General features: G+C 45.1%; 44 protein-coding genes and 1 pseudogene (1 of these 45 running past the window's edge). 28 read left to right on the top strand and 17 right to left on the bottom strand.

All coding sequences use genetic code 11. The features are described from left to right. The 15 genes from tssF to LGZ99_RS12560 form a co-directional block, all read left to right on the top strand. Positions 1-459, top strand: partial view of a type VI secretion system baseplate subunit TssF gene (tssF, locus tag LGZ99_RS12630; RefSeq protein ID WP_262979163.1) — the 3' end only. Its footprint begins 1,353 nt before the window's first position; the window shows 459 of its 1,812 coding nt (coding positions 1,354-1,812); its start codon lies beyond the left edge, outside the window; its stop codon occupies positions 457-459. Further along, entirely contained in the window at positions 450-1,421 is a 972-nt protein-coding gene (gene tssG, locus LGZ99_RS12625) for a type VI secretion system baseplate subunit TssG (RefSeq protein WP_262979162.1), read from the top strand. The genes tssF and tssG overlap by 10 nt, the downstream gene beginning before the upstream one ends. 21 nt (positions 1,422-1,442) lie before the next feature. Next, complete coding sequence (locus tag LGZ99_RS12620; RefSeq protein WP_262979161.1) at positions 1,443-3,449, top strand: type VI secretion system Vgr family protein; 2,007 nt, start codon at positions 1,443-1,445, stop codon at positions 3,447-3,449. 33 nt (positions 3,450-3,482) lie between these two features. Further along, complete coding sequence (locus LGZ99_RS12615) at positions 3,483-4,067, top strand: DUF6931 family protein (RefSeq protein ID WP_021323683.1); 585 nt, start codon at positions 3,483-3,485, stop codon at positions 4,065-4,067. A gap of 11 nt (positions 4,068-4,078) precedes the next feature. Further along, complete coding sequence (locus LGZ99_RS12610; RefSeq protein ID WP_021323682.1) at positions 4,079-4,378, top strand: PAAR domain-containing protein; 300 nt, start codon at positions 4,079-4,081, stop codon at positions 4,376-4,378. A gap of 13 nt (positions 4,379-4,391) precedes the next feature. After that, on the top strand, positions 4,392-5,492 hold the full coding sequence (gene tssA / locus LGZ99_RS12605; RefSeq protein ID WP_036839864.1) for a type VI secretion system protein TssA: 1,101 nt from the start codon (positions 4,392-4,394) through the stop codon (positions 5,490-5,492). Continuing rightward, positions 5,485-6,144 carry a type VI secretion lipoprotein TssJ gene (locus tag LGZ99_RS12600; protein ID WP_023045039.1) on the top strand — a complete coding sequence of 220 codons (660 nt, stop codon included), beginning with the start codon at positions 5,485-5,487 and terminating at the stop codon, positions 6,142-6,144. The genes tssA and LGZ99_RS12600 overlap by 8 nt, the downstream gene beginning before the upstream one ends. A gap of 4 nt (positions 6,145-6,148) precedes the next feature. Continuing rightward, positions 6,149-7,546 (top strand): type VI secretion system baseplate subunit TssK, encoded by a 1,398-nt coding sequence (gene tssK / locus LGZ99_RS12595; protein WP_036839858.1) that lies wholly within the window; start codon positions 6,149-6,151, stop codon positions 7,544-7,546. Continuing rightward, a complete protein-coding gene (locus LGZ99_RS12590; RefSeq protein WP_036839857.1) occupies positions 7,543-8,166 on the top strand; it encodes a DotU/TssL family secretion system protein in 624 nt (207 codons plus the stop codon). The genes tssK and LGZ99_RS12590 overlap by 4 nt, the downstream gene beginning before the upstream one ends. Positions 8,167-8,181: 15 nt before the next feature. Continuing rightward, positions 8,182-11,685, top strand: coding sequence for a type VI secretion protein IcmF/TssM N-terminal domain-containing protein (locus LGZ99_RS12585; RefSeq protein ID WP_036839856.1), 3,504 nt, complete (start codon positions 8,182-8,184; stop codon positions 11,683-11,685). After that, the gene (gene tssH / locus LGZ99_RS12580; RefSeq protein WP_262979160.1) at positions 11,678-14,221 is read left to right on the top strand and encodes a type VI secretion system ATPase TssH; all 2,544 of its coding nucleotides are present in this window, start codon (positions 11,678-11,680) and stop codon (positions 14,219-14,221) included. Before LGZ99_RS12585 ends, tssH begins: the two co-directional genes overlap by 8 nt. A gap of 189 nt (positions 14,222-14,410) precedes the next feature. Next, complete coding sequence (locus tag LGZ99_RS12575; protein ID WP_262979159.1) at positions 14,411-15,649, top strand: hypothetical protein; 1,239 nt, start codon at positions 14,411-14,413, stop codon at positions 15,647-15,649. 16 nt (positions 15,650-15,665) lie between these two features. Then, positions 15,666-16,292, top strand: coding sequence for a response regulator (locus LGZ99_RS12570; RefSeq protein WP_021323673.1), 627 nt, complete (start codon positions 15,666-15,668; stop codon positions 16,290-16,292). Between the two features lie 3 nt (positions 16,293-16,295). Beyond that, positions 16,296-19,904 carry a transporter substrate-binding domain-containing protein gene (locus LGZ99_RS12565; protein WP_262979158.1) on the top strand — a complete coding sequence of 1,203 codons (3,609 nt, stop codon included), beginning with the start codon at positions 16,296-16,298 and terminating at the stop codon, positions 19,902-19,904. Positions 19,905-20,317: 413 nt separating this feature from the next. Further along, positions 20,318-20,899: a nucleoside deaminase gene (locus LGZ99_RS12560; protein ID WP_262979157.1), complete on the top strand. Its 582-nt coding sequence runs from the start codon at positions 20,318-20,320 to the stop codon at positions 20,897-20,899. Positions 20,900-21,055: 156 nt separating this feature from the next. Here the strand turns inward: LGZ99_RS12560 and LGZ99_RS12555 are convergent, their stop codons facing one another. Together LGZ99_RS12555 and LGZ99_RS12550 are read right to left on the bottom strand one after the other, a co-directional pair. After that, on the bottom strand, positions 21,056-21,409 hold the full coding sequence (locus LGZ99_RS12555; protein WP_051769544.1) for a type II toxin-antitoxin system RelE/ParE family toxin: 354 nt from the start codon (positions 21,407-21,409) through the stop codon (positions 21,056-21,058). Between the two features lie 2 nt (positions 21,410-21,411). Beyond that, on the bottom strand, positions 21,412-21,681 hold the full coding sequence (locus tag LGZ99_RS12550; RefSeq protein ID WP_021323670.1) for a type II toxin-antitoxin system Phd/YefM family antitoxin: 270 nt from the start codon (positions 21,679-21,681) through the stop codon (positions 21,412-21,414). Positions 21,682-22,307: 626 nt separating this feature from the next. Between LGZ99_RS12550 and mcf the strand changes: the two genes are divergently transcribed. Then, a complete protein-coding gene (gene mcf, locus LGZ99_RS12545; RefSeq protein ID WP_262979156.1) occupies positions 22,308-31,070 on the top strand; it encodes an insecticidal toxin MCF in 8,763 nt (2,920 codons plus the stop codon). 76 nt (positions 31,071-31,146) lie between these two features. Here the strand turns inward: mcf and LGZ99_RS12540 are convergent, their stop codons facing one another. The 3 genes from LGZ99_RS12540 to xylA all read right to left on the bottom strand — a co-directional run bounded on the left by LGZ99_RS12540 (position 31,147) and on the right by xylA (position 34,688). Further along, on the bottom strand, positions 31,147-32,313 hold the full coding sequence (locus LGZ99_RS12540) for a cupin domain-containing protein (RefSeq protein WP_036839834.1): 1,167 nt from the start codon (positions 32,311-32,313) through the stop codon (positions 31,147-31,149). Positions 32,314-32,629: 316 nt separating this feature from the next. After that, complete coding sequence (locus LGZ99_RS12535) at positions 32,630-33,103, bottom strand: hypothetical protein (protein WP_021323668.1); 474 nt, start codon at positions 33,101-33,103, stop codon at positions 32,630-32,632. A 265-nt stretch (positions 33,104-33,368) separates the two neighbouring features. Further along, positions 33,369-34,688, bottom strand: coding sequence for a xylose isomerase (xylA, locus tag LGZ99_RS12530; protein ID WP_036839832.1), 1,320 nt, complete (start codon positions 34,686-34,688; stop codon positions 33,369-33,371). A gap of 201 nt (positions 34,689-34,889) precedes the next feature. Here xylA and LGZ99_RS12525 point away from each other — a divergent pair, with 201 nt between their 5' ends. Continuing rightward, complete coding sequence (locus LGZ99_RS12525) at positions 34,890-36,065, top strand: XylR family transcriptional regulator (RefSeq protein WP_036839830.1); 1,176 nt, start codon at positions 34,890-34,892, stop codon at positions 36,063-36,065. 155 nt (positions 36,066-36,220) lie between these two features. On the opposite strand, the gene LGZ99_RS12520 is transcribed toward LGZ99_RS12525, so the two are convergent. Beyond that, on the bottom strand, positions 36,221-37,534 hold the full coding sequence (locus LGZ99_RS12520) for a glycoside hydrolase family 30 protein (RefSeq protein ID WP_036839828.1): 1,314 nt from the start codon (positions 37,532-37,534) through the stop codon (positions 36,221-36,223). Between the two features lie 301 nt (positions 37,535-37,835). Between LGZ99_RS12520 and LGZ99_RS12515 the strand changes: the two genes are divergently transcribed. The 4 genes from LGZ99_RS12515 (at position 37,836) to LGZ99_RS12500 (ending at position 41,867) form a co-directional block, all read left to right on the top strand. Beyond that, positions 37,836-38,714: a PhzF family phenazine biosynthesis protein gene (locus tag LGZ99_RS12515; RefSeq protein WP_036839827.1), complete on the top strand. Its 879-nt coding sequence runs from the start codon at positions 37,836-37,838 to the stop codon at positions 38,712-38,714. Positions 38,715-38,857: 143 nt separating this feature from the next. After that, positions 38,858-39,196, top strand: coding sequence for a VOC family protein (locus LGZ99_RS12510; RefSeq protein WP_235184775.1), 339 nt, complete (start codon positions 38,858-38,860; stop codon positions 39,194-39,196). Between the two features lie 78 nt (positions 39,197-39,274). Further along, positions 39,275-40,606 carry an omega-aminotransferase AptA gene (locus LGZ99_RS12505; RefSeq protein WP_036839823.1) on the top strand — a complete coding sequence of 444 codons (1,332 nt, stop codon included), beginning with the start codon at positions 39,275-39,277 and terminating at the stop codon, positions 40,604-40,606. Positions 40,607-40,697: 91 nt separating this feature from the next. After that, positions 40,698-41,867 carry a DmpA family aminopeptidase gene (locus tag LGZ99_RS12500; protein ID WP_262979155.1) on the top strand — a complete coding sequence of 390 codons (1,170 nt, stop codon included), beginning with the start codon at positions 40,698-40,700 and terminating at the stop codon, positions 41,865-41,867. Between the two features lie 217 nt (positions 41,868-42,084). Here LGZ99_RS12500 and LGZ99_RS12495 read toward each other — a convergent pair whose 3' ends face one another. Together LGZ99_RS12495 and LGZ99_RS12490 are read right to left on the bottom strand one after the other, a co-directional pair. Then, the gene (locus LGZ99_RS12495; protein ID WP_036839818.1) at positions 42,085-42,366 is read right to left on the bottom strand and encodes a hypothetical protein; all 282 of its coding nucleotides are present in this window, start codon (positions 42,364-42,366) and stop codon (positions 42,085-42,087) included. Between the two features lie 350 nt (positions 42,367-42,716). Beyond that, entirely contained in the window at positions 42,717-42,986 is a 270-nt protein-coding gene (locus tag LGZ99_RS12490) for an LCI fold-containing protein (protein ID WP_036839816.1), read from the bottom strand. Between the two features lie 418 nt (positions 42,987-43,404). Between LGZ99_RS12490 and LGZ99_RS12485 the strand changes: the two genes are divergently transcribed. The 3 genes from LGZ99_RS12485 to yafC all read left to right on the top strand — a co-directional run bounded on the left by LGZ99_RS12485 (position 43,405) and on the right by yafC (position 46,951). After that, the gene (locus LGZ99_RS12485; RefSeq protein ID WP_235184774.1) at positions 43,405-44,628 is read left to right on the top strand and encodes an ABC transporter permease; all 1,224 of its coding nucleotides are present in this window, start codon (positions 43,405-43,407) and stop codon (positions 44,626-44,628) included. Between the two features lie 116 nt (positions 44,629-44,744). Continuing rightward, positions 44,745-45,914: an efflux RND transporter periplasmic adaptor subunit gene (locus tag LGZ99_RS12480; protein WP_235184773.1), complete on the top strand. Its 1,170-nt coding sequence runs from the start codon at positions 44,745-44,747 to the stop codon at positions 45,912-45,914. A gap of 140 nt (positions 45,915-46,054) precedes the next feature. Next, on the top strand, positions 46,055-46,951 hold the full coding sequence (yafC, locus tag LGZ99_RS12475) for a DNA-binding transcriptional regulator YafC (protein WP_036839811.1): 897 nt from the start codon (positions 46,055-46,057) through the stop codon (positions 46,949-46,951). An 89-nt stretch (positions 46,952-47,040) separates the two neighbouring features. Here the strand turns inward: yafC and LGZ99_RS12470 are convergent, their stop codons facing one another. Both LGZ99_RS12470 and dkgB read right to left on the bottom strand, forming a co-directional pair. Further along, positions 47,041-48,141: an alkene reductase gene (locus LGZ99_RS12470; RefSeq protein ID WP_262979154.1), complete on the bottom strand. Its 1,101-nt coding sequence runs from the start codon at positions 48,139-48,141 to the stop codon at positions 47,041-47,043. A gap of 70 nt (positions 48,142-48,211) precedes the next feature. Further along, the gene (gene dkgB / locus LGZ99_RS12465) at positions 48,212-49,018 is read right to left on the bottom strand and encodes a 2,5-didehydrogluconate reductase DkgB (protein ID WP_262979153.1); all 807 of its coding nucleotides are present in this window, start codon (positions 49,016-49,018) and stop codon (positions 48,212-48,214) included. A gap of 1,015 nt (positions 49,019-50,033) precedes the next feature. Here dkgB and LGZ99_RS12460 point away from each other — a divergent pair. From LGZ99_RS12460 to LGZ99_RS12445, 4 genes and pseudogenes are all read left to right on the top strand, one after another. Beyond that, positions 50,034-50,240 carry a hypothetical protein gene (locus LGZ99_RS12460; protein ID WP_036839799.1) on the top strand — a complete coding sequence of 69 codons (207 nt, stop codon included), beginning with the start codon at positions 50,034-50,036 and terminating at the stop codon, positions 50,238-50,240. 133 nt (positions 50,241-50,373) lie between these two features. Then, complete coding sequence (locus LGZ99_RS12455) at positions 50,374-50,706, top strand: antitoxin VbhA family protein (RefSeq protein ID WP_200875296.1); 333 nt, start codon at positions 50,374-50,376, stop codon at positions 50,704-50,706. Then, positions 50,696-51,640: a Fic family protein gene (locus LGZ99_RS12450; RefSeq protein ID WP_051769542.1), complete on the top strand. Its 945-nt coding sequence runs from the start codon at positions 50,696-50,698 to the stop codon at positions 51,638-51,640. The genes LGZ99_RS12455 and LGZ99_RS12450 overlap by 11 nt, the downstream gene beginning before the upstream one ends. A gap of 89 nt (positions 51,641-51,729) precedes the next feature. Then, positions 51,730-52,113, top strand: a pseudogene (locus tag LGZ99_RS12445) (Tn3 family transposase); the annotation flags it as partial. 454 nt (positions 52,114-52,567) lie between these two features. Here the strand turns inward: LGZ99_RS12445 and LGZ99_RS12440 are convergent. The 7 genes from LGZ99_RS12440 to LGZ99_RS12410 all read right to left on the bottom strand — a co-directional run bounded on the left by LGZ99_RS12440 (position 52,568) and on the right by LGZ99_RS12410 (position 57,572). Beyond that, positions 52,568-53,692 carry a type II secretion system protein GspD gene (locus tag LGZ99_RS12440; RefSeq protein ID WP_262979152.1) on the bottom strand — a complete coding sequence of 375 codons (1,125 nt, stop codon included), beginning with the start codon at positions 53,690-53,692 and terminating at the stop codon, positions 52,568-52,570. Then, complete coding sequence (locus LGZ99_RS12435; protein WP_036839794.1) at positions 53,689-54,723, bottom strand: zonular occludens toxin domain-containing protein; 1,035 nt, start codon at positions 54,721-54,723, stop codon at positions 53,689-53,691. The genes LGZ99_RS12440 and LGZ99_RS12435 overlap by 4 nt, the downstream gene beginning before the upstream one ends. 10 nt (positions 54,724-54,733) lie before the next feature. Continuing rightward, positions 54,734-55,024: a DUF2523 family protein gene (locus tag LGZ99_RS12430; protein WP_262979151.1), complete on the bottom strand. Its 291-nt coding sequence runs from the start codon at positions 55,022-55,024 to the stop codon at positions 54,734-54,736. Between the two features lie 8 nt (positions 55,025-55,032). Beyond that, on the bottom strand, positions 55,033-56,634 hold the full coding sequence (locus tag LGZ99_RS12425; protein ID WP_262979150.1) for a hypothetical protein: 1,602 nt from the start codon (positions 56,632-56,634) through the stop codon (positions 55,033-55,035). Positions 56,635-56,763: 129 nt separating this feature from the next. Continuing rightward, the gene (locus LGZ99_RS12420; RefSeq protein ID WP_036839789.1) at positions 56,764-57,018 is read right to left on the bottom strand and encodes a hypothetical protein; all 255 of its coding nucleotides are present in this window, start codon (positions 57,016-57,018) and stop codon (positions 56,764-56,766) included. 7 nt (positions 57,019-57,025) lie between these two features. Further along, positions 57,026-57,283 carry a hypothetical protein gene (locus LGZ99_RS12415; RefSeq protein ID WP_036839787.1) on the bottom strand — a complete coding sequence of 86 codons (258 nt, stop codon included), beginning with the start codon at positions 57,281-57,283 and terminating at the stop codon, positions 57,026-57,028. A gap of 22 nt (positions 57,284-57,305) precedes the next feature. Beyond that, a complete protein-coding gene (locus LGZ99_RS12410; RefSeq protein WP_036839785.1) occupies positions 57,306-57,572 on the bottom strand; it encodes a single-stranded DNA-binding protein in 267 nt (88 codons plus the stop codon). Positions 57,573-57,671: the final 99 nt, after the last annotated feature.

Below are 57,671 nucleotides of genomic sequence, written 5' to 3'. Positions count from 1 at the left end.
ATTCTGGGATTGATCCGCCCCCGATTGCCGGTACGTCCACAACCAAGTTGTGCGTTGAACTGGCGGCTGGTGTCGCAACTCAATTTGAACCAAATGTTACTGAGTGGTCCGCAGGGAGTTCAGTGCTTAAAAGAAACGCTGGAACTCTACAACCTGATCAGTGATCCGGCCATATCGAGGTTGATTGCACAGTTACAACAGATTGCTATTGCGCCGGTAAGTGCACGCTTAAACCCCGCCGACCCTTATTCTCTGGCGCGGGGACTGGAGGTAACGCTAATCTTTCAGGCACAGGCGGGCGAATTTGTCGATTTTTATCTGTATTGCAGTCTGTTGGAACGTTTTATCGCTATGTATGCGCCAATTAACAGCTTCACGCAAACTGTCACACAGTTAGAGACGGTCAATAATAGTATGCGTCGCTGGCCACGCCGCAGCGGGAAACTGACATGGCTTTAGCAAGCAATAATGCAGAAAACAAGGTGCGTTTGGCGGGCGGTCGTTTTTATCAGAATGTACGCCGGTTGCTTAAACGTCATCGTCAGAATGAAGAAACAGTGATCACCCCTGATGATGTGGTGCAATTCAGTTCTGTACCAACACTGGAGGCGCCGGAAAGGGAAGTAGAATCCCTGATACCTCCTCAAGAGGGGCATGAACAATATCACATGGCGGTATATCACTTTGGCCTGTTAGGGACTTTTGGCGCATTACCGTTGCGCTATACCGAATGGCTGATCGACAGGCGTTATCGCTATGGTGATGAATCAGCTCAGGCGTTTATTGATATTTTCACCCATCGGCTGCTGAGTTTACGTTTTCAGGCATGGCAGAAATACCGGTTATACGTCAACGCAGAACTGCAAGGCTTTCAGGCAATGCCGGCAGTCATTGCAGCGGCAGCCGGACAATTGACCGAGAGCGAAACCCAACGCACTCATCCTGCTTGTGTTGGGTTACTGGCGACACCGGTTCGCACAATGGTGAATTTACAACATCTGTTGCAGCGGGAATTTAACATGCCGGTCAGCATTAATCCCTTTAAAGGGCGCTGGCAATATGCCGAACAGGCACATTGTTGTTGCCTGGGCCGCAGTTTGTTGGGTGATAACCCGATGTTGGGTCATGCCTATTGGGATATCCAGTCAGGGTTTCATATTCAGTTGGGGCCGTTTGCCGCCTGGCAGCACGCCGCTTTTATGCCGGGAAATGAACAACATCGCAAATTGACGCAGTGGGTGCGGCAATTTGCCGGGCCGCTGCTCTCTTTTTCGCTGGAATTACTGGTGCAGCATAGTGGGCAGGGCAATATGTTAAATGGCAGCCGCCGATTGGGGTGGGATGGTTGTTTAGGGAATACCGGAGATAGCAATATTCAGCGTGTTTATTTGGCTGAATGTGCGAATCCTTACGCGGTTTGAATAAAAAATGCAGGTAAAAATATGCTGTTAGGGCAAAAAAATCGTTTTTTACAGGTTATCGGTAGCCTGTCAAATATTGTGGCGCTGAGTAAAATCGAAGGTGAAGAACACCTGTCTCAGCCTTATTCATTTTCTGTTCAGCTCTATTCCAGCGCAGACTGGGACAAGCTGGAGCCTTATATCGGTAAACCACTGGCATTTCGGATTGGTGAAGCACCAAATTACCGTATTGTGCATGGCATATTGACTGAATTACAGCAGCAAGGTTTCACCGACGGCCAGTTTTGTTATCAGGCACGCATTGAACCGTGGCTTAAAATGCTGACGTTAACCCGTAATCTGCGCGTTTATCAGCGCATCAGTGTGCCGGATATGGTATGTGATATTTTCCGTAAACGTGGATTTAACGACGTTGAACTGGCGTTAAAAAGTCGTTATCCGAAGCTTGAATATTGTATGCAATACAAGGAATCGGATTTTGACTTTGTGACGCGCCAGCTGGAACAGGCGGGTATTTTCTATTTCTTCCGCCATGAAGAGGGGCGTCATGTATTGGTGTTGGCTGATCACCCTTCGACGTTTACTAATGCGCCTTTAGCCGTATTGCCGTATCAATCGAAGATCGGCGATCAGCAAGGATATGGGCTACGCGCCTGGCATATTCATCGCATGATTATCCCAGGTTCAGCGGAAATGAATGGTTATAACGTTAAAAACGCCGCGGCAGTCAGCGCCAGTGCCAAAGCGAACAGCGGCTATTCCGTCAATCCGAAGCTTTCTATCTATGACGACCGACGTCAGGAGGAGCGTAATCAACTGGAGGCACAGGCGGCGCTGTGCATGGAACAGTGGGAATCTCAATCACATTACGCGCGTGCCGTTAACAGTTATCCCGGTTTACAGGTTGGACATCAGTTTACGCTGAAAGGACACACCAGTGCCGATGGTCGGTATGCAGTGGGCCACCAGCAATTAAAAGCGGAAAGTAACCTGGAAGAAGGCGGATTACTGTTTTCGTCGCAAGTCGCTTTATTTCCGGCGAATAAAGTATTCCGCCCACGTCCTTCTGTTATTCGGCCCTATATTTCCGGTGTGTTGTCTGCGCTGGTTGTCGGTCCGTCGTCAGAAGAGATCCATACCGATGCGCAAGGGCGTATCAAAATCCAGTTTCACTGGGATAAAGAACACAAAAAAAATGATGATAGTTCTTGCTGGGTGCGAGTGAGCCAATTCTGGAATGGCGCAAAGTTTGGGGCGCAATTTGTGCCACGTGTGGGTAGTGAAGTACTGGTGAGTTTTATTGACGGCGACCCGGATAGTCCGTTGGTAACCGGAACGGTTTATAACGGAGTGAAGACGCCCCCGTTTGCGCTGCCAGGGCAGAAAACGCAAAGCGGCATTGCCACGCGCAGTAGCGCAAAAGGCACAGTGGAGCAAGGGCATCAGCTTTGTTTCGAAGATAAAAAAGGGGGAGAATTTATTTTACTTCATTCACAAAAAGATATGCGTCTGAAAGTAAAGAATGATTTTTCAGCGCAGATCGATCACAACGCGCAATGGGAGATAGAAGAAAAACGCGATACCCAAATTAAAAAGGGTAATGACACGTTAATCCTGAGTGAAGGCAGCGCGTTAACCGAGGTAAAAAAAGGCGATAAGAAGCAAACGCTGGATCGCGGCAATTTCACTACTACCGTTAGCGCAGGTAATTACGCGCTGGAAGTATCCAGAGGCAACGCTAAAATTAATGTTGGTCAGAAATGCACTATTACCGCAAGTCAGGGGATTGAGCTGAAAGTCGGCGCCAGCAAATTATCGATTACTCCAGCGGGAATTACCATTAAAGCGCCGTCTGTCACGGTAGAAGGTTCAGGAAAACTGGCGTTAAAGAGCAGCGGCGTAGCGGAACTCACCGGGACCACGGTAAAAGTAGCAGGCAGCGCAATGGCACAATTAAAAGGCGGCATTGTTCAGGTGGATGCTACCGGCATTGCTATGGTGAAAGGGATTTTGACCAAGATTGGTTAATGCAGGATCACAGAATAACAAGAGTTTAGAACAATGGTTAAATTACGACACTGCCAGCTTTCGCCACAGGCGGAATGGGTATTACAACAACATGCAGTACACGAACAGAATCTATCGGCGCTCAATAAGGAAATGTTGTGGCAAGACGCGGTGTTCTACACCATTTTCATGTTGCCGTATGCTCAGGCTTTGGAACTGGCATTGACATTTATCTCCCGCGTTTACGAACGAGACCTGATGCAAGAGCAGCGTTTGTTGCTGCAACAAGTACGGCGCTGGCGAGCGAATGGCGGTGATCCGCTGCGTCATGAATTGTTCGAACAGGCGCAGATTGTGGGGTTTGATAACCCGATATCCTGTCTGGTGCTTTCAGTTTTCTGGAGTGAAGGCAGCATGACAACACCCGATCTGGAAGCGGTCTATCCGCAACCATGGCAATCACTTGCGGCACTGGCAGATACGTTGTGTCTGATCCTACATGTCTATGGCGAACAACCGGAACAGCAAGCGCTGTACGTTGAGCAATTCTTTCAATTGGCACACAGTCAACTGAAGCAATTGCCACCGTCACAGGATCAGGGACGCAAAAACTATCTGTACCATGAAGCTACGTTATAAGGAGAACAATGATGCCAATGCCAGCAGCCCGTGTGGGTGATATGCATATTTGTCCAATGATGTCGCCGGCGGTACCACCTATACCCCATGTGGGCGGACCCATTATGCCGCCAGGCGTACCGACGGTGCTGATTGGTGGTTTGCCGGCAGCAACAATGGGATCACTGTTGGTGTGTGTCGGGCCGCCGGATACGGTGGTGATGGGCAGCCCGACAGTGTTGATTGGTGGGAGACCCGCGGCCCGACTTGGTGATCTGTGCGCACATGGCGGCACAATTACCACGGGTTACCCGCTGGTGATTATTGCCTGAAATGGAAGTCACTGTGAATTTAGCACAAACAGATATCGCCCGTTTTTTACATCCAATTTCTGCTGATGAACCGGCAGGATGTGATATCGAATACGAACCTATTTTTGAACAAATAAATGCGGCACGCGAAACCGATGAGGAGTTTCTCCAGGACGATACATGGGGATGTGAAACCCGTCAGGCTGATTGGATGCAGGTTTCAGCGTTATGTCAGGAAGTACTGGAAAAACACAGTAAAGACTTACAGATAGCGTGTTGGCTAACCCAGGCACAAGGGGAGCTGTATGGTTTGGAAGGTATCGCCGGTGGTATCACGTTATTGAGCCGCTTGCTGGAAACTTTCTGGCCGGTGCTTTATCCGCCTTTGGATGATGATGATGAAGAAAACAGTGTAGATGCCCGTCTTGGCCGCCTGAGTTGGCTGGATAAACAACTGGTGAAACAGTTGGACAATCTGACACTGACTGATGATGACAAATTGAGCCTGAATGTCTGGCAACGGGTGCAATATTTTGAACAACGTATCGCAGTTAATAGTGAATTACGTGCTGCTCTGATCAGTGATGGCTATTTTGGTATCGCTGAATGTGACGACAGTATTCGCACCACACCCGCCGGGCGGTTTAACCGGTTACTGGAACAGGCCGAACAGGTCCGCAACGCACTGGAAGCATTGCAGCAAATCATGTTGGGTTTATTGCCAACATCCGGCAACAGTATGAGCGCCAGTACGCAGCATCTGCAAAGTTTGGTGGCATTAATCGAACGTTTTCGTGAAATTGTTGCTCCGGGATCAGCTCAGAAACACAGAAGTGAAGAGACCGAGCCAGGAGGAAAAGAGTCAAACGGCATTAACACGACTTTTTTGGCGGAAGGTCGGACGCATCATGAAATGCGCGCTATTGCCATTGAGCAAATGATCAATATCGCCAATTATTTTCGACAGAATGAACCTACCAGCCCAGTACCATATTTAATGGAGCGGGCAGCACGTTGGGCGAATATGGGAATGGCCGAATGGCTGGAGGAAATGATGGAAGATAATTCCTCCGCACTACAAGAAATTATGCGCGTGATAAAAGGGCCGGATAAAAACAGAGGGCAAGATGAATAATATAAATTTTTATAATGTCATTAAACGCAGCTTTTTAATATTAACAGTAATTTTTCTAATAAGTGGTTGTAGTGATTCCATTTCCAATAATGAAAAACGCTTGCAGGCGATTGAACAGGCTAAACCAGTTTATGCCAGTAATGCCATTCGTTTAAAAATGACTGCCGATGCACACCTGAATGTTTTCAATAATATCCCGAATAGTTGCACGATATTAATTGCTCAGGCGGAAAAACGCGAACAACTGGATAAATTACTGGCTAATCCGGTGTTGTTACGTAATTTATTTGCCGGCACCGGTGCGACAGAACAGATATTACAGCTAGATAATTATGTGATGATGCCGGGGCAATCTGTCTCTTTACATATTGATAGAGCAGAACAGGCACGTTATATCGCATTGATTGCCGGTTATTACCCTACACCAAATAGCACTCATGTCCGTGTGTTATCACTACCGTTGCGTCTTGAGCAGCACGGTTGGTGGAATGAATCCTGGAATGCTGAATTTATTCCCATGAATGTTGAGTTGATGTTGGGGCGTTATGCCATTACCCGCAGTGATTTCTCCGCGGGCAACGCTGGGGATGAGGTGATTTACCCCGGACAAACGGCCGGCTCCGGCAATGACAGAAATCCATTGAGGAAGTAACATCATGTTTGAATATAAACCGATGTATTGGTATTCAGGATTGTATTTACAGCCGCAGCACTTTCAGGCGCATGAGCTGCAACATGAATACTGGCAAGGACGTTATCAGTTACTGACTCAACCTTATGCGTTTGGTGTGGTGAAGTTGGCGTTCAATCTGGCGGCGCTAAGTGATGAAGTGCTCAGTATTCATAACGCAGCGTTCATTTTTCCCGACGGTTGTTATGTGGATTGTGGTGTCAATGGTGTACTCAGTGCCCGATCATTACGTGATTGCTGGCTGGTACGCGAAAAACCGCAACGTATCTATGTCGGCTTGCGTATGTTCAGCCACAATCAGAGTAACGTCATCGGTATCGCAGATAGCGGAAGTGTCGGTAATATTACCAGCCGTTGGGTGACATGGCCGCAAGAACAGCGTATGCGGGATGCCTTTGGTGAGGGGCCGGAAGCAGAAGTACAACAACTTACCTATAACTTACGTTTTTTCCTGCACGATGAGATTGCACAAGCAACGGGTTATACCCTGTTGCCCGTGGGTCAATTGCACAGTACCGGTGACGGTATTGAGTTGGATAACCGCTATCTGCCGCCATGTTTGACGCTATACGCTGCGCCACAACTGGGGCAACGCATTGAGCAACTGTGCCAAGAGCTGACCGGGCGTGTCCATCAATTGGAAGAATTGAAACGTCCACAAACGCTGGAAGGGGAAGTTTATACCCAGGAAAAAAGCACACTATTGCTGACGTTGCGTACTCTGGCGCGTTATGTCGTGCAGTTACATCATTTTCAGGAGGCGCGAGATGTTCACCCCTTACAGATTTTTGGGCTATTGCGCCAATTGATCAGCGAGCTTTCCTGTTTTACCGACCGTTGCTCTTTTTTAGGGCAGTGGAACGGTCAGGAAGAAACGCTGGAAAAATATCAGCATCTGAATCTGGCCCTGACTCTCGATAGTTGTGAACGGACAATTACTGATCTGCTCAATGCATTGGTGTTGGAGCCGAATACGGTTATTCCTCTGCAACAGGAAAGCCGCGGTTATTATCACGCCGTGTTTAATGTTGCGGGAGCCAGTGAACAGCAGCGGGTTTATCTGGTGCTGCATTCTGATAGCTTTACCCATAGCGAACGTGAAATTCCTGACGATCGTTTGATTAAGCTGGCCGCGGCGGAACAGATCGACGGCATAATTAATCGCGCTTTGCCTGGTGTACGTTTGTATTACCAGGAAATAGCACCGCATGGTTTACCTAACCGGACAAATACACGTTATTTCCGAGTAGAAAATCGCGGTGCGTTGTGGCGGCAGGTAGAAGAGAGTGAACGTGTGGCGGTGCACTGGGCTGATGCGCCAGACGATTTGCAGATAGAGATCATTATAGTGAGAGCATCATGATGCGTTTGTTAGATTGTTATATTCCAGTATTCACTTGTGTGCTGCGCATGATTCAACAGCAGGTGAATCATGCTGAAGAGTTGCGGCAAACACTATTAGCCGCGCTGACGCAGGCACAAAATAAAGCGCGTCTGCATGGTTATGGATTGCAGGATATCGAAGAGGCAAACTTCGCTGTGGTGGTTTGGGCAGATGAAGCCATTCTGTGCGCAGGTCAAAAAGAATTGAGTGTTTGGCGACAATCATCATTGCAGGCAGAGCTTTATGATGCCGAGCTTGGTGGAAATACGTTTTTTGATCGTCTTGCCGCGTTGGTGCCGGATAATTACCAGGTTCGTCTAGTCTACGTTTTTTGTCTGCTTTCTGGGTTTTATGGTCGTTATGGCAAACGTGACAATCTGGAATTGCATAATATTATTCATCAGGAATTAGAGAATCTTCCTGATACTCTGCGTCGTTATATTTCTTTAGAAAATCATCGGCTAATGAATACAGGCGATAATCTTCTGGAAAATAGACGATCCAATAATAAATGGCGCGTTAAATTAATATTATTAATGTTATCTCTTACATTAATTTATATTTTCATCAACGTCTATTTATTGAATATTGGCCGATAAATTCGGAAATTAAACATGAAAAAGTTATTTTATGCCATTGGCTGGTTTAGCGTGATGGCTATCCTTCTGCTATTCAGTTTAGCTATTGCAGTGGCGCTTTCATGGCCGACAATAGGTGGCCTGTTATTGTTTCTTTTCCTATTACTGTTGTTATTACTGTTGCGTGGAGTGATGGCATTCTTACCGCAGATAACGAATAAACTGCGCGGGATAAATAAATTCTGGCGGAAGGGAAGTCATCGCCTGGAATATTTGCTGTATCAGCACTGGTGGTGGGGAGGACGTTTACAAAGCTGGCGCCGGTTTCGTTCGTTGTTACACCGTAATGGATCTATGCCGCCGTGGTTTCTGGTGGTGGGAGAGCGTGGTAATGGTAAACAGGGACTATTAGCTCACTGTAATGTGGCGCCGATGACAGGGAAGAATCTGCCATCGCTGACAGAGAATAGCTTTACCTGTCGCTGGTGGTTTTTCCGCCGTGCTATGTACATGGTGGTTTCTGGTCGTTATACCGAAGGGCAATCGTTGTACCGGCAAGCATGGCTGCGTCTGATACGCTGGATCGCGCAAGTACGTAAGCCCGCCGGTGTATTGGTTTGCCTGTCAGTGGAGCAGTTGCTAAAAAGCGACAACAGAGCGCTGTATATTGCAGCACGCAATGTGCGGGCGCAGTTGGAGCCATTACAGATACGTCTGGAACGCCGCCTGCCGGTTTGGTTGATCCTCACACATAGTGAAACATTGCCGGGTTTTAACCACTGGTGCGCACAACTATCGGTAGAACAACGTGCTGAATTGCTGGGCAATTTTATTGAGCATCACACGGATAGTCATGTTACCGATGTGTTGGACAAGAGTATGAGCACTATTGTCAACGCCTTGAAAGCTATGCGCCTTAAACTGCTCAATCAGCAACGGCAACAACCGGAAGCTGAAGTGTTGGCATTGCCGGAAACTGTTGCTCAACTGCAACCAGCACTGGGCTACTACCTGAGCGCATTATTGGATCATGATCATTATCTGGAGCATGGTCTGTTGCGGGGCATGTTTTTTACTGCGGAACATCAGGCAGAACCACAGCAAATTGAAGGCGTTTTCAGCCACCGTTTGTTGGGAGAATATCTGCCCGAACAGGTTCATCGTAGTGATGCCGTTTTACTGACAGGTTGGCGAACCCTGACCAAACGTGCGTTGATTACCATACTCAGTTTGATGCTGGTGTACGGAGCAGGTAACGCATTAGTCACTACCTGGCGTGGTGTCATGCAGCTTGAGAATATCCATGGGGCAAACCCGCTTGAGCGCAGTTACTTGCGTTATCGGCAGGTTGAGTATTGGTTGCAGAAAACCCTGTCACATCTGATTTTTTATCCGGTTACTCATACGATAGAACAACGTATGGCGAGGGACTATCAGCAACAAGCGCCTGTTAAAGCATTCAACCCGGAGTCGGTAGTTACACACTTGCTTATACGCTTCCATAACGCTGAGGCACCGCAAAAACGGCTGTTGGCTTTACATTGGGCACGTTTTATCAATATTGAACAAGCAATGGCGCATGGCGCTACGCTGGAAACTTTGCAACGTATGCCAGCTTATTCCGCGTCACTGTTAAGCGGTGAAAATGATCCTTTATCGGCAGAACAGCGCGTGGCTCTGCGTCTGGCGCAATATCAGCAGGACAACGCACAGCAGGAATTTGATCAATGGCGGAATGTATTGCACTCCTTACTGGAGGATACCAGTAACTGGCAATGGCTTTTAGCCGATGAACAACCCGCCGGAACACGTTCGCTGACGCTGGCTGATTTCTGGCCGCTGACCGGCGATGATGCCACCAGAATTAACGCCCGTATTCGCGGCATTTATACCCAGGCAGGTGAGCGCGATATTCAGGCTACTCTGGATGAACTAGCACAAGCTCTTCACAAACCAGCGGTTTTTGTTCCTTTGCAGCGTTTGTTTCATCAACAGTATCAGAATCAGCGCCAGTCAGAATGGTTAGCATTCGCCCAAGTTATGCCACAAGCGGAAGAGTGGGTACGTGGCAAGAAAAACTGGAGAGCGCTGATATTGGCAACAGGTCAATATGATAGTCCCTATATCGCCTTCTTAAAGCAGTTGGAGAGTGATTTATCTACGGTGGCGCAGGAGGATCAGCAGCCCTGGTTGCAGACGCAACAACGTTTATGGCAACTGCATGGTTATGTGCAAAAAAGCAATGTGATGCAACGCGTTTCGCTGGGGAACATCTCTTTGCGTCAGCGCATCATGTCATGGCTTGGCATTTCACCGCAGATCTCTGTGCATCTGGATGACAACGCACTGACACGCTATCGCGCCTACCGGCAGGCTGTGCAGTTAAATAGCCAGCGTGAATTGCTCAGTGATATAGAAACAGAGTTGTTGGTCAAAAATGCGCTGAATAGCGAGAAAGGGGAGCTGAATGATAACGGTTTACGTACCTTATTTAATCTTTTCACTCTGTGGCGTCATGAGACCGAAAATAAGCAGAATGAGGTTGTCAATGAAACCTTATGGCGACTCTATCAGGGGGATGCACATCTGGTATTACGTTATGCATTCTTAAGTGCCGCCAGCCGTTTGCAGACACAGTGGGAAAGCAAAGTGATCTGGCCGATGGAAAAATTAAGCAGGCAGGAACTGTTTGATGGCCAGGAATTGAACGCGCGGTTGTATGAGTACAGCAATGCATTTGTGCGGGATACCGCAGAGTATGCGCTGGATATTCGTCCTGAAGGTATTAAACGCCAGGCAATAGAAGATGTGGTCTTTCCGTTTAACGATGATTTCATTTTCTATATCAATAACTTGATCCAGCCGAACGACATGCTTTCATCGACATCTGATATTCGTCGTCGCCTACAAGAGAAACTCAACTTACTGGAAAGTGAGCGTGAACTGGCGACTGAACAGCAGGAACCGAAACAGGATCAATCGGCGGAGGTGGTGGTTACCAGTCAACCCGCGACTGCCAATCGGGGAGCCCGGGTATTGCCGGTTGGCAGTTCAGTGACGCTGAGTTGCGATGATGGTGTACAGCAACTCAAAAGCATGAATTTCAATGACAGCAGGACCTTGCACTGGAGTCCGGGATCATGCAGCAAGGTACGGATTGAGGTGTATTTCCCCGACTTTACGCTAAGTAAAAACTACGTGGGTACTGATGGTTTGCTGCAATTTATCCATGCCTTTTCCAGTGGTGAATTGACGCTGGCGGCACAGGCATTCCCACAGCAATACGATGAATTAAGTGCGCTGAGCATCAATAACATCACCGTGCGCTATCAGATCAGCGGAGGGAAGGAAGTTTCAGCATTGTATCGGCAATGGCAGCAACATCAGCAGCAACAAACGGCGTTATTGGAACAACGCAACCGACTGGACAGCCAGTTACTAAATTTAATTGAACCGGTAGTGGCGAAAGGAACCCTTTCTACGTTGCCGTTACAGATCACCACATATTGGAATGAATTAAGGAAACCTAAAAGTGAGTAGTTATCTTAAACAAATCGTCAGTAAATTAACGGTGGAAGCGCGTCAGTGTCTTGATGAGGCCGCTAACCTGGCAGTACGGCGCACCCATCATGAAGTGGAAATTGAGCATCTGTTGCTGGCTTTGTTTGAAAAACAGATGCCGATGATGGAACAGGTGTGTCACCACGGTGGTATTGATGCTATCGCGTTGCTGAATGTCTGTCAGCGGTCACTGACGTTATTACGCAGCGGTAATCATCGTCCTCCGGTACTGGCTACTAACTTGACAGAATGGATGGAGCAGAGCTGGATGTATGCCAGTACCCACTGGGGAGCGTTGCAGATTACCCCTCAGGCGCTGATTGCGGCACTGATAATGAATCCGTCACTGCATCATTCACTCACATCGGAGCTACAGCAGGCGTTACAGTGTAACACTGATGCGATAGAACAGTGGCTGCGTACACAGGTACATACAGAACCGCAGCACATGACAACTCCCGTCGGGAATAATACCCAATCCGCGCTGGCGCAATACACTCATCACCTGACGCAAGCGGCGCGTGATAACAAACTGGATCCGGTTTTGGGCCGTGAACGGGAGATTCGTCAGTTAATTGACGTGCTACTGCGTCGTCGCCAAAACAACCCGTTATTAACCGGCGAAGCAGGTGTCGGTAAAACAGCTCTGATCGAGGGACTTGCTCAACGTATTGTCGATGGCCGTGTACCGGAAGTGCTGGCACAAGCTGAATTATTCACGCTGGATATGGGACTGTTACAAGCGGGCGCCAGCGTAAAAGGTGAGTTTGAAAGTCGCTTGCAGAAATTATTGGATGAAGTGAAAGGGTATCCCACACCCGTGATTTTGTTCATTGATGAAGCTCATACTCTGATTGGCGCTGGTGGTCAGGCCGGACAAAACGATGCAGCCAATCTGTTGAAACCGGCGTTAGCACGTGGTGAATTGCGTGCTATTGCTGCAACTACTTGGGCGGAATATAAGAAGTACTTTGAGAAAGACGCTGCGTTAGCGCGTCGTTTCCAGGTGATCAAAATTGAAGAACCTTCGATCGAACTGGCGACAGCCATGTTGCGCGCCATGACTCCGGCGATGGAAAAACATCATGGCGTCAAAGTGCTTGCAGAGGCGGTGACAGAAGCCGTTGTATTATCCAGTCGTTATATTAATGGACGTCAATTGCCGGATAAATCGGTTAGTCTGTTGGATAGCGCTTGTGCCCGTGTTGCCGTTTCACAGACTGATGAACCTGCACCGATTGAAGATCTGCGTGCTATGCTGGCAAACATTACCACCGAACAGGAAGCATTATTGCGTGAAGGTGGTCATGAAACCCAATTACAAAAGTTGGCACAGCGTCAAACCGAATTGCAGGTATCCCTGGAGAAAATTTTGCCGGAATATCACGCTCAACGTCAGTTAGTCAACGATATCCTTGCCTGTGAGGAACACGACGAACGGTTACCTGTGCTGCGTGCGGAACTGCGTCAGCGCCACCATCAACATGCCTATGTATTTGACTGTGTTGATGCTGCCTGTGTCGCCGATATTGTTGCCGGCTGGACCGGGATACCTCTTGGCCGGATGGTGGAAAATGAACGCGATGTGCTGCGCCAGTTGGAAACGCGCCTTAGTCAGCGGGTAATGGGGCAAGATCATGCGCTTAATCAGATAGCCCGTCAAATTCGGATTGCTAAAGCACAACTGGCTGATCCGGTAAAGCCGACCGGTGTATTTATGCTTGCCGGTCCTTCTGGTGTGGGGAAAACTGAGACTGCCCTGGCGTTGGCGCATGAATTGTATGGCGGTGAACATCATCTGATCACTATCAACATGTCGGAATATCAGGAAGCACATTCTGTTTCCGGTCTGAAAGGCTCTCCCCCAGGATATGTTGGTTATGGACAGGGGGGAGTGCTGACTGAGGCGGTTCGCCATCAGCCCTACAGCGTGGTATTACTTGATGAGGTTGAGAAAGCGCACCCCGATGTACTGGAGCTATTCTTCCAGGTGTTCGATAAAGGCATGATGGAAGATGCTGAAGGGCAGCAGATTAATTTCCGCAATACGTTGATTATCCTGACCACTAATGCCGCATCGGATTTGGTGATGCGTGCAGTGATGCAAGGCGTGAAAATACAGGGGGAAATTCATCCGGCAACACTTGACGATATTCAGGAAATTATTCGGCCGGAACTGCAACGTATCTTTACGCCTGCATTTTTAGGTCGCTTGCAGGTCATTCCTTATTTACCGGTACATGGCGAAATTCTGCGTGCCATTGTGCATCATAAACTGAATAAAGTTGTGATGCGTTATCGTCAAGCAACCCAATGTGAGTTGCACTATAGCAATGCGCTGGTGGATTTTATTGCTGAAGGATGCCAGATCGCGGAAAGTGGCGCCCGTGAAATTGATAACCTGTTAACCTGGTTCGTCTTGCCGCTGTTATCAGATCAATTGCTATTAGGAGATGCACCGGTGAATGAGGATGTACGCCTGGATGTTATCGAAGGCCAAATACAATTATCGTAATAACAAAAAAACTATCACAACTAAAGACTAAAACTATCAAACATTATCAATTTAGGGTAAGAAACTGCCTTCTCTGCTATTATTACCTTATGATGTAACATTTAGTGTTACGTATTATCTTGTGATGTAACATTCAATGCTGCATATTATCTTATGATGTAACATTCAGTGTTACGAAATGAGATCCTGATGAAAATGAAAAAGATAGTGGTCTTTTGGTTTATTTTTACGCTAATCAATTTTGCGCTGGCACTGCTGAGTTTGCAAGTGCGGGATGTCTGGAGCCTATCGTCACTGGTGTGGTTTCCGGCTGGCCTGTTACAAGGCATTTTTTGCGCCAGGGCACCACGGTACTGGCCTGTTTGGCTAATAACGGGTGCTCTGATTTCGCTAACAGCCAGCCAATGGTATGGCAGGCCGGTGAGCGTCTCGCTGATATTTTCTTGTATCAATGTGGTGATGCTGGTAGTGACAGGGTTGGTCTGGCAATTTTTCTACGGTGTAATGTGGGCCCCGAGGCGGGCAAGTGACATCTTCAATCTGACAGTACTTTGTTCGTTAAGCGGAATTACTGAGCGATTTATGGCGAAGTGGGTACTTCATTTATTGGGTTACCCTATCGATATATCTATTTCATTACCGATTGTTGTCTGCTCTGTGTTGAGTTATCTGCCGTTTACGTTTTTTGTTATTTCTTGCATCACCTATAAGAAAAGCCAGGTTGAAGACAGGAAAACCTATGGTTTATGGTTGGTGGCCGTGTTTGCCATGACAGCATTGTTTACCAGCCCGCCACCTGAAACCGGGAAAATACATTGGCAAGGAGTAGCGCTCCTCTTTTCCTTCGGCTTGCCGATGCTACTGACGTTAAGAGGTGATTTGCTGGTATTAAGCGGCTTTTTATCCTTATGTACGGTAGGGATCGTGAGTGCAACCATTTTTGGCTTTGGGCCATTCGCATCCCGATTAATGAGCATCCAACAGAACGTGCAAATTGCGGCATGGTACAGCACCGCATTTACCTTGCCTGCGTTGTTATGCTGTAGTTGTTTATATAATACAATCAATGCATTACATCGCTGTAAAGCGCATTTTTTGTTAATGAGTGCAATGCTGGAGCAAGAACAGATTAATTATTTTCGGTTAAGTGCCGACGGGCACCTGTATTGGCATCATGACGCGGCCTGGATGCGGTGTGGAAAAGCCCCCGCCTGCTGGTCGCAATTAATGGCTTGGGTGCATACAGAAGATCGGCAGAAAATCGAACAGCTTAAACGTTCCGTCTCGCGGATACCACAGACATTAAAAATTCGGATTGCTGATGGTAAAGGTGAATTTAACCCGGGGATTATCGCCTTGATCGTTCATGTCGGCGAAAATGCCGGTTTTATTGAAGGAACTATGCGTGAAATAGCGGATAGAGAATAATATGGAGAAATAACCAATGCCGAGACAAGTCATTATTGCTGACGATCATCCAGTCTTCTTATTAGGGCTGCGCACCGTATTGGCAACATTACCCGAGAATTATCAGGTTGTGGGGGAGGCGCATGATGTGACTACACTTTTTTCTCTGCTGGAGGAAAAAGAGGCGGATATGCTGATTACGGACTTCAATATGCCAGGCGATAACCAGATCGACGGTTTGCGGATGATTAGCCGAATTCGTGAGCTATATCCGAATTTGCCTGTTGTGGTGATCACGATGATCAGCGACCGGAAGATGATAGCTTCATTAATTGATTATAAAGTGAAAGCGATTTTGAACAAAAACAGTCTGTCTCACGAGTTAGTGAAAGGATTGTACAGTACAACAGGGCACGATAAGCCTTATTTGAGCGAGCAATTTATTGAATCTCCGGACGAGGAAGTGGTAAAGGCGCTGACCGGCAAAGAGCTGGAAGTGATTAAATTATTGGGGCAAGGATTGAGTGTAAATGATATCGCTGCACGTTTATACCGTACCAAGCAGACGATCAGTGCACAAAAAATTAGCGCGATGAAAAAACTGGGGTTAGATAATGAAGCAGCGCTTTATAATTATTTGCATCAGGTTGGATTGGGATTGTAATAGATGAAAGGCGGCTGGAAAGGATCACGATGGTTAGCTGTATTGATACTCCTGTTGCCATTATCTGGCCGGAGTCTCAATCTGTTTGAATACCGTAATGCGCAAGAGCTGCCTTCAGACGGGCTACCGGTGAAGTTTTATTCGAATGTTGTCACTCAGGAATTTGCGCCATTACCCACCAAAGAGCAAGGGGTTCTGGTCTCACACTTTCCAACACTAAAAGTCGGCATTCTCTGCTGCATCGGTGCGCCATTGGTGATCCATCGTTGGGATGGCAAGTTGGAAGGGATTTACGCTGACTATCTGCGCCTGATTGAAACCGTATTAAAAAGGCCGGTGGAGGTACGGCTGTTTGGTAACTGGGAATCAGCCTATGCAGCATTACAGCGTGGAGATATTCAGTTGTTATCACATTCTGCTTCACCCCAGCCGGGAAACAGGAAGGATGACACTTACCCGATTCTGGTACAGCCGCTTGCCTTGATTGTACGCAAAGAACACGTCAATAAGCCGTTTGCACAAATGAATATTATGGCAGCACCAGGCAGTAACCCGAATACCATTGAGCAATTGCGTAAGCATTACCGCAGTGTTTTGGTGGCGAAAAACCAACAGGAGGGAGTACAAGCTGTGGTGGATGGTGAAGTCGATGCCTATCTGGACGGACAAAGCCAGATTGCCTATTTGCTGGCTTTTCGTCCGTTTACAAAGCTGACTTACCGTCGGGATATTTCTCAGGGAGAGCGGTATGATTTTCTTGCCTACAACGGCGATGGTATAGTTGAAACAATAAATCTCATCCTGACTGCCATTCCTCACGAAATCAGAAATAAGGTTTATCAACGTTGGGTTTCCGGGCTGGCTCTGAGCGGCAATAACGACACCACCATCTTTTCGCCGCAAGAAAAAGCCTGGATTAAAAAAAATCCTGTCGTCAATGTCGCGATTAGCCGTACTGCGCCGCCTTACTCATTTCTGGATAAAGATGGGCAACTCGCCGGTCTGGATGTGGATATTTTGCGTCTGCTGGGAGAGAAAAGCGGCATTACCTTTAATTTTATCCCGGCAGATGGCGCGGTAGGGATTAAAAAACTATTACAAGATGGCGAAGCTCAAATGACTTCTTTGGTCGATACACCAGAACGTCGTCGCTGGCTCTCTTTTAGTCATCCCTATGGTACTGTGGAATGGGTGATGATCACTCGCAATGAGCGTAATGCGCCCTATGAGTTTGAACAACTTAAACACCATCGGGTAGCGATTCAGCGCGGTCATGCTCTCCTGTCGGTATTGAAGCAATATCCGGAGATCTTCGTCATGGAAGTTGATAATGTGACGCAAGGTGTTGATATGGTGCTGGCCGGGGCAGCAGATGCAACTTTTGATAGCTTGATAAGTGCTGATTATCTGCAAGCAAGTCACTATGGTACCAATATTTCTATTCAATTTTTTGAAGGCTCATTGCAACCGGAACAATACGCCATCATACCCGCTTATCCTCAATTGGTTGATATATTAAATAAAAGCATTGATGCATTACCGCCAAATGAGCTGCGGGTGTTGCGCCTGAAGTGGTTATCTATGGGAAATGTGACAGCCTATGCTGACAATAAAATTTCTCCCTGGGTGAAATTGTGGGGAGGCGCGTTATTTGTCATTGCGTTGAGTTCGGCCTTTTGGGGGAGTTATCTTGCCCATCAAATCAGACGACGTAAAAGAGCGGAAAACAACTTACAGGATTTGCTGACGTATTGGGAAACCCTATTTAATAACATGCCTACGCCAATGTTTGTCTGCGATCCGACCATGTGCGTTACGGCAGCGAACCTCTATTTCCGCCGCGAGATGAACACTCTCGGATCTGATGTGATTGGTCGTAGTCTCTTTTCTCTGTGTTTTTTAAAACCTGCCGATGAGAAAGATATCAGTATGATTTTTCTGCGCTGTCTGGAAGGGGCGCCTGCGCATTTTTCCGATCGTAGCATTGCCATCCAGGGGCAGGACAGAGATGTTTATTTGTGGCTTGAAAGTTACAGCAATACCGAAGGTGTTGTTCAGGGAATAATTGGTGGTTGGTTTGATGTGACCGAGCGTAAATTGTTGGCGCAAGAACTGCGTCAGGAGCGCGATAAAGCTGAACTTGCCAGTTTGGAGAAATCAGATTTTCTGGCACACATGAGCCATGAGATCCGCACTCCCTTGCAAGCAATTATCGGTATTCTCGATCTGGAGGTAAAACAGCAAACTCTGCCATCTGCGCCATTACATATCGCATGGCACGCTGCAATGTCTTTACAGGGAATAATCGGTGATGTGCTGGATTTTTCCAAGATAGAATCTGGACGTATGGTGCTGAATCTGAAACCAGAATCATTGCAGGAAGTTCTGGGAAGTTGTGTAGTGGCTTTTAGTCATCGCGCTAAGGAAAAGGGGCTGTTTCTTGCCCGGCAATTCGATTTACCGTCTGAATATGACCATCTGCTGGATGCAACACGTGTAACTCAGGTAGTCAATAACTTACTGGGCAATGCTATTAAATTTACTGAACAGGGCGGTGTGCAAATCAGCGCCAGCTATCGGCATATTCCAGAGAGTAACCAAGATGAAATCACGCTGGTGGTTGCAGATACTGGTTGCGGTGTCCCGGAAACCATGTATGAAGCTGTTTTGCTACCCTATGTACAAGTGACGCAAAACTGTGGTGGTAAAACCGGCACTGGGTTGGGGTTACCCATCTCGGTACAGTTAGTTGAATTAATGGGTGGTAGCCTGAAAATCACCGGTGCACCCGGTGGCGGCGCGCAGGTTACAGTAACATTACCACTTATGCGCAGTGTTGTTGAGAAAGAAGCAGTAAGCGAAAAAACTGAAAATATTGAAGGGGAAATTCACGAATCGCTGAATATCTTGGTTGTTGATGACTTACCTGCCAATTTACAGGTGTTGTCGTTGCAGTTAGCCCCATCGGGTCATCGTGTCGTATTAGCTGAAAGCGGTGAACAGGCGATGAATCTGATGGAAGAGGGGTATTTTGACCTCGTGCTGACGGATTGCCAGATGCCAGTGATGAATGGTTATGAACTGGCTCAGTTATTGAGAAAACATGAGCGACTACGGCAATTACCACCGTTTACTATTCTGGGGTGTACCGCGAACGCATTTTCTACTGAGCAAGCCCGTTGTCTGGACGCGGGAATGGATGGTGTATTGACCAAACCGCTGGTGCAAAGCAAATTGCTGGCAGAAATCAACCGTTATTACCGACAGGTGAATGATGAAATCACGTTGCAGTTTGATGAGATTCAGGCGCTGGCCCAGCGAGATGTTACTGTAGAGTACCAATTACTCAATGCAGTGTGGCAAGGGATGTCGGAAGATATTGCAGAACTGAGACAACCGGAAAATCAACAAGTGCATGAAAAAGTTGCGCACCACGCACACCGTATGAAAGGCGCTTTTGCTCTGCTGCAATATCAGCAAGGAATACGTATATGTCTGCGTATTGAAAAGGGTGAACGTTATGATGAGAAGACGATTGAGGTTTTGTTGACTCGTGCGGAATATTTCCAACAGCAGATTAAGCAGCAATTAGAAAAATTGCAAAATGTGTGAATCAAGGTGAATAACATAGCTTTTAATAAAGGGTGCTAAATGGGGTGAGGGGTATTCATACTCCTCACCATTTATTCGTCTGAGTTCTTGAATCTAAATATTTTTCCAAAATAGTCGGTGGAAAAGCGCTCTTATTCCCGCCTTACTCGCAGTTATTTTTAAAAAATAACGATCTGTAATAAAACATTTCTCAATTATTTCTGTATTTTCATTAATTCTATCTAAGAAATACAAAATTATTTTATAATTGTCATGATAATAAAAATACAGATTAAGATCTTTGACAATCTCAATGACTGAACATAAGGTTTATGTATCAGTGTGAAAATTAATATATATTTAATTTGTAATCTTTACTTTTCACTCCATCGTAATAGAAGGCCAATACAATTACAGCTAGGAAAGGATTAATCATGAATAAAACCAGAAGAAAATTATTGGCAACGCTTGGTATTATGAGCATCAGTATGTCTTTTATCACACAAGCAGGAGAGAAAAAAACACAGGTCATTAATAACATATTATCAAAACAGGAAATTACCGAACATGAAAAATATATGCGGGAGGCAATAAAAGAGGCCATAAAGAACCCAAAGCATCCTTTTGGCGCGGTGATAGTCAACAGAAACAATGGGGAAATATTAAGTCGTGGTGTGAATACAGGCAGAAATAATCCTATCCTGCATGGGGAAATTCAGGCAATAAATCATTATATTACTCAATATGGCAACCAAGGATGGGAGAATGTTGCACTTTATACCACGGGAGAACCTTGTTCGATGTGCATGAGTGCCTTAGTCTGGATAGGAATTCGTGAAGTAATATGGGCAACATCTATCAGTGTTATTCGTAATTCAGGGATCCGTCAGATTGATATTTCTGCACATGAGATTGCAGAAAGAGCATCATCATTTTACAACCCGATAACTTTAGTCGGTGGGATCTTGGCAAATGAAACAGATAAATTGTTTCTTGAACGTAAGAGAGGTAACTAATTGAAGCTATTTTTTACCTAAGGATGGCATTTCGGCGAGCAGTCGAATGGTTTTCCAGAGTTATGAGTAAAGATAGAATACACAATTGTCCTAACTTACCCTTCATCTTTCAAGTTGCTGCTTTGTTGGCTGCGTTCACTTACCCCAGTCACATCGTTATCTATGCTCCTGGGGAGGCGTTCTCTTGCCGCCGCGCTGCAACTTGAAATCTATTGGGTATAGATGGTTATGTGGATCTTGCGTCTGATGCAACACCGCCAACACTTCAATACCAGTCGGAACTTCCCGGTAGTAAATAATATGGCTCTCTACGGGGAAACTCAGCACACCAAAATAAAGATCTTCACTGCGATCACGACCGGGGGATGGGTGATGATCAAGAATTTCCGTCATAGTTACACGCAACGAAGTTGAATAAGCTTCCGCGACATTCGCTCCCCATCGGCGCATAGAATAGAGTTTTATTGCACGAATATGCTCTCTGGCTTTCTTAGTAAACCGGACACTCATCCCTAAGCCTTACCCTCAAGTTCATCAACCGTCAACGGTGCAAATACATCATCAATACTATGCAATTCGCCACGATCAGCTTGTGCAATAGATTCAGCCAGAACAGCTTTTAAATTCTGTAACTTAAGCTGTGCGAACTGATCATACTCTTCAGGAGAGATAACCACGGCCACACGCTTTCCATGTTTACTAATTTCCACAGGCTCACGCTGAACTTTCATAAGCAAATCACCAAACTGGTTCTTAGCTCGTTGTGCGGGAATAATTTCCATACATCACCTACCGTTTAAAATGGCTCGAATAGCTATTATAGCTAAAAGTGCATAGAGCTACCAGCCATCTCCTATGGAGTTTTATTCAGAATAAGAAGCAATGGCTTTAGATCTTATTTATACTCACTACCCTAAGCCAGGTCATGTTCTTTCTATTTGTATTGGGCTTGCAATGAGTTTGTTTTTCTATAGAAAAAATAAATCTTATTTTGATAATGTTGCTGTTTGAAAATAATAATTATCCACGAATAAATTAATAATGTGAGAATATTCTATGAGACCCTCTGTGATAAAAGACCTTGTTTAGTATTTTGTGTAATCGCCACTTCCAATTAAACGTGACCGTCCAGGCGATCACCAAATGCAATACCTGAAATATCCAACCTAGAAAAATCAGATATAACCATTCGTTAATAAATAACCTTCCTAAAATTCGTCATTATTTATCCAACGTCTTATAAAAAACGCAACAATATGATCGAAAAGTATGTCCATATGTAAATAATCATATTAATAAATAATTCAAATTATTAATAATTGACATATAAATATATGGAAGGTTGATTATAATCCAGAGTGATTATTTATGTGTTCTGCAATATAAACGAAAAATAAAGGAGATAATAATGGCTTTTATATCCAAAGACTTCACGCGCCTGCTCAATACCCTGATCGATCAACAGATCAAAGCGGCGGGTCGTCAGACCGAATGGTTCAACATGAGCGCCGACGAGCATGCCGACTACATCAGGCAGGTAGACGAGCGGCTACAGGAAATACAGCAGAGCACCCTGAGTGTGCTGGCTGCCCAGCATTTTCAGATGCAGGACAACCCCGTTTCTGTCGACAACCAGTTGCAGACATTGCAACAAAGACGGCAACAGATGAACAAGGTACCCAGCACGCTGGCGATCAACGCCTACAAACAGCAACTGGATCGCGACATCCGGTTATACCGCCGCCAGCAGACGGCCATGACGCACTTTGACAGCACATGGGGCCAGGTCTTAGCTATGCTGAATACAACGACCCTGAGGGAAGATTCGGTGGATAAGCAGGTCAAGCTGGATACCAAGATCAAGCATCTGGAACAACAACTGACCAAACAAGTGGCCGATTCCACGTTCAGCCAAGAATACGTGAAGCTGTTTTCCGAGCTACAGGCCTACAAGGAGGTCAATGCCCGCTACAACGCCTTACTCAAAGCATCCACAGCGGAAGAAGAGGCCACGGCTCTCGACGCGCTGATAAAGGTTCCTCGGGCCTCCGATGATCTGCCGGTAAATATTTCACTGCTGATGATGGAAGAACGTCCCGGCTACATCCGCATGAACGTCGCGTTGGTTAATGCCAGCACCGATGGCCGCTTTAAGGATTTCTTCCTGGAGAACGGCAGGCTGGTTGTGCCGACGGACGGGGTACTCAACTTCTCCTTCGGTACCGCAGCTCGCTCTCTGGCCTGGCAACAACAATACCGGCTTAAGAGTGAGCCGCCATCCTTTCGCTCGCCGACCTATACGCCAATTCGCTCGGTGCTGGTCAAAACCAAATTCGTCGAAAATTACTTCGCCAACCACCTGGTTTCTGAAAGCACCTTGCGCGAAGGTTTCAAGGCGCAGTTGCTGAATGACGGTCACAAGATGCTGCTGACCAACGTTGACCGCAAGGTGCCGAACCAGGTTGGGATTCAAGTGTCCGGCCAAGCTCCGAATACTACCATCACCCGTGAGGTGCCATTGGCAAGTGCCTTGAGTGACCTGATCAACCAGAATGCTGATATCACCAGCTTCCAGACTATCGGCCTGGAGGGATTTCGCCAGAGCAGTTACCACCCAGACCGTGACGGGCTTTTCGTCAATATCCATGAGCTGGAACGCTCGGTCGGTTTTGCCGGTCGCCAGTACTTGCTGGAAATGCCTCAGGACAAAGACTACCTGTCCGCGACGCCCTTTGGGGTGATGAGCGCTGACGGCGACAAGGTCAGCAGCAGTCACTTGAGCAAGGCGCAGACCAAAGCACTGTATCAATACAACGCTGCATTTTTCGAGAAGCAGGAACAACTGCGTGACGGCGGTACGAAGGTCAGTCACCTGTTCAAAGACACTCGCGAGCGCACGGCGTTCGAGCAGCAGCTGGTACGTTTGTTCGAACGCAACCACATCACCCCCGCAGGGATATTGGCGCCAGAGTACCCCCGTGACAACATGCGTGATATCAAGGGCAATAACCTGAACAAGGTGCTATGGGAACAGGCGTTTGCCGCTTCGGTCTGGCAGAGCACCGATAATGACCGGCTGCTGTTCAATCTGGCGACGAAACTGGTGGAGAACCAGGACATGGACAAGGTCCTGCAAAGTGGCTATGTGCAAAGTGACATCGCCCAGGCCAAGGGACTGTTAGCACCATTGTACGAACAATGGCGCACTCGGGCCGTCGAAGGGGAAACCCAGCGGGTCGCCAGCGCCAATGCAGCGCAGCATCCAAACAACCCGAAAATACAGGTCTTCAATAAGGCCGCGGTTGAGCGCTCGCTGGACAGCAAGCTGCTCAACCTGTTGTTGACCGGTCACCAGGGCCTTGAGAGCGCCGATGAGCCACTGCGTCCGGTGGTTAAGGAGGCACTGTTGAGCAATGAGGGCAGGAGTCTGCGCAAACAGGTTTTGTTCCATGCCTTACGACCGGTAGCCGATAGCCTTTCCAAGGCCGCGGCCCCGGTCAATCCTCATGCCAAGCTGGGTGCCGACAAGGTCATAATCAATAACCGGCTGAGTCAGCCCGACCCATATCTGATCCTTAATGCTAACCCTGAGGAGCAGGCATATCACGATGGTTCGTACCTCATCAAGGACGATAAGTACCGCAGCTACAACCAGTTCCGCCCGGATCCCAAGAATAAAGCCACAGTCTACATGAATGACCTGGACATTCCGTTCGTAGGGGGGATTTCCGGGACCACCCAGACCGTCAGCAATGCCTTGCCGGAATTGTTCGGTAGAGCGTTGAGCGTCAAGGAATACTGGCAGTTCCAGATGGCCAATGCGGCCTTCATGATCCGTAACGGCTACCACTCGTTCTTTGAAACCTTCTACGTTGCTGCACGTTACGAGCCGAAGGCTAAGGATGAGGGCAGTATCGGAGAGAACATGTTGGATATGTTCGACAAGTACCGCGCTGAAGGTAGCAAGAGGGCGTTGCAGGGTGAACTGTATGACGGAGTGATGGCACGAGTTTTGCCGATCATCAATCAGGGCTTGCCGGAGGCGAATGAGTTCCATCCACCACGTTTTACCCGATTTGGTCCAAGCCCGGCGCTACTGGGGCAGGCGGTCAAGGATCTTGAACTCAAGGCCGGGCTGGCGTCTGTAGGTGATGGATTTGAGTCCCGTCAAGGCAGCGCCGACATCCATCAGTTTGCCGTCGATCCTGCACTGTTTGCCAAAACCCATACCCTCAGTGCCGAAGTACTGGTAAAGTCGGGCCGTCTACCGGCAAAGGGTAATGCCCAGTTGGTGAAGGTTGCGCCCAACCTGTATGAGCTGGAATACACCGAGAAAAACGCCAATCACATATCTGCAACAAGTGTGCCGGCGTATTTCCTCGGCTACAGCGGTCCAAATCAGTCCAATGCGGTGCCCGCTTATGTGGACATACCTAAGAAAACAGCACCGGGCAGCTTCCTTTTCACCGGCACGTTGTCGGGTAGTTCACTGATAGTGACCAATCTCGACGCCAATACCTACCGGGTTTACCACGATGGCCGGATCAACAGCTCGCTGCTGTACGACAACGTAGTGATGGCAGTCGACTACAAAGATTACCAAGTATCCGGTACCGTCGAGGGCCTTGCTGCGGCGTACATGCAGTTCGTCAATGACAAATGGCAACTGGTGTTCCAGCGCCAGGAATATCAACGAGACGGACAGCGGATTTGGCTGAAACTGCGCGATGGTGCAGAGTCGCTCTCGATCCGGGACGCCGGCAGTCAGGTGGTGGAGGGCAAACAGGCCGAGTTCGCCACTTACCGTGAGCAGGTTCACCAACAATTGAAGAAGGTAGCGACGCAGTTTGGGGTGTCGGTCGAAGGGGTTGCCGACGGTGTCTATACAGAGGGCGCGTTTTCTCCCGAGCATCCGGCGATTGCTGCATGGACCCGGTTGCGCGAAGCGGTTCAGGCTAAGGTCAAAACCGACATAGACCAGATGGAGGGCAAGCGCTACCAGCGCCAGGAAGCACGACACACCTCAAGCGATACAGCCTTGATCGACCAACAGATCAAGCAACTCAGTCTTACACAAGACTACTACAGGGCACAGTACGATCCGGTATTGCGTGAAGCTGTCGCTGTCGAAAATACCTGGCTCTGGCAGCAGATCAAAGCCAAAGAGGGCAGCGCAACGGTGGTACGGATTGACGATACGGCCATTCAGGGCGAGGAGCACACCAGTAGCGTGGGTGAACGTTATGCAGCCTCCGAAGCCTATCAGCGCGGAAAACAGGGCACCGGATTCAGAGATGGTTTGCGCAATTTCCGTGAGATCAAGATCCCTGGGGTAGATGACAAAATGTCGGCCCTGGAGATGAAGCGCCTGTTTCTTGAGGAAAAACTCACCGACGAACAACGGGGCGCCTTGAGCGGTCGCATCACCGAAACCAGCCAGGCCGAGTACATTGACAAGATCCTGCGGCAGACCGCGGTGTTTAGCGAGAACTTTCATGACGCCGGCAGTGTCTTCGAACGCTTGGTGCCACAGGACTTTTACCTGTCGTTGATTGGTGACCAATCCGGGGGCCGTTGTTACCCTTTGGTCAGGACCATGGCCGTGGCATTAGCCAGTGGCGGAGAAGCCGGCATCGACAGCCTGGTGCAAAAGCTGTTCTTCGCCTCCGCCGACCCGCAAGCGGGCAGCTCCACGCTGCTCAAGAACAGCCTGCTCAGGCTGCACGCCAATGTCGAAGCCGTGCAAGCCTCCACGGATCTGGGCCAGTTCAATTTGTCCGAAGTGGTATCGCGACTGGACACAACGACCAGCACCTCGATGTTCGCGCTCAATACCCAGAATCACTCGATGATGGTAGGAAGAGCTGTCACAACCAAAGGCCGTCGCTACTACTTCTATGACCCGAACGTTGGGATCTTTGCCTTCGACAACCCCAAGAGCCTGTTCAGGGCCATGGAGCAGCACTTGGTGGAGAGTAATCTGACCGCACACTACGGTTTATTCGGCAGTAACTCGGCGCCGGCCTTCAACCTGATTGAGATCGATACCGGCAAGATGGCTGAGGTACCCGTGAGCAATGGCTTGAACGTGGCCGATCTGACCCGGTTCGAGGAACTGGCTAGTGTCATCGGGCAACGGCGTCAGGTCGAGCAGACGGTGAGTACACAGGAGCGGGTCACGGAAGACTTGCCACTGGGCACCGCGCTGAAGACCTTTGACGCCGAGCAATGGGGCGCACGGTTCGAAGCCGCCAGTACCCGGCTGGCGCAAAAGTACCAACTGGACAACCACTGGCTACCGATCATCGCCACAACCAAAGACCTGGGGGAAGGTCGCTACCAAATCCAGTTCATCAACCGTGACCATCCCGAGCAGACCCGCAGTCTGGACACCAACGATAGCACCTTTGTCGAATTCCGGCGCTTCGTCGATAAGCACATGAGTGTGCTGAACGAGCACTTTACCCTGGAGCACGGTCGGATGCGGCCTCGCGGCGGGGTGAGCGAGGCCATGCCAGTGGACGGGTTGAACGCCGGGTTTGCAGTTCAGACGCTGATCCAGTGGTTTGCTGACAAAAACCGTCACAATGTGGCAAGCGGAGTGACTTCGCCTGATCTAGCCACCGCGCTCAAGGTCCACAGCTACCTCGGCCTGGCCCAGATAGCTCACAGCAGTCTCCAGGACATTACTAAGGTCACTGAACTGGTGCGCACGGCACTGCGCGGCGAAGTGGTGGCTGCCGGAACCTCGTTCAAGGACTTTGCTTCAAACCTGGGCCACACCGTCAACGAAGGCGCTGGCTTGTTGTTTGGCGGAGCCATGGTCGGTTTGGACGCCTATGAGTTGGCCCATGCCGAGAACGATGTGCAGAAAGCGGTGTTCGGTACCCAGCTGGCGTTCGACTCGGCTAGCTTCGTCACCGGCGTAGCCGGGGTGGGGGCAGGGTTAGTCGGTGCTTCGACAGCAAGTGCTGTGCTCGGTGCCGGGGGGGTGATCCTGGGCGGTCTCGCAGTGGGCTTTACGGCACTGGCGCAGGCCTTTGGTGCGGTTGCCGAGGATGCTAAGGCGGTGGGTCGTTACTTCGACATAGTCGACAAGGCGTATAAAAGCAACGGCTATCGTTATGACGACAAGAACAAAGTGCTGGTACCCCTTCCCGGGGCGGTGGTTAAGAGCCTCGATTTGCGCAATAACCAGATCAGCTTCGACAGCCAGTACATCTACCGCACCCATTCCGGCTCTACTGGTTCAGGGAAAATTAATTACTTCTTCTGGGTCGGTGACTTTCCGCGAATGGTCCACGACCGTAGCCAGGCGATCGAGGTGCGCAGCGGCATTGGTTACAAGGACGCCTCCAAGTCTCTTGAGCACAGCGACAGCAATGTTGTGATCCTGCCGGGCACGCCCAAGTCCTACATCAGCTACGAATACATGCTGTTACCTGGAGCCACCACACGCCACGACGCTGGCTTTGACGTGATCCGCAAACTTGAGGAAGACAAGAGGTTCGACTACGACTTTTACATCTTTCCGGGTGAGGAGACGATCCGCAGGATTCGTCATGAGTACGTCGACACCCCGATCGAAGTGGTGCTCGATCAGCGCAACTGGCAACTGGTGGTGCCCGAACTGCCCAAGGCGCTGCATAAACACCTGCATTACGAGATCAAGGGTGCAGGTGGTAGGTACCAGATCGGCCTCAACAAAGGCACCTGGGTTAAGCTCACGAACCATGTCGCCAATGAGTTGTCGGACTGGATCATCGATAGCAGCCAGCTTGACAACGACAACATCAAAGTGTCGAAGAACCCGTTGGAGAACCAGCTGGAGATTGGCGGGGTTGTGGTAAAGCTTGATTTGACCCAGAACAGGCAGGTATCGGTGGTCAACGGCAAGGGTGAGTTGCGCAAAGTCGATTTCACCGGCCAGCTCAACCAGACCCCCAAAGTGGTGGCTGTAGATGCGAGTAAGCAGCAGCAAATCGAGCAGCACCTAAGCGAACTGGCCAAGGCGCATCAGCTACACGGACAGTATGTAGTGGTCGAGAACTACCGCCACTATGGGCGAGTATTCTACGATGTAGCCAAGAATCGTATGCTGTTCACCGACACCAGCCAGGAGCAGGCTAAACATGCCCAACTGGGAGCAGTGATTGGCGACCATGCCTATTTCTACGATGCCGACAACGCGGTGGCGTGGCGGGTAGACATCGCCACCGGGCAGGTCGATGCGCAGTTTGAGCCATGGTTCAACCGGAACGCGGGCAACATCAGCCGGTTCTGGCAGGAGGGAGATGTGGTCTACCTAGCGCGCCGTTATCAGCTAAAGGAGAGGGAGTCCGAGCTAAGCTATCAGATCCTCGGTGACCGAATGGAGTTGGTTAGTGTGGTGGGTGATGATGCGCTGCTCCGGTTTTCGGCACGTACCGATCGGCATGATGATGAACTCAAGGTCATGCTCCAGGACTACGAAAGCAATAGCACCCAACGTGTGACCCCGATGTATACGCTGAGTGCACGGCTGATCAAGCCGACCAGTGCGGCGCTGGTCACGGTGTTTGGCGTAGATGCGGCTAACGTGCCGCACCGCTACTGGATACGCACCAGTGACGGGACGCTAATTAAGCCGAATCTGGCACTACCAGCGGATAAGCCCCGGTACTTCAAAGAGCATGAGCAGACCCGCAGTGCTTGGGAGATCCCGGTTGACCTAGTATTGGCAGGAAGCATACCGCAGCCCGGTGATAAGGAAGTATTTTTCTTCTACAGCAGGGAGCAAAAGGCCCTGTTCCGCCAGGAAGGACCTGGGCAGGCGGTACTCAACGCCAACCAGCCGAGCGCATTGCGGGTCACCACGCCGGCCTTGGCTAACGTGATCAATGTGAACGGTCATCTGATTGCAATGACCGAGGATGGGTGTGTTGCCCAGCTTGATGCACTGGGACAACTTAGCTACGGAGCAGTCAACGAGCATTGGCTCAAGAGACATACCCATTGGTGGAAGGACTTGGCCGATGTTACCGGCTTCAGCGCCACCCTGGCCGTGTTCGGAGTCAAGGGCGCCGACGGCAAGAGCGTGCTACCGGTGTGGTACCACAACGGTCAGGTGGTTGTGGCTTCCCTGCAAGACAAGCATTTACAGTTCTTGGGTTTTGACGCGGATGGTTCCAGCGCGCGACTGTTCGAACCTGCCAGCGGCAAGTTGTATCTCCAGCCACCTATGACTGCCGATGCGCTGGCTGCCGCGTTCGGTACCGACGAAGTACTTGACGCCTCGGCTCAACTTCCCGCTGCCAGTGAGCTGATGCCTGAACTGCACCTCAAAGCGGCGGAGCAAGTCGATGCCGGACTGCGTCTGACCACCGTCAAGGGCGAGATCCTGCTGCGAACCAATGGCGGCAAATTGCAGTTGGTTGCCGTCGACAAAGGTTGGCAACAGGACAACCGCACCCATCTGCCACAGGCACTTGCTAAGGTTGCTGGTCAGTGGCATACCAAAGGCGTGCTGGCTTTACAAGGCGATGGCATACAAGGCTGGTTTGATGTCGGCAGTGGTCAGACGTTCTCCCTTGGTGGTATCCCTGCCGCGGATAACCTACGTTTCATTGGCGTTGCCGTTGGTAATAAGGGGGCATACGCGTACAGTCCAACGGACCAGACGCTGTACTGGATCAAGGACGGCGGTGTGCAGAAGATAAACCATTACACTAGTGTCGAGCGCATTGGTTCATCACTGTTGCTTCAGGGCGGGTGGGGCCAGGACGATCTGACCCCACCGCTGATCGTCGGTGTTGACAGCGTGGTACTGCATGGCGGCGCTGATGACGATACCTACCGCCTCAGCCAGGAGATGTGGTCGCATTACCGCACGATCATCATTGACAACGATGACCCCGGCCAAGTCCTGGACCGCTTGATCATGCTGGTGACCGATGCGGAAAAAATCCTCGTCAGCCGCCACGAGGATGACCTGATGCTGACCGACTCGACCAATGGCACGGCCCTGGTGATGCGCAAGGTGTTCGGTAGCCAAGCGGAAACGCACCGGCATTTGCAAATCGAGCTGAAAGGTTCCTCGGTCGTGATCAGCGTTGATCACTTGGTCAAGGGTTTTACTTGGGAGGGAGTGGCCAAAGATGGCTTGTTCAAACTATCCTGGGCCACCCAGTAGCTTCATTGTCTTAAGCTAGCAGGAGAAACTACAGGAGGGGCGTAAAGCCCTTCCTGTCTCTTCGATAAGGGATATATCAAGTCCTGCGGCGCGATATAACCAGCTTATCCTTGGGACGGTCTACCCAGTCGGCAATCTGATTGTTGAAATTATCCGCCAGCAGATAAGACGGCGTTTTAGCTAACCAATCGGATAGTGAAATATCTTGGTAGATGCCGTTATCCAGCACAACAAGCACTTTAAGATCCTCATTCCCAATATTCTCGATATAGTGACCAAATCCTTGCGGCACATAGCCGACGTCGGTCGGTTCATATTTCTCGGTTTGTGCGTGTCCGTGGGAGCCAAATACCGTCATACGCCCTTTGCCTGAAATGTAGTATTGCCACTCATTGGCATTAGGATGCCAATGTAACTCGCGTACTGCGCCAGGTTTGATGATCTCTATAATGCCGGTAATCGTTGTAGAAATGGGGAACTCCAGCGATGACACTTTATGAATACTCCCTGCATCGTTTTCGAAGAATGGTTTTTTCTTCATGAGCTCATACCGATGGGTGAGTGGTGCATTATTCAGTCCTCCGTCGTTAACCGGCAGGGGTAGTTTTGGCGGGATAGCGCCACCGACTATATAAGCTTCTCCCTGTTTGATTTTAGAAAAAACCTCTGCCGACATGTTAACGCTCTTTTCAAGCACTTCTTTCGGTATATGCGTCACCCAATCAGTGATACTGAAAGTTCCAAATTCTGAGAAGTATCCGTCATCGAAAGTCAGCACAAAATGTGCGCCATCTTCAAGTGCTTGAATAGAATGACCATGCCCTTTAGGAAAATACCACACATCACCGGGGCCAAAATCTGCCACTTCACATTTGCCCTCCGGATCGATAATAGTAATACGTGCATGGCCTTCAAGCATAAATGCCCATTCGGCGGCAATAGCATGCCAATGGAGTTCACGTACACCACCAGGTTCAAGCTTCATATCAACACCAGCAATACCTTTGGATATCGGGAATTGCTCTACCGTGGCTTCGCGTGCCCATCCATATTCCAATACACGCTTTTTACTGTTTGTGAATTTATATTTATATAAGCTTTTGGCATTTCCTGACAATTTATTGTCAGGTGAGACAAGATTACGTTGGTCATCAGCAACAGCGGATTTAATCATACTGCCCATAACGCTGGCTGCTGCCGCGCTAACTGCGGATGCCTTCAAGATATCACGACGCGAGAACATATTGCTTTCTCCAAATAATAGATACCTGCAAGAGTGGTTGCAAGCTGATGTATATCAATCTGATTTTTTTAAATTAATCGTTGTCACGAGAGGGAAAAATCAAAGGTGACTTATTAATAATAGTAAAGAATGGAGTTTAAGATGAGGAACAGTAAAGAAATTTGAATAGAAATTTACGGTCTCGCTTTTGCAAATACATTTCAGACCGTAAATTTCTGGACAAAATTCACCTGTCGAAAAAGTTGACGTAATTCATTATCAAATTTCCGCATTAAATTTCTTTAATGTTAGAATATTGCATTCGTAAAATTTATCATTAGGAATGAAATGAAGGTTCACAAACAGCAATATCTGAAGACATTAACATTCTGATAATTTGAAGTTCCGGTGCTTCAGCAGCAAGGGGATTGATGTAAAGTTCCCCAGAGAAGACCCTTTTATTTCCTGAAATAAGCACTTTCCGTGCGGCCAGCACATCTTTTGCCAAAATCCTTTCACAAGCTATTTCCATTTGCGTTGTCGCATTCCTTATTACCCCAGAAGATGCATTTATTCTGACAAAATACTCCAATAAATCAACACCATTAGCTCTGACTGCATATACATAGCCTTCATATAGCGCAGCATAGTTCATTGCGATAGAAAGCTCTTTCGATGTTGATATTCCACCTATCATTTGCCCTCCTTCTTGGATTCTCACGCCTCCAGGGAAACGGGGAAGAAATCCCGTATTAAATATTTGTTCAGGTGGACGAGTATCAGCCCGATAAGCTACACGATTATTTGGCATATTAATTTCCCCATGTTAAAAAATACGATTAAAATATTGATCAATATACAAAATCAAATATCGATTTCTTCTTTATATTAGAGAAATCATATGACAACATCCCTATTTTCTTTTATTTTTCTGACAAGTCATAAGAACGTCACTTAACAAAGCCAATCGTGTGTTTTTCGATAATTATAATGACAACTGCATGATTATTTACTTCCAAGCATCCTTCATATAATAAGTAAGTTTTTTAATTAAATGGCGGAGCAATTGAATTGCTTTAGCCATAAATATAGCGATTAACAAGATTTTCCAGTAATTCCTGCTGCCCACTTTGATGCTTAGGTTCTTGAGTTAGTTTTTCTGCGTAACGGGCCACTTCATCCAGTGTCATTTTTCGTTTAAGAATATTTTTACCTAATTCACTATTCCAGCCAGAATAACGTTGAGCGATATACTTATCTAATTTGCCATCCAACAACATTTTCACTGCATTTTTTAAAGATAAAGCCATGGTATCAATCGCACCAATATGTCCATAAAATAGATCATAAACATCAATACTTTGCCGGCGGACTTTTGCGTCAAAATTTAAACCACCAGTTGTAAACCCACCAACCTTCACGATCTCGTACATCACAAGTGAATTCTCTTCTACACTATTCGGAAATTGGTCTGTATCCCAACCAAGTTGAGCATCTCCACGATTCGCATCAATAGAACCGAATATACCCAGTGCAATTGCTGTGGCAACTTCATGTTGAAATGAGTGCCCAGATAATGTGGCATGGTTGGCTTCAATATTAACCTTGATTTCATTTTCTAAGCCAAACTGTTTTAAGAAACCATAAACAGTAGCCACATCATAATCATATTGGTGCTTAGTAGGCTCCTGAGGTTTAGGTTCTATCAGCAAAGTCCCCTGAAAACCAATTTTGTATTTGTAATCCACAACCATCTGCATAAAACGACCTATTTGTTCTCTTTCTTGGCGTAAATCTGTATTCAGCAAACTTTCATAGCCTTCACGTCCTCCCCAAAGTACGTAGTTTTCACCACCCAGTTTTTTAGTCATCTGCATAACTTGGCATACCTGTGCTGACGCGTAAGCGAAAATATTTGGATCCGGGTTAGTTGACGCACCGGCAGCATAACGTGAGTTTGTAAAGCAATTTGCCGTTCCCCATAACAATTTAACACCCGTTTTTTCTTGTTTGTTTGCCAGAATATCGGACATAACACCCAAATTATAAATATATTCTTTTAGGGAAGAGCCTTCAGGAGCCACATCAATATCATGGAAACAATAAAAAGGAATATTCAATTTGGAGAAAAACTCAAAAGCAACACTGGCTTTAAGTTTAGCCAATTCTAAGGTATCACCTCCTTTTTGCCAAAAACGTTCAAATGCGCCAGAACCAAACATATCAGCGCCATTCCAACAAAAGCTGTGCCAATAACAGACAGAAAAGCGCAGATGATCTTTCATCTTCTTGCCCAGAATAATCTCTTCCGGGTTATAGTGCCGGAAGGCTAATGGATTATTGCTTTGTGTACCTTCATAATCAATTCTATTTATTTTTTCAAAATACATGTACATACCCGCCTCTAACAGACATACGTGTGTATAATATTTTGTTCATCAATGCCTCTCTTTTCAATTGTGTTATTTTATTTCTCCATTAAGATTGTTGTTAATTGTGTGCTCCATCCCATAATTGGGTATTAATTTAACTCTGAAAATAGAAAAAGAATGATTATTTATATTGTATATATTCAATTTTAATCCATAGGGTTGCCCATGATGAATAGACGCTACCATATAACATTATTGTTCAATGCAAATAAAGCTTATGACCGCCAGGTAATAGAAGGAATAGGTGAATATTTACAGGCATCCCAATGTCATTGGGACATCTTCATTGAAGAAGATTTCACCACGAAATTAAATACTTTAAAAACATTACATAGTGATGGAATTATTGCTGATTTTGATGATATAGAAATTCAACGTTCTTTTAGTCAGCTAAACATTCCTGTTATTGGTGTCGGTGGCTCTTACCTCCAAGAAAATAACTATCCGGCAGCACATTATATTGCTACGAATAACTTTGCTTTAATAGAAAGTGCATTTAATCATTTAAAAGATAAAGGGATTAAACGTTTCGCATTTTACGGTTTACCTCAGGTAAGTGGCAAACGATGGGCAATAGAACGTGAACACGCTTTCCGGCAATTGATCGAAAAAGAACAATATCAAGGTGTTGTATATCAAGGGATGGAAACAACACCAGAAAACTGGTCTTACGCACAAAATAGATTAAAAGATTGGATCCAAACTTTACCACCTAATACAGGCATTATTGCTGTGACAGATGCAAGAGCCAGACATATATTATCTGTATGTGAACATCTGGATATTCCTATACCTGATAAAATCTGTGTTATAGGCATAGATAATGAAGAAATAGCACGTTTTCTTTCACGTACAGCACTGTCTTCCGTTGTACAAGGGACACAAAAAATGGGCTACCAAGCAGCAAAATTACTTCATCAACTTCTTGAAGGTTATTCTCCCAAAAAATATCACCGCCAATTAATTCCGCCTTTGAAAGTTATTGCAAGGCAATCGACAGATTTCCGCGCATTAAAAGATCCGCTGGTCATTCAGGCAATGCATTATATTCGTCATAACGCCTGTAAGGGGATAAAGGTTGAACAAGTTATTGATGCTGTAGGCATATCACGCTCCAATCTTGAAAATCGTTTTAAAAAAGAATTTGGACAAACAATTCATACTATTATTCATAATGAGAAATTAGATAAAGTGAAAAATATTTTAACGCACACCTCTATTCCAATAAGTGAAATCGTTAGTATTTGTGGGTATTCATCTTTACATTACTTTTATTCTATGTTTAAAAGAAATTATAATATGACACCAAAAGAATATCGAGACAGATATAAAAACACCTAGAAAATTAAATATTAAAATATATTTTTAATAATAACCTATGATTGAATCAATAGGGGGTAATTATCCCAGATAAACCGTATAGAATACCTATAAAACCAATCTATCACCCCCACTCAGAAGATTTATACTCCAGTAAAAACCAAGATGATGATAATTTAGAGAAAAATAATCGAATTAATAGAATTGGGTTCTAAACAAACACGCCAAACATCATCATTATGTTTGATATTTAATAGTTTCTTTTCTTGATAAGAGTTATTTATATTAACAATAATGGAACCTTCTTTATTTTCGAAAGCGACAGCATTTCCTGACATATGGCCTTCTAATTCGATATGTTTTGCATCAGGTAAAATTAAACCAGAAAAATGGCGCATGACATAATATTCTGGATTATATATCACTTCGTTTTTACCTATTGGAATACTTATCATACTATTCTGTTTCCAACCCCAACTACTTTCTCCACCTGAATGCAATACCATATTCCAATACAAATAACCATTAGCCCCATTAGTTAAATAATGCCTGAAAAGTGTAAATACATAATGGGCATATTCCCAACTATTATTACCATCACCGCATTCATTTTCAGTTTGATAATATTTTAATTCTGGATAGCTTTGTACTGTTCTTTGAATAGCATTTTTCCCTTGCCATTGATAACCAACGCCTTTCACATATCTATAGGCGTCTTCATCACGTAATACACAGTTTGCGTAATTATCATAATCCTGACCGACTTCTTTAAAGAATTCAGGTGAATTAATGGTACCTAACCAAATCTCAGTCTTGATATTATCTTTTTCAAATTTTGGACCGAGGTGTTCTTTTATGAAATCTCTTAATTGCTCGCCGCTCCATACACAAGAAGGAAATTTTTGATCCGCCGCGACTTCATTCTGGATATGGACCTGAGCAATTGAAATTCCTTCTTTATGATAAGATTCGACGAATTTTGTGAAATATAAAGCATATGCATCCTGGCTTTGAGCGTCACTCTTTAGTTTGCCAAAATTATATACTTGATGAGTTTTAAGCCATACAGGAGGGCTCCATGGTGAAGCCGATATTTTTAAATTTGGTTGTCTGTTTAAAGCTTCTTTTATATAGGGAATAAGTAGACTTTTATCTCTTTGGATTGAGAAATATGCCATACTATAATCATCTTCAATATCATTTAAACTATACCAAGAAACAGCGTAATCACTGGCGCCAATAGGCATTCTGGCTAATGTAAATTTACATTCTCCATCCGGAGAAAATAATTTATCTAAAACAATTTTTCTATTTTCTTTATCCAGATCGAGTAAAGCCTTCATCCCAAGTTCATTAAAGCAACCACCAAATCCGTCTAGTTTTCGACCTCGTTTGTTGGTGATAATTAAATTGGCTTTTTTATTCGTTCTTGTGATCGATGATTCTTCTTTCCATTTTTCTTTATCATTTGTATAAATAAATTTAATCATGTTTTATATCCTGACGTTATTAAATGAAAATAAAATCCCCATAGGGGAATTGATTTATTTGAACGAATTAAACACAGTGATCTTAAGATTAATATTGTGTTATTTCACAAATGGTTTAATTTAATTCGTTTTTTGGAGTTTCATCACATATTTTTATATTGATTTTGTTCTTTTATTATAAACCACTGCGTTAATAATAATGATGGATTGTTTGACATCAAACTACCATTTTGTCATATTTTCAGCTCTTAATATCATTCCCTGACACACTTACAAATTTGGCACTATATAAGGAAATTTTATGTCTTTCGTACCATTTAAGCAGGTTGATGTATTCACTCACCAGCCTTTCAAGGGAAATCCCGTTGCCGTTATCATGGATGCTAGGGAACTTTCACCGATACAGATGCAGGATATTGCTAACTGGACCAATCTTTCAGAGACTACGTTTGTCCTCCCCGCAGAAAACCCATTAGCAGATTACCGTGTACGGATTTTTACACCTGCCAGTGAACTCCCTTTTGCCGGTCATCCTACGATAGGTACCGCATATGCTCTTCTTGAAGCCGGCTTAATTCAGGTGAGCAGGGGACAACTGATTCAGGAATGTGAGGCGGGATTAATTACACTGAACGTGACAGAAACACAAGAAGGTCATACAACAATCACCTTTGAACTACCAGAACCGACCATCACACCGCTCAGTACCGGGCAAACAGATCTCCTCGAAAGCATTCTCGGTTGTCAGCTAGATCGCACGTTGGCCCCTGCACTTATTGACGTTGGAGCTCGCTGGATTGTCGCCCATACCACAGGAGCAGAAGCCGTTCTGGCAGCGGAACCTGATTATACCAAGCTGCATGAGCACGACATTCAAATGAACATCACTGGGATTTGTCTCTATGGCTCCTATCAGGAAGGGGGAGAAGCCGATATTGAAGTGCGCTCTTTCGCGCCTTCATGTGGTGTGAATGAAGATCCTGTATGCGGCAGTGGAAACGGCAGTGTTGCTGCATTCATGCGTTACCACAAAATCGCTATGATTAACGATAAAATTGTTCATTCATCACAGGGCAAAAGACTTGGCCGTCAGGGACGTCTACAGCTTAGTCACTCTGACGGTAAGATTTTGGTCGGTGGCAGCGCGGTGACTTGCATTAATGGTACTATTTTTTATTAGAACCACAGGATATAAAAGTTGTTAGCTCTGATATTGAGTTCACATAGGGTGGTTTTTCCACCCTATATTTTTATAGATAGCGTTACTTAACGACAAGGAGATGCAATCTGAAGCCGATAGCTTTATTAATTCATGTTCCCAATGTGAAAGCAGGGCTTGATTGGTACAAAGAAGCTTTTCCAGAAGCTCGAAGTGTATATCTGGAAGAATTCGATTTTACGGTTCTAAAAATCAACGGATTTTCGCTGGAAATTGTGCAAGCTGATGACAAAGTAGGAGCAGGTAAAAAAGGTACGGTAATGTATTGGTCTGTTCCTGACCTTAAAGATGCAATTGAACATTTTCAGCAACTTGGTGCCAGGCTGTATCGAGGTCCAATGGCTATTGAAGATGGTCTGGGGATGTGTCAAGTGGAAGACCCATTTGGCAACTTGATTGGCTTACGGGGTAATTACATGTTAGGCCACGATATATCTACATAACAAATCGGAGAATTATTGTTGGCAAAAATTAGAGATTGAACTAAACTCAAATTTTACTTTTGTGAGAGGAAGTTAACTATGTCTGAGACCCGTTTTTCTGAATCGTTAAACCTGAAATCTCACTGGATGCCATTCAGTGCTAACCGAAATTTCCACCGCGATCCGCGTTTTATCGTTGCTGCCGAAGGGCAGTGGCTGAAGGATGATAAAGGGCGCCAAATTTATGACAGCCTGTCTGGTCTTTGGACCTGTGGAGCGGGTCATACCCGAACAGAAATTCAGAAAGCTGTCGCTACTCAATTGAGTACACTTGATTACTCACCAGGCTTTCAGTTCGGTCATCCCTTGTCGTTTCAACTGGCAGAAAAAATTGCCAATTTGACACCTGGTGATCTTAATCACGTCTTTTTCACCAGCTCAGGTTCTGAATCTACAGACACCGCTGTCAAAATGGCGCGCGCCTACTGGCGTGTGAAAGGCCAGCCGGCAAAAACTAAGCTGATTGGTCGTGTACTTGGCTATCATGGTGTCAATGTTGCTGGTACTAGTTTGGGGGGAATTGGTAGTAACCGCAAAATGTTCGGACAATTGATGGATGTCGATCACTTACCCCATACGCTACAAACCGATATGGCGTTCACGCCAGGCATGGCGGAAACCGGCGGTGTGGAGTTAGCCAATGAGATGCTCAAATTGATCGAACTGCATGATGCTTCAAACATCGCGGCGGTTATTATCGAACCGGTGTGTGGTTCCGCTGGTGCGATTATTCCGCCTAAAGGGTATCTACAGCGTCTGCGTGAAATTTGCGATCAGCATAATATTTTGTTGATTTTTGACGAGGTTATTACCGGCTTTGGTCGCATGGGGCGCTGGACCGGTGCTGAATATTTTGGTGTGACGCCAGATATTCTTAATTTTGCCAAACAAATTACCAATGGCGCCATTCCTCTGGGAGGCGTAGTGGCAAGCAGTGAAATTTATGAGACCTTTATGTCTCAGCCATTGCCAGAACACCTTGTGGAATTTAGTCATGGTCATACCTATTCGGCACACCCTGTAGCCTGTGCCGCCGGGTTAGCAACCTTGGATCTGCTGGATAAAGACCATCTTATCCAGCGTTCAGCCGAGCTTGCCCCTCATTTCGAAACGGCTCTTCATGCCCTTAAAAACTGTCCAAACGTGACTGACATCCGCAACTGTGGCTTGGTGGGAGCAATTGAGTTGGCTGCCCGTGACGGTGATACCGCCATACGTCCTTTTGATGCCAGTATCGCGCTTTGGAAAGCGGGTTTTTATGTACGTTTTAGCGGTAATACGCTGCAATTCGGACCTATGTTCAACGCGGAAAGGGCAGATTTGGATCGTCTCTTTGACGCTGTCGGCGAAACATTGCATCACATTAGCTAAGGATAAGGAAGGAACTCATGATCGTACTTATTAACGATCATGAGTTGGCAAATATACAAGTATCGTTACTTGTGATAAACAAGGAGTATTTATGAAAATATTGAATATTATAATCTTATCTATATCGACAATGATATCCTCTAATGCTTTAGCTAATGAGATTAGAGCAAGGGATTTAGGCATTCCTTTCTCTGGAGTGACGGGAAAATATAATGCGATTACAGATGTTAGTGGTGTAGAAGTTGGCTATTCAACCATAATAGAAGGCGATGGAAAGCTAGAAGTTGGGAAAGGTCCAATAAGAACAGGCGTGACAGCTATATTGCCAAGAGGAAAGAAATTTAGCCCTGTGTTTTCGAGTACATTCTCTTTAAATGGAAATGGAGATATGACAGGCAATCAATGGGTCAAAGAAAGTGGCTTTTTGGAAACACCAATATTGATAACCAATACCCACAGTGTTGGTGTTGTTAGAGACTCAACAATTAGTTGGATGATTGATAATAATCTAACATCACCACTAAAAGATGATTTATTTTGGTTATTACCTGTGGTTGCAGAAACCTGGGATGGAATATTGAATGATATAAACGGTATGCATGTAAAAAAAGAACATGTATATAATGCATTGAATAGTGCTAAATCAGGAGCGATAAAAGAAGGTAATGTCGGTGGGGGAACTGGAATGAACCTTTTTAAGTTTAAGGGAGGCACAGGTACTTCATCAAGAATTCTGGATAAAGAAGATGGAGGATATACTATTGGCGTTCTTGTTCAAGGCAACTTTGGTGATAGGGATGACTTGATTATTTCTGGGATTCCGGTTGGTAAAGAAATAAAGGATCTCAAGCCGATATATCATGGAGATAAGAAAAAAATAAAGGATGCCGGTTCTATAATAGCAGTGGTGGCCACAGATGCACCATTAGCTCCTCATCAATTAGAAAAAATAGCTAAAAGAGTATCTCTTGGGCTTGCAAAAGTTGGCGGTGTAGCCAGGAATACCAGCGGTGAGATATTTATTGCATTTTCAACCGCAAATAATGATGTATTTTCCAGAGAGGATGCAAGAACAATAAAAATACTGCCAAATGACAAACTAGATCCTTTGTATGAGGCAACAATCAATGCAACAGAAGAAGCAATAATTAATGCCATGATTGCAGCCAAAAAAATGGTTGGGAGAAATGGTAATACTTCGTATTCTATCCCTAAGGATAGGGTTAAAGAAATATTAAAAAAATATAATGTACTTAATTAGTTACATAATCAAGTGATTTATGGTTTCGCGTAATAATTGCAATGCAATGTGCTGCAATCAATATTTTGAATGTAGTAAATAGAGTTATGAAAGGCAGTTGAAACAGGCTAATAAGGAAAAATATGAAATATTATTATTCATGATAAAAGCAAAAACCCCGTTACTTTTAACGAGGTTTATCTGTATTTTTTAAAAAATCTATAATAAAATTATCCGCTTATCCTAATCTACCTTCATAGTAAGCTTGGTAAGCGGTATATCCGGAACTCAATTCACAACTTCCAAGACGATCTTTAAAATACCATGTCATCTTTCCAAATCTAGTATCCTCCGTAAATACATTGGCAAAATTATTATAAGGATTAGTAAGATATCTATAATACTTACCCCCACCAATATATCCTGGTTCCTCAGAATTACAAGTTACTGCCGATGCAGTCCCAATTCCTCCGATTAATGCTGTTGCTAATACTCCAACTGTTAATAATTTCTTGAACATAACAATTCTCCTTTAATAATTTTTGAATTTGCAAATTAAATGTATCACTTATAAAATCATATGTGACAATGCATGCTAAATCAAAATCATCACTAGATGATGGTACAATTTTAAAACTCAGAAAACAACTATATATTTCATTCTAGATTAGAAACATAATGTCTATTTTCATAATTTATGCATAAGTCGTGATGTTATTATTAGTTACATAATAAAATGATTTATGGTTTCGCGTAATAAATGAAGAAAATATTATTATTCATGATAAAAGCAAAAACCCCGTTATTTTCAACGAGGTTTGTCAATGTGTTGGAAACATCTAACTAGATCGGTAAGATCTTATCTTTTACCTACGGACGCTCATAGTAACCAGCCCATTTACCGCCCTCACACTCTCTAATGCTTCCTTTAAAATACCATGTGCTTCCACTATATTTAAATACATTTGCAAAATTTTTATAAGGATTAACAACCCACATGGTATTTCCCACAATAAGCTTATCAGTAATATATCCACTTCCACACTTGTATGTCACTCCAGCTGCCGATGCAACCCCAATTCCTCCAGTTAATGCAATACCTGCTACTAATGTACCAACTGTTAATAATTTCTTGAACATAACAATTCTCCGTTAATAGTTTTTGAATTTGCAACTTAAATGTATTACTTATAAAGTTATATGTGATAATACATGCTAAATCCAAATCATCACCAGATGATGCTACAACTTTAAGATTTAGAAATCAACTATATATTTCACTCTAGATCAGAAACCCAACTTATATTATAGTAATTTATGATAAATCATGATTTCATTATTAGTCACACAAAGAAAATAATTTATTTATAATTGCAATTCACTGCCATTAAATATATTTAATGAGATTAAGTTTAAATTATTAATTTCTTAGCGTTAGTAGAAGAGAAGTCGGTTATTTTAATAAAAGGCTATTTATTATGATAAATATAAATATTAAAGCGGAGAAATTATAAAAAACAATGGCTCTTATAAATTCTACTTGCAGCGTGAGTTACGTATGATTGATGGTCAATTGCATGATAATAGTCAGTCCAGCAATTATGGCATGTCAGCATTAATGATATGGAGAGAAGCCTGGTGTAACTTAATGGCAACGGTGAGAAGTACTCTGCTTGCTTTATCGGGTATTGCTATTGGTTGCGCGTCTATTGTGGCATTTATTAATACCGGGCATAACGCCACACTTGCTGCGTTGAAGATGTTCAGCGGGCTTGATATCAACGTCATTACAGCAAACCTGAACTCCTATAGTCATGGAGTTGATAATACATCAATTAAAATGGCCGACCTGACAACGGCTATTCCTGGTTTATCTTCAGCAGCACCCTGGATCTACTATCCTTCTCCCGGGCGCTATAACGGGAAAACAGAAACATTTACCATGATAGGGTCCTCTGCGGACCTTGAGAAAGTTATGCAATTGCAACTTAGTCATGGTCGATTTATCTCTGATTACGATCAACACTCTCCTTATCTGGTCATTGGCAATGAAGTAGCCGTCACCCTTGGTCAAGGGAATCCATCCCGTATACTCGGTGAGCAGATTCAGATTGGCAATTATTTATACACCGTGATTGGCATTTTCGATATAAAAGGGCAAAACCCCATCTTTCCTTTTTCTCTGGATTCGGTAGTGATTGCCCCTATAAATGCCATGCGTAAAATATCACCCAATACTGATCTGAATGGCATCATCGCTCGTACCATAACGACTACCACCACAGAAACCGATGCGAAGGATTTATTGGCGTTGCTCAAACGCAAGTTTCCAGCGGTTGAAATTGATGTTCGGGTAGCTCAACAACTACTGAAAGGGCAGGCAGATCAAAGCAAAACCTTTTCTTTTATGTTGATTGGGTTAGCGGGTATTTCGCTACTCACTGGCGGCATTGCGATTTCAAATGTGATGCTCATGAATGTTTCGGCTCGACGAAAAGAGATTGGGTTGCGTATGGCTTTAGGCGCAAGACCCCATGATATCCGGCGCCTTTTTTTGTATGAAGCGGTATCACTGACTTTAGCCGGCGCAATACTTGGTACACTGACAGGTGTCATCGTCTCCTTTCTTTTTGTCCTTTATTCTGGCTGGTCATTTTCTCTAGCTCCTTTATCCATTCCTTTAGGGATAGGTAGTTCAATTGTGGCAGGACTTATCTCCGGCTTTCATCCTGCACATAAAGCTTCACAAATGGAACCCGTACAGGCATTACGTGATGATTAAGAAATTTCAAACTCTTGGCACTACACTGGAAAGTTGGGAGATAACACTCAATGATTAAACGTTATCGATGGGCCATAGCTGGCATACTTGTCGTAGTAGCCTGCTTTTTTGCCTTTTTGTCCTCAGAGCAATCGCCAGATCAGGAGTCAGAGCAGTGGATTGAAGTAAAACACCGTCTTGTAGAAAAACAACTAGGTCTGGTTGGCAAGTTGCAATCTGGGCGTCTTGAAACCATACCCGCTCCATTTGATGCAATTATCAAACAAGTTTTGGTCAAAGAAGGGCAACGGGTGAAAGCTGACCAGATATTAGTTACGCTTGATACCCGGAAGCTTGATATTGAGCTTCGGCAAGCGCAAGTTGAAATGATCAAGGCCTCATCTGCCGTTGACCAATTGCATAACTGGGAAAACAGCCAGGAAGTCATTCGGGCCAGAAGAAACATCGAAAATGCGAACCATATGGTTATGGAATTGAAAGATAATCTTGCAAAAGCACAGACTCTTTTTTCACGGGGCATCATTCCACAAATGGAAGTGGAAACTCTCCAACAGCAACTTCGCCGACAACTAATTGAACTCGCTTCAGCGCAGGACGATCTTACGTCCATTAGACAAAAAGGAAGTCTTGATAATTTAAATGTCGCAAAGATGGAGCTTCAGAATGCAACAAGCCGCTATCAGACGCTACAGGAACAATACTTACATAAAGAAATCAAAGCGCCATTTTCGGGTGTCGTGCTTAGGGCAGCACAGGGAGAAAGTAAGAAGCTCTTAACGATTCAAACAGGAGTTCGAGTTACCGAAGGGATGCCCTTACTGGAAATTATGGACACAACACAATATCAGGTACTGGCACAGGTTGAAGAAGCCGATCTCGCTAAACTCAAAGAAGGGCAGGCAGTAAAAATTAGTGGGGAGGGATTTTCTGAGCACCCTCTGGAGGGAGAAATTGAAACCATTGCTATGCAAAGCGTGAATACGGACAAACCAGGATCGGCAATTTATTATGATGTTGTGATTAAAGTGACTTCATCCATGAGCCAGGGTTATCCCGTAAGACCGGGTATGAGTGCCAAAGTCAATATTGTTATTTACCGCAATGAACAGGGAATTGTTGTACCAGAAGCAGCATTAACTCACGATAGCAATGGACAATTAATAGTAAATTGGCGTCTGGATTTAAAACGTCAGGCTGTGTCTCGCCAGGTAACTGTTGGGGAGACTATGCCGGAAGGTATGGAGGTCCATGGACTGGAAGAGGGATTTATAGAATTACCTCGTTGAAAACAATAATTCGAGATATATAAACGCCTTAGTCTTGATTATCTTCATAGTAAACGTTTACTGATGGCATTTAGTATGAAAAAATGGTTTGATAACATAAATGTTTAAAACACCAACATTCTTTTACAATATAAGCAACAATGAAAGCAAATTCAGAAGAACTGACAATTTTCGTGTCAGTCGTGGAAAGCGGGAGTTTCAGTCGTGCGGCGGAACATCTGCAATTAGCAAACTCCGCCGTGAGCCGTTCTATAAAAAAACTTGAAAAGAAACTAGGTGTGAACCTGCTCAATCGCACAACTCGCCAGCTTAGTCTAACCGAAGAAGGTAAGCGTTATTTCCGCCGAGTTCAGCATGTACTACAAGAAATGGCCGCCGCTGAAACTGAGCTTATGGAATCTAAACACATACCAAGTGGTTTATTGCGTATTGATGCTGCAACACCAGTAGTATTACATTTACTGATACCACTGATTAAACCTTTTCGCGAACGCTACCCAGAAATAACGTTATCATTGATTTCTTCGGAAACTTATATCAATCTGATTGAGCGTAAAGTGGATATTGCCATTCGTGCAGGCAACTTAACCGACTCCAGTCTACGAGCCAGACCACTTTTTTCCAGCTACCGAAAAATCGTCGCCTCTCCTGAATATCTGAAAAAATATGGCATACCGCAATGCATTGATGAGTTGAAAAACCATATTTGTCTTGGTTTTACCGAACCGGTATCACTTAATACATGGCCGATAGCTTGTCAGGACAGACAACTACATGAAATAACAGTGGGACTTTCTTCTAACAATGGTGAAACCCTTAAACAACTATGTGTAACGGGTAATGGTATCGCGTGTCTGTCTGATTATATGATTGATAAGGAAATTGCCAGCGGTGAACTTGTTGAACTACTGGCTGAAAAACGTTTATCCGTCGCGATGCCTTTCAATGCTGTATATTACAGTGATCAGGCTGTAAGCACCCGAATCAGAGCATTTATTGATTTTCTGAATGAATATGTGAAAACAGCGTTTAAATGAATAAGTATCACTCTCCAAAGACTGGGGATTACCGAGTTTATTAAAAACAATTTTCCCACTCTTTTAGAGTGGGAAGGTCTCTATTTCTACTAGCTTATAGCCAAATAATCAGTATAGCCATCCTCATTACCCCCGAAAAATTTCTCTTTTATCGGTGGGTTTAGTTCTAGCCTATTGGCAAAACGATATGGTAAATCTGGGTTAGCAATAAAAGGGCGACCAAATCCGATCAGATCCGACCAGCCTTTAGTTAGAGCTTCTTCAGCGCGTTCCAAAGTGTATTTTCCAGAATATATCAGCGTGCCGTGATAGAGTATGCGAAAAGCTTCTTTAAAGGCTATTGGCATGACGGGAGCGTCTTCCCAGTCAGCTTCAGCAATATGAATATAGGCTACCTCGATATCATTTAGCACACTCGCAGCAGCCAGATAAGTTGCTTCAGGAGTATCATCTTCTGACCCCATCAGGGTTGTGAGTGGTGCCAAGCGAACACCCAGCTTATCTTTCCCTATTGCGGTCGCTACTGACATAGCCACTTCACTCAAGAAACGTAAACGATTTTGTAAAGTTCCACCATATTCGTCATCTCGTAGATTAGTCTGAGAATCAATAAACTGATTAATAAGATAACCATTCGCTGCATGAAGCTCTACACCATCAAAACCTGCTGCAATAGCATTATTTGCCGCTTGAATATAATCATTTACGATATCTGGAATTTCATCAAGCGTCAGTGCTCGTGGCAGCGAGTGTTGTACCATTTCACCGATACTATGTTCAGGTCCACGGCCTTCCACATCCAGAAAAACTTTTACACCTTTTGCTTGAAGGGCAGAGGGGGAGACAGGTGCAGAATTATTAGGTTGTAGAGTAGTGTGTGAAACACGTCCTACATGCCATAATTGAGCAAAAATTTTTCCTCCTGCCATATGTACTGCATCTGTTACTTTTTTCCATCCTATTACATGCTCAGACTTATAAATACCTGGCGTCCATGCATATCCTTGTCCCTGTTGGCTGATTTGTGTACCTTCGCTGATAATAAGTCCTGCACTGGCTCGTTGTGCATAATATTTAGCCATCAAATCAGTAGCTACACCGTCTATTCCAGACCGCGAACGTGTCATCGGCGGCATAACAATACGATTAGATAACGACAGACCATTCAGAGAATAGCGTTCAAAAAGCATAATATCTCTCACTCTTCATTAATTATTGATTTTGATTTGTGTATATGGACATATTAAGAAATAAGGGCAATTAGTTATCCCATTGAGGAGCAAGATCTTTTGGACTAACGAGACGTTCATTACAATCAAGTGTGGCGATAGCCGCCATGTCGTCTGCATCAAGTTTAAGCTCGGAAGCTTTCAGATTACTTTGTAAATTTTCACGCTTAGTTGAAGAAGGGATCACGCTATAACCTAATGCTATCGCCCAAGATAAGATCACCTGTGCAGGAGTGGCCTGATGTTTTGTGGCTATGCGTCCGATAACCTCATCCTGAAGGGCTTTACCATAAGCGAGAGTCATATAGGAAGTGATATGAATTCCGTGATCTTTCGCCCAGGCCGTCACATGACAATTTTGTAGATATGGAGAAAGTTCAATCTGATTCGTGGCGATTTGTTCAATACCTACTGCATCGATAGCCTGTTGCATTAAATCGATCGTAAAGTTTGAAACCCCGATTTCACGTGTCAACCCCATATTTTTAGCGCCCAGCAACGCATTCATTATTTCATCAACACTGACAACGTTATTTGGTGATGGCCAATGAATTAACGTCAAGTCAACATAATCAGTGCGCAGCTTCGCTATACTCTCTTTAAGACTTGGTATCAATTTTTCTTTACTCAGATTTTCTGTCCAGATTTTTGTCGTGATATAGATATCTTCACGGGCTACACCACTTTCTTCTATGGCTTGTCCTACCGCCATTTCATTTTCATAAATCTGTGCTGTATCAATCGCACGATACCCCAATTCAAGGGCATTTTTTACTGATGTGATCACAGCATCATCTTTCAAACGAAAAGTACCTAATCCAAATGCAGGAACAGACATAATAAACCTCATGTAATATTTAATTAAGAAAGACTTTATTATCATGAGATAAATTGCAATAAAAAAGAGCAATAAATGCAGAAGTCTTTTGCTAGGATGACAAAAATATAATCTAAATTAATTTAAATAAATTATTTAAAATCATATAAAGTTGCTGATATTTATCCTTTTGTTGATGCATTCAATGTTTCTCTTCTAAAATACAGATGACCACTCAAAACTGCCTCAAGCAGTTTTTCGAAGAAAAGCAAAAGATAGTATGGATAAAAATATGGCAAGTATTACGGTGGAACCGGCCACTGTCGCAAAGCCCGACGCGAAGGCTCCACTTGCTTGTTCTCGGAGATATGCTCCTTCAGCGCCCCCCAACGAGGATGCTTCTGCCATGGCGATTGAAAACGAATTCGCAGCACGTTCGACAACCGAGCTATCAATATCGCCACTAATAAGGCGGCCTGTCAAAATCCGCTGGTAGACAGCTGTTCCTAGCGTACCCAGCGATCATGAGGGGGTAGATGTCTAGAATCCACAACTCTTCTACTGATGTGGTGTCAAGAGAGGCAGCGATGTGAGCTAGGGCCAAGTATAGTGCGCTCATATCGAGAGCGAGCACCGCAGTTGGTAAGCAAATTTGAATGTGTTGTGCAATATTTGGGGGCTGTATACAGAATCAGGATGAAAGCTACCTTTGCACTGTATCACCTTGCAGAACGCCGCGCGGAATTGCGGGAGACATACAAAGAAAAATTTTAATTCATGCTACTGATGTTATAACTGAGGCTGAAAGCTACAAGAGGCAGCAAGAGTTAAGAAAAGAAAATCAAAAAATCATTAAGGAAAAATATCACGGGAGTTATGATATGTCCGCTTATTCTTCCACATAAGGATTTGACAGGTGAATTTATTCAATATTATCTTTCAGTTGAGAACGTACATCCGGTATTTTTATACTCACTAAATAAAGAAAAATATAACTGATTATATAATTTTCTTTATAGAGATGGAGGTTATATATATGTCTGATTTTGAGCTAGGTTACACACCTAACAATCTTAGAAAGGTTTTAAAAGATAATAAGTTAACACAAAAAGAAGCCTATGATGTGATAGGAAAAACGCGGGGTGTTTTCTCAAAATACCTTATTGAGCCGAATGATAAAAACTTTGTATCAATGAATCATAAAGACTGGTGCACCCTTATGGCATATGTGAAAAATAAATAAACACTTGAGGTGTATCATAATTTGATACATAATGATTATGCGCGTCATATGGGCGTAATTGCGTGTACAATTGCGATACAGGCTGATTCGCCACCCTGGCGATCAGTGAGTCATCTGGTTAGGAGCAGACGCCATGAGCAAAGAAACCACCATGTCTTTTCGGGTCGAACCCGACCTGCGAGCGAACTTTCATCATGCGGCCGAGGCCGAGCATATCTCGGCCGCTCAGGTGCTGCGCGCCTTCATGCGCGATTATGTAAAACAGCACGAAGCCCGGCGCGCAATCGACCCAGCCGAACGCAAGCGCCGTGAAGACGCAGTAGCCTATTCCCGCGCCTCGGTCGGCCTGGAGGGCTTCAATGTCAGTCCGGCCGATGAACGCCATGCACAGCGCTTCATCAATGGCGAAATCGACCTGCAACAGTTTGTAAGCGGGCCTGCGAGCTGTTCCGAATATGAGCGCTAAATATCCGCTTACAGCGGAGCAGCGCGAAGCCCTGGAGGCTAGCCACACGTTCCGGCGCATCGTTGAGCTGCGGCTTGACCCAGTGCGCGGCCGGTTCGATGCCGGGCACCTCAAGGAAATCAATCGCCGCATCTTTCAAGACCTGCCCGGCCTGGGATTCGATGATGTCACCCCAGGCGAATACCGGCCCCCGGTGCCCGCTGGCAATGACTGGATCAAGGTGCGCAGCCTGGAAACCGTCGGGGCGATTTCAAGTGTCGCCTATTCGCTCATGGACGAGGCGGCGCAAAAGCGGCTTGACGAAGTGCTGGCGAAGGCCGATCCGGCCAAGCTGGGCAAGCTGAAAACCGCCGAATTCACCCATGAGCTGGGCCAGCTCTACTCCCAGGCCGACTACATCCACCCGTTCCGCGATGGCAACAGTCGGTCGCTGCGTGAGTTCACCCGGCAGCTTGCCGAGGCGTCCGGCTACACCCTGAATTGGGAGCGGTTCGGCAGATCGCCCCATGGGCGTGACGTGTTGTATATCGCCCGCGACCAAAGTGTCAACGAACTGGCATTGCCGCACTTGCAGCATGACAGCACTAAGCGCGCGGTGAACCTCACCATATACCAGTTTGAGAATAACCGCGACCTGCCCGACCTACTGCGCGACGCGATCCGGCCAATTAGGGCCATCGCCTTCGAGCAGTCAGCCGAGGCCGAGGCGTTGCGCGCTCACCCGGAGCTTGGCGAAGCGTTCAAGACCTTGCGCACGGCGGCGCAGTATTTCGAAACCAAGATTCCGAACGAGGACGGGCGCAACAGGGCGCTTGCGACCGCCCGTGCTCATGTTCAAGGCAAGTTGGATGCAGGCGAGACGCGCAATTTCCGTGACGATCCGCAAGCCCGGCAAAAGACCCTTAACGCAACCACGAAGAACCGCAATATATAATATTGAAGATGTGGATTTAAAATTGGGGTTTCGGGAGCTGTCATTTTCAGAAGGCGACTGCACCAATTTATTGATTTTCACGCCTATATCAAATCATGACCGATACTGGGGACTACGGTGATGTTATTTTTGGGCTTTTCCGCCTGTTGGGATACCGGTTCTATCCAAGAATAGCGGACACTGGTGGTGCCAGATTCTGGCGCATTGACCCCAAAGCGGATTATGGCCCGTTTAACCCCATATCCTCGCATCGACTGAATTTCGGAAAAAAAGTGGAACCACACTGGGATGATATCCTGCGACTGATCGCTTCGCTCAAGCTCGGCCGACTGAACGTTATGTCCATAGCAGAGATCGGTCGTGCCGATAAAACCATCCACATGCTGACTTACCTCGATGATGAAAACAAACGGCGAAGAACGTTGCAGCAACTCAACCCGCGAAAAGGGGGGACTACTAAAAGGCGCTCAGTCTGATTGATTTTTTTTGAAGAGCCAGAGGGAATCATGAACTTATTAATCTTAATCCACGCATATTATTTAACATAATATACATTATGCGAACCAAGGTGTGGTTGGGCGGAATCTGAGCCTCTGACGGCTGTCACAGCCTTTAAACGGTATCGCTGAACCGTCCTTTCGTCTGCGACCATCCGGCGTTTAAGCCGCTGTTAAATCTGCAAAATGAAAAACCCGCTTTTCAGGGAGCTGGCGCGGGTCTCTGCTTATCAAAACGTCCCCCCGTTTTATCGGCGGATTGATGTCCGGTTATCTTTATGAATTATGGTATGCCGCCTTGCATGCCTGACGGCATAAAACCAATAACGCTAATCACGAATTACCGCACGTGACGACCCTTTCACTTTCCGGACACAACAACTCTGCCTCCTCGCACAGCTGCGGGGTCTGAGTTGTTGCGCCGGAAATCTTAAATCACTTTCACTTGCAGCAATACGATAATATCCGTTTTGGTATTTGCCTTGGATGTGCCTGATAAAAAGCCTTTGGGCAGAAAACTGAATCCCGTTTCACCTTCTTCAATTTTGTTTTCAGCCAGACCGCCGAGCACAATCACATCACCGCTCTTAACCGTCACATCCGTTACAATGTCACGCTTAATCAGTGTCGGCGACTGATTAACACCTGTATCAGTTTTGACGAAATTCGACAGTTGTTGCTGAATCTTCAAATCTATCGCCTGACTTTTAACAGTCGGCTGAATATCAAATATCACCCCGCTGGAACGGTATTCAACAGACTGAACCGGACGACCATCCTGATATGTCACACTGGACAAAATCGGCACATCAGAGCCTACGCTGAAATTCCCTTTTGAACCGGATTTAACCCGCAATGTCGGACTGCTGACCACATGAAAACGCTGGTCAGTACGGAACAATTCAATCATGGCATCTAAATTACCGGTATTGATAGTAATGAAGTTTTCATAATTCTGTTTGGTGCCGATATTAATCCCCAGCTTACCGGACAATAATTTAGCCAGCAGATTAATGCCGCTGCCTTCTTTCTCAATGTCCTGCACCTCAAACACATAACCGGTAACAACCACTTCGCGGGACGGTGTATCAACCGAACTCAGCACACTCTGAACCCGCGAGATTTCCTCTTTTGTGCCGTAAAACACCAGCTTATCACCGCTGGCAGCAACCTCGCCCTCTGATTTAAGAAAGCCCTGCAAATAGTCCACATCACGGTGAACCGGATTATAAACAAAACTCTGCTTAATCACTTTCAGTTCAGGCGGTTTAACCTTAACCAGATAAACAACACCTTTTTTCTCATAAATACGGATATTCATATTCTGAAAATAACGGATAATAAACTGATTAAAATCTTGTTTTTCAGTTGCATGAAAACTAATCAGGCTGGTATCGTTAGCTAAATTCGGGTCAAGCATGTAAGGCTTTTGCAATACTTCATCATAAATCAGTGAAATCGCTTTCGGTAACGGAACGGCTTCCAGTTTGAAATCCACATTTTTCGCCATCACAGGCAAAGCGCATAACATCAAAATTGATAACCACTTATTCACTGTAAGCCCCCTGAATAGTAATTAACTAACTGCCCGTCTATTTCGCCCTGCAACAACCTGCCGTTAAACTGAAACTGACTACGAGGCTCAAGCCGTAACTGACCTTGTTTATCTGCCAAAATAACGTATGCCTTCCCTTCCCTGACTAATTCGCCTGTAATGCGCCATTTAGCCGATAAAACAGGCTTAGGCCGACTGACAGGTAAAGTGACGGACTGATTAGAAACCAAAGGTGCAGAATTAACGGATCGCCCCTTTTCAGCTTGTTCAGGGTTCAGATATTGATTGAAATAGTCATAAACAAAATACGCTGAAATCAGTATGCCAACAGGCACAAGTATGATTAACATCAGCACCTTTGAAGATGAGAAAATTGACTGCCGTTTATCCGTTTTGACTGTATTGGGATTATTTCCCTCAACAGATTTATAAAGCTCAAAAATCGCCTTGTCGTATTTTTCCTGATAATAATTCATCCGGTTAGACTTGGTGATTTTCACGCCCTGAAACACGTCAACCCGATAGCGGTTACTCAATCCCAGAGAAACATGCTTTTGCATCCGGTAAGTTGTTTCAATACGGGCTTTAATGAAACGGGGAATATCTGTTACCGTCTGATTTATCACCACTAAATCAGACATCACCCCCGTTTCTTCATTCACAAAATGTCCGTGTTCCGCAATAAAAGAACGGTGATTTTTCGGGATATCCTTATCGCTGCCCCAGACCCGCCAGACTTCATCAATCACCACCAAATCGCCCGCCTGACAAAACGTAGCCTGATTTTCCATTGACGGTAAAAAATCTTCATCCATACACTGGCTGTTCTCAACATGAACCAGTGAACCCAATTTATCCGGCGATAATTTCCTGTTTTGTTTCAGGCAGTAATGTTTGATTTTTTCTTCATTCAGCCCGTAAATGTTGGAAATGACACGACGACCGGACGCAATAGCCGGCACAATAACAGACTTCACCACCTCATAAGACTTGCCGGAACGGGGAACGCCGACATACGCAGTAATTGGCATACAAATCCCCTTACCCGATTATCGGCAGTCGACGGATGATAAAGCGTGTCACCATAGCTGATATCACCAGTGGGACACCCAGCGGAAACTGCAATAAATTCAGAAAATACCAAATTGCATCCGGCAAAGAACCGAAAAGCTCCGCTAAATTGGTTGATTCAGGCAAAAACCAATCAATAATTATCGGAATAAATTCAGTGGTAATGTAAAACAAAGCAAAAAACAGAAAAAATTTAACCACAATCCCTTTAAAGATGAAACCGAATGCACCAGTAAACAACGTTGTCAATAATCGTCCCATGAAATCACCTATGCACTTAATAATTTACGCAATGCGATAAACGCCCATACGAGGGCAAACACGGATTCAAAAACACCCCTGTTTTCTTCTATCAAAGGACAGTGGGAATCCATTTTATAATCTTTGCCTAAAAACGGCACATTCCAGACAGGACACTGCACATTACGGGCGGTTAATTTGAAATTTTGTAATTCAGGAAAAAAGGATTTATACGGATTTAATATATCCTCTGCGGTGGGCGTATCTAATTCAGGATAAACAATATCCTCTTCATCGTACTCACCGTCTTCATCAGGGTCAGGATCTTGACGTGGATTAGGATTGGGGTTGGGGTTGGGATTAGGTGCGGGCTTCTCTTCGATATTGATATTAATTACATTGTCTGTACCTGCTTTTGTCATTAAATCGGCAAACGTCACTTTATCAACACCTAATTCATTTAATACAGTCTGAATTTCAGCTTGCGTGACCCGATTCTCCTGACTGAAAGGTACGCCGTCATAACCCTGCTGCAATGCAGCCTCAAGCATTAAACCGTTTAATAATTTAGCCAGACTTTGTAGTGGTAAAACTTTATTTTGATATAAATCCAAATCTAAATCAGCAATTGTACCGATTTGTAAATCATCTTTTGCAGCATCAACATAATCCCTGTTAACAATTAATGAAACATTCTCTTTCATCTGAATATCTTTATTATAATCATAATCCGTACCGAGATTAGGCATATTGAACGTTTTAATTTCTTCTTTCCCCGTCCGATGTGATGTAATCGGTTTAAAACTGTATTTTAATCTTGTGCTTTCACGGGTTAAACGAACATCAGAATAAATATAAAGAATATTAGAATTAGGATTTTTTCTTAAATACTCAACGGTATATTTTACTTTTTGCTTTAAATACCGATGTGTTTTATCGCCAATTTCCACCGTCTCATATTCTTCACTGTCACCGCCATCACGCAAATCATTATAAACTTTGTGCTCAGCCAATTTAGAAATATCATTAGACATAATAAAGCTGCCAGTAACAGATTTATAATAATATTGGTAATCAGAAGACAAATTATCACTTTCAACGGCATCTAATTTTTCAGCGGGATTAGACGGATTATATTTATATTGATAAATAACCGGGTTATCCGTTGAAGGATTATAGGAAACAACCTTTGTAGTGCCATTGATATTAATAGCGTAACGACCATCTGTTAATTTAACTGCTGTAGGCTCAAAATTCACACTGACTTTATCATTACCCTCAACATTTAAATCAGATAGTGTAATTGCACCAGATGCTAATGCGAGTCCAATCCATGAAACATCTTTAGCGTGACGCAGTGAAGTCACCGTTGCCATTTTATAAACAGAATCATTAGCCGCAACACGCCCTACATAACGCATTGTATTGGAACGAACCACATTCAGCATAACGGCATCATTAGCCGCAACCAGTGCAGCACGGCGGGTAATAACAGATTGCAAAACACGGGTAATTAACGGTCTGGCTAGTAACAATGCGGGATTAGCATAGGCATAATACATCGGAAAAAATAAAACGATAAAAATAAGATGATAAACAATTAATTGTTTTTTAAAGGAATATTTAATCATGGCAAACGCCTGTTATTAGTAGCTGTTAAACCCCTGTATTATCGCCCATGCACATAATACCCCTGTAAAAAAACTCATTAATTCCCACATGAACACCTCTGAAAAGGGGCTGTAAAAGCCCCCTGTTCATTAAAACGCATTAAGCATACGGGCGACTTTTTTAATCCCCATCACAACCACTGCAACGCCCATGATTGTACCTGCAACAGCGACAACGCCAGTAATAATCGGCGCAACGTCAATCTGCTTTAACAGCCCGTCAAGATAGTTGCCGTTCTGCGGAGCAGTTGAACCATCAGCAGCAAAAGCCGAAGAACTTAATACCATCGTCGCAACAACACCTGATTTTAAATACGCAGAAGAAACAATGTTTTTAACGTTCATAAGACACCTATAAATTAACCATTTTAATTAATCGCCCTAATCCGTAACCTAATACATAAAAGATTAAGACAAGCCCTAAACCCGCCCCAAGAATATTCATATCGAATTTCCCTAAAGGTGGATTATCAGAAACAACCGAAGCCTGTAATTTACTAATTTCAGGTTTCGGATATTTCAGAGTAACATCACTACAGCCGTTTTCATCTGAATCCATATTCACATACGGATAACAGATTTTAGCTGTAACTTCGATATAGTCGTCCATAAGTCAATTATTGAATGAAATATTATTTAACAGGCACTAATTTTATTCTTTTAATTTTTAACGCACCAAAATCACCGACCGAATAAGACGAATCATCAAGCGTGTAAAAACCAGCCGGATAAGGCGCATCATCTTTATCAAGCTGAACAATGATTTTTTCCGGATAAATGCCGCCGTTGTAAATATAAGCAGTCTGTTCACGAAACGTTAATACTTCACCGGAAGATTTTGAAATAACCTGTTTTGTGTTCACCTTGCCATCTAATTCATTAATTTCAATTCTGACCATAATCATTCACCTTATTCATTAAAAAGGACACTGAGATGTGTTTAATTTCGCATCAAGTAACGTCTGATATACCGGAGGAATATCTAACCGCAAATTCAT

The organism is Photorhabdus temperata (genome assembly GCF_025384845.1).
GTDB classification, from domain to species: Bacteria; Pseudomonadota; Gammaproteobacteria; order Enterobacterales; family Enterobacteriaceae; genus Photorhabdus; species Photorhabdus temperata.
Note: the sequence above shows the minus strand (reverse complement) of the source record. Positions and strands in the feature narration are given on the sequence as shown.

Excerpts from the sequence above, each read along its gene's own strand:
- tssK (WP_036839858.1), top strand. The coding sequence starts at position 6,149 with ATGTTTGAATATAAACCGATGTATTGGTATTCAGGATTGTATTTACAG.
- LGZ99_RS12515 (WP_036839827.1), top strand. The coding sequence starts at position 37,836 with ATGTCTTTCGTACCATTTAAGCAGGTTGATGTATTCACTCACCAGCCT.
- tssG (WP_262979162.1), top strand. The coding sequence starts at position 450 with ATGGCTTTAGCAAGCAATAATGCAGAAAACAAGGTGCGTTTGGCGGGC.
- LGZ99_RS12600 (WP_023045039.1), top strand. The coding sequence starts at position 5,485 with ATGAATAATATAAATTTTTATAATGTCATTAAACGCAGCTTTTTAATA.
- LGZ99_RS12560 (WP_262979157.1), top strand. The coding sequence starts at position 20,318 with ATGAATAAAACCAGAAGAAAATTATTGGCAACGCTTGGTATTATGAGC.
- LGZ99_RS12570 (WP_021323673.1), top strand. The coding sequence starts at position 15,666 with ATGCCGAGACAAGTCATTATTGCTGACGATCATCCAGTCTTCTTATTA.
- LGZ99_RS12550 (WP_021323670.1), bottom strand. The coding sequence starts at position 21,681 with ATGGAAATTATTCCCGCACAACGAGCTAAGAACCAGTTTGGTGATTTG.
- LGZ99_RS12485 (WP_235184774.1), top strand. The coding sequence starts at position 43,405 with ATGATTGATGGTCAATTGCATGATAATAGTCAGTCCAGCAATTATGGC.
- LGZ99_RS12420 (WP_036839789.1), bottom strand. The coding sequence starts at position 57,018 with ATGAACGTTAAAAACATTGTTTCTTCTGCGTATTTAAAATCAGGTGTT.
- LGZ99_RS12615 (WP_021323683.1), top strand. The coding sequence starts at position 3,483 with ATGGTTAAATTACGACACTGCCAGCTTTCGCCACAGGCGGAATGGGTA.
- mcf (WP_262979156.1), top strand. The coding sequence starts at position 22,308 with ATGGCTTTTATATCCAAAGACTTCACGCGCCTGCTCAATACCCTGATC.
- dkgB (WP_262979153.1), bottom strand. The coding sequence starts at position 49,018 with ATGTCTGTTCCTGCATTTGGATTAGGTACTTTTCGTTTGAAAGATGAT.
- LGZ99_RS12610 (WP_021323682.1), top strand. The coding sequence starts at position 4,079 with ATGCCAATGCCAGCAGCCCGTGTGGGTGATATGCATATTTGTCCAATG.
- xylA (WP_036839832.1), bottom strand. The coding sequence starts at position 34,688 with ATGTACATGTATTTTGAAAAAATAAATAGAATTGATTATGAAGGTACA.
- LGZ99_RS12590 (WP_036839857.1), top strand. The coding sequence starts at position 7,543 with ATGATGCGTTTGTTAGATTGTTATATTCCAGTATTCACTTGTGTGCTG.
- LGZ99_RS12460 (WP_036839799.1), top strand. The coding sequence starts at position 50,034 with ATGTCTGATTTTGAGCTAGGTTACACACCTAACAATCTTAGAAAGGTT.
- LGZ99_RS12575 (WP_262979159.1), top strand. The coding sequence starts at position 14,411 with ATGAAAATGAAAAAGATAGTGGTCTTTTGGTTTATTTTTACGCTAATC.
- LGZ99_RS12540 (WP_036839834.1), bottom strand. The coding sequence starts at position 32,313 with ATGTTCTCGCGTCGTGATATCTTGAAGGCATCCGCAGTTAGCGCGGCA.
- LGZ99_RS12495 (WP_036839818.1), bottom strand. The coding sequence starts at position 42,366 with ATGTTCAAGAAATTATTAACAGTTGGAGTATTAGCAACAGCATTAATC.
- LGZ99_RS12490 (WP_036839816.1), bottom strand. The coding sequence starts at position 42,986 with ATGTTCAAGAAATTATTAACAGTTGGTACATTAGTAGCAGGTATTGCA.
- LGZ99_RS12505 (WP_036839823.1), top strand. The coding sequence starts at position 39,275 with ATGTCTGAGACCCGTTTTTCTGAATCGTTAAACCTGAAATCTCACTGG.
- LGZ99_RS12565 (WP_262979158.1), top strand. The coding sequence starts at position 16,296 with ATGAAAGGCGGCTGGAAAGGATCACGATGGTTAGCTGTATTGATACTC.
- yafC (WP_036839811.1), top strand. The coding sequence starts at position 46,055 with ATGAAAGCAAATTCAGAAGAACTGACAATTTTCGTGTCAGTCGTGGAA.
- LGZ99_RS12470 (WP_262979154.1), bottom strand. The coding sequence starts at position 48,141 with ATGCTTTTTGAACGCTATTCTCTGAATGGTCTGTCGTTATCTAATCGT.
- LGZ99_RS12415 (WP_036839787.1), bottom strand. The coding sequence starts at position 57,283 with ATGGACGACTATATCGAAGTTACAGCTAAAATCTGTTATCCGTATGTG.
- LGZ99_RS12430 (WP_262979151.1), bottom strand. The coding sequence starts at position 55,024 with ATGGGACGATTATTGACAACGTTGTTTACTGGTGCATTCGGTTTCATC.
- LGZ99_RS12620 (WP_262979161.1), top strand. The coding sequence starts at position 1,443 with ATGCTGTTAGGGCAAAAAAATCGTTTTTTACAGGTTATCGGTAGCCTG.
- LGZ99_RS12450 (WP_051769542.1), top strand. The coding sequence starts at position 50,696 with ATGAGCGCTAAATATCCGCTTACAGCGGAGCAGCGCGAAGCCCTGGAG.
- LGZ99_RS12410 (WP_036839785.1), bottom strand. The coding sequence starts at position 57,572 with ATGGTCAGAATTGAAATTAATGAATTAGATGGCAAGGTGAACACAAAA.
- LGZ99_RS12585 (WP_036839856.1), top strand. The coding sequence starts at position 8,182 with ATGAAAAAGTTATTTTATGCCATTGGCTGGTTTAGCGTGATGGCTATC.
- LGZ99_RS12455 (WP_200875296.1), top strand. The coding sequence starts at position 50,374 with ATGAGCAAAGAAACCACCATGTCTTTTCGGGTCGAACCCGACCTGCGA.
- LGZ99_RS12500 (WP_262979155.1), top strand. The coding sequence starts at position 40,698 with ATGAAAATATTGAATATTATAATCTTATCTATATCGACAATGATATCC.
- LGZ99_RS12425 (WP_262979150.1), bottom strand. The coding sequence starts at position 56,634 with ATGATTAAATATTCCTTTAAAAAACAATTAATTGTTTATCATCTTATT.
- LGZ99_RS12520 (WP_036839828.1), bottom strand. The coding sequence starts at position 37,534 with ATGATTAAATTTATTTATACAAATGATAAAGAAAAATGGAAAGAAGAA.
- LGZ99_RS12535 (WP_021323668.1), bottom strand. The coding sequence starts at position 33,103 with ATGCCAAATAATCGTGTAGCTTATCGGGCTGATACTCGTCCACCTGAA.
- LGZ99_RS12525 (WP_036839830.1), top strand. The coding sequence starts at position 34,890 with ATGATGAATAGACGCTACCATATAACATTATTGTTCAATGCAAATAAA.
- LGZ99_RS12435 (WP_036839794.1), bottom strand. The coding sequence starts at position 54,723 with ATGCCAATTACTGCGTATGTCGGCGTTCCCCGTTCCGGCAAGTCTTAT.
- LGZ99_RS12555 (WP_051769544.1), bottom strand. The coding sequence starts at position 21,409 with ATGAGTGTCCGGTTTACTAAGAAAGCCAGAGAGCATATTCGTGCAATA.